The organism is Pseudoalteromonas sp. SCSIO 43101 (genome assembly GCF_023650775.1).
Taxonomy (GTDB): domain Bacteria; phylum Pseudomonadota; class Gammaproteobacteria; order Enterobacterales; family Alteromonadaceae; genus Pseudoalteromonas; species Pseudoalteromonas apostichopi.
Map to the genome: position 1 here is coordinate 1,003,017 of NZ_CP072673.1, position 57,671 is coordinate 1,060,687.

Sequence of the window (57,671 nt, forward strand, 5' to 3'; positions counted from 1 at the left end):
CACACTGGCTGATAATTAATGCAGCCAGTGTTGATGAAATGAGTTATTCGCGGTTAAAGCGTGCGATTATTGCAGTGCAGCAACCGTCTTAGGGGTTAAAATTGTTGGTGTGGGATTCTCGTTTTGCTCAGGATAATCAATAGTGTAATGAAGGCCACGGCTTTCTTTGCGCTCAAGTGCGCTGCGAATAATAAGCTCTGCGACCTGCACTAAGTTTCGAAGTTCTAACAAATTATTTGTAACCCTAAAGTTAGCGTAGTAATCATGAATTTCTTGCTGTAGTAACTCTACTCGGTGAAGCGCGCGCTCTAAGCGTTTTGTAGAACGGACAATACCGACGTAATCCCACATAAATAATCTTAGCTCATGCCAATTATGGGTAATAACAATTTCTTCGTCTGAGTTAGTTACACGACTTTCATCCCATAGTGGTAAAGCTTCAAGGGCTGGGCTTGAATCTATTTTGCTTAAAATATCCTTTGCGGCAGCATGAGCAAATACAATACATTCAAGTAGTGAGTTACTGGCCATGCGATTAGCACCATGTAAGCCTGTGTAAGCTACTTCGCCAACCGCATAAAGGTTGTCTAAATCTGTGCGGCCATTGAAGTCGGTCATAACACCACCGCAGGTATAGTGTGCAGCGGGTACTACCGGAATGGCTTCTTTGGTAATGTCGAGACCAACACTTAAGCATTTTGCGTAGATAGTCGGGAAATGCTCAATGATAAAATCTTTTTCTTTATGACTAATATCAAGGTATACACAGTTCGCGCCAAGGCGTTTCATTTCAAAATCGATAGCGCGAGCAACGATATCGCGAGGAGCAAGTTCTCCGCGTTCGTCAAAATCTTTCATAAAGCGGGTGCCGTCAGGGCGTTTTAAGTAAGCTCCCTCACCTCGCATTGCTTCTGTGATTAAAAAGTTTTGCAGTTCTGGGTGATATAAACTAGTTGGGTGGAATTGATTAAACTCCATATTAGCGACACGACACCCAGCGCGCCATGCCATAGCGATACCATCACCACTGGATACATCAGGGTTAGAGGTATATAAGTACACTTTACTTGCACCACCTGTTGCAAGTGAAACGAACTTTGCTTTAATTGTTTCAACTTTTTTATCGACACAGTTCCAAACATATAAGCCATGAACATGTTTGCCTTTTTTAGCTAGGCTTTTATCAGTGATTAAATCAATGGCATTGTAGTTTTCTAATAGGGTGATATTAGGGTGTGCTTGAACTTGGCTAATTAAGGTCGTTTGTACTGCACGACCTGTAGCATCAGCAGCATGTAATATGCGACGATGGCTGTGACCGCCTTCGCGGGTTAAATGGAAACGTTCTTTACCTTTTGAATCAAATTCCATATCAAAAGGCACGCCTTGTTCAATGAGCCACTTTAAACACTTTTTAGCATTGCTAGCGGTGTAGTGGACTGCGTCGCGGTCACATAACCCGCCACCTGCATCCAACGTGTCTTCAACATGAGATTCAATGCTGTCATTCTTTTTGTCAAATACTGCTGCAATACCACCTTGAGCATATAAGGTAGAACCTTCGGTTAACGCTCCTTTACTAAGTACTGTCACTTTACAGTGATTAGCTAGAGATAAAGCAAGAGAAAGGCCAGCGGCGCCGCTGCCAATGATAGCGACATCAGTAATGTGATGTTTATTTTGGTTCATGTCTGTGGTCTTTGCGGTTACAATGCTCGGCTAGTAGTGCCAAAAGTTTGAGCAAATAAATTTTTATGTGGTATACGTATATGTACCATATTTGCTTTAACACTATTAGTCATTTTAATACGTTATACCAATCTTATTAGTTTTATCGTCACATAAACAGTTTATTGTTAACTGTTTTGAATTGTGAATTTAATATAGATAACCGTTGATTTTTAGGCAGTTATTAGGATTTCCGTGTAATAAGATTGGTATGACTCAATTTATTTGCGTGCTATTTTATAAAAAAATCATTTTAAACTGAACTTTTATATTCATGGTGCAGTCAGAGTTTGTGTAAACAATGGCGAGTATATGAATAGCAAGCAAGAATCAAACAGAGGAGTACCGGCTCGAATGAGCGAGCAGGATTTGGATTTAGCGCTAGTTAAAAGGGTCCAGCAAGGAGATAAAAACGCCTTCAACCTATTAGTTAGAAAATATCAGAATAAAATTGCAGGTTTGATTTCACGTTATGTATCAAACCAAGGTGATGTTGCTGATGTCGCACAAGAAGCCTTTATTAAAGCCTACCGTGCATTGCCTAACTTTAGAGGGGATAGCGCCTTTTATACTTGGTTATACCGTATCGCCGTAAATTGTGCTAAAAATTACTTAGTTGCTCAGGGCCGTAAGCCCCCAGCTAACGATGTTGATGCCGAAGAGGCAGAGTTTTATGACAGTGCTGATGCTATGCGTTCAAACGCATCGCCAGAAAACCTGTTATTAAGTGACGAAGTACGTGCTGTAATTTTTAATACGATTGATAGTTTGCCTGAAGATCTTAAAACCGCGATTACCCTTCGTGAAATTGAAGGTATGAGCTATGAAGAAATAGCCGTGGTTATGGATTGTCCTGTGGGAACGGTACGTTCACGTATTTTCCGTGCCCGTGAGGCGATTGATAATAAATTGAATCCATTAATAGGTGAGTCTTAGTATGACAAAAGCAGACGTTAACAAGTTGGATAATGAGCAGTTATCCGCGTTACTTGACGGCGAGCAGCAGTTAACTGATCAAGCGATCACAAACGACGATGTGTCTACATTTGGTCGTTACGCAATGATTGGTGATGTAATGCGTGCTGAGGCAAATAATAACGCTTTTAACTTTGACATTGCAGATGCAGTGGCTGAAGCACTTGAGCAAGAACCTGTATACGCTGATTTCGCGAATAAAACAACGGTACCAAAAAGCGAAGAAATCGTGGCGGCAACAGGCACAGATAACGTAGTAGCATTTAATTGGCGTCGTCCATTTGCCCAAGTGGCAATTGCTGCCAGTGTTGCTATGTTTGCGATTGTGGGCGTACAAACTTTGCCACAAAACACCGAAGTACCACAAAATGACATTCCAACCTTACAAACAGTACCGTTAACTGGTATGGCTTCTCCGGTAAGTTACTCATCTGAGCAACCTGCGTTAGAGAATGCTCAGCAAGGTTTACGTGAATTACAACAGCAACGTATTGGTGCATTAGTTCTTGAACATCAACGTCAAGCGCGTGTTGCATATTCGCTAGAAGAATCGCAAACTGCAGAAAATGCAGAAGAGGAAAAAAACTAATTAAATGAAAGTTTTTACTTTTATTTTGTCGCTGGTATTAACGGCCCCTGCCATTGCTAGCGACGAAAATCCCGCCAAAACATTGTTACATGATATGGCTACGGCCGTTCATACTCGCAATTTTGATGCATCGTTTGTAGTTGTAAAAGGCCAAGCGATGGAACCGTATCGATGGTTACATGCAAAACAAAATGATATCGAACTTGAGCATTTAAGTTTGCTTAACGGTGCTGGTCTTGAAATGGTGCGTGTTGATGATCAAGTTACTTATTTTGAACCGCATTCTGAGCCTTATTCAGTCAAAACAGACTCTATAGCTGGACCTATTCCCGAAGTGCTTTTTAAAGACATCGATAGACTAAGTGCTCATTATGACTTTGTTCTTGGCGGAAAAGGTCGTATTGCTGGTCGTTCTGCACAGTTAGTGCGCATCGAATCTAAAGATGAATACAAATATAACTATTGGATCTGGCTTGATACAGAGTCTTCGTTGTTACTTAAATCAGCCTATGTAAATCACAAAGGTGAGATGCTAGAGCAATTACAACTAACTCATATTAGCGTTACAGAGCAACCTGCGCCGATGTTAGTTGAAATGCAAAACCGTGAGTTTCCTGCTGTGCTTTCAACGAATGATATTGCCAGTGATAGCGACGGCGCAGCGAATGATTGGAAAATTGGCTGGCTCCCTGATGGCTTTAAGCTGTTAAAATCAGACCGTCATAAACTCGACTTAAACAATGAACTTGCTGACTATTATTTATATTCAGATGGGTTTGTTGAAGTATCTGTTTTTATTCAAAGACCCTTACCCGGTAAACGTGCAAGTGGTGCTTTAACATCAGGTGCGACGACGGTCTATGTTCACAATGGTGGTAGCTTTGATGTATCGGTTGTTGGTAATATCCCAGCTATGACAGCCAAAGCTATAGCAGAGTCGGTAGCGCGACCTCTTTAAATTATGATTGAACAAACACTCTCTGTCGTGTCAGTTAAAGGCACGACAGCGAATTTAGAAGCAGAGCAAAAGCAAGCTTGCGCAGGCTGTAATGGTCGCTGCGGTTCGCAGGTCTTTGCTAAGCTGTTCGGAACAGCAAAAAAAACCTTTCCGTATACATTCGAAAAAGAGCTACAGGTAGGGCAAAAAGTAACCTTGGCACTCGATGATAGCCACTTGGTCAAACATGCAATGGCTGTTTATATGCTACCACTTTTGTTTAGTTTAGGGTTTGCTTTAATCGCATTTGCGGCTTTTTCGCTTGCTGAAGGCTGGCAAATTTTAGCAGCCGTCATTGGTGGCTTAACGGGCTATGTGATAGCTAAATCAAGGGTTAAGAGCCTAAAGCATGATATTAAAGTAATAAAAATTCACCCAATTGCTATTCCTTTCACTCAAATAGATGGTGATTAAAGCCAATTAAATGTAAAATTGCCGCTTTATACACTTAGTCCATTTTATATAGAAGTTTAGAATCCAGTTTATGAAGCATATCCGTAATTTTTCGATCATCGCCCATATTGACCATGGTAAATCGACTCTCTCTGACCGTCTTATCCAAGTTTGTGGTGGTTTAACAGACCGTGAAATGCAGCAGCAGGTGTTAGATTCAATGGACATTGAGCGTGAGCGTGGTATTACCATCAAAGCGCAAAGTGTAACGCTAAATTATAAAGCTAAAGACGGCGAAACATACCAGTTAAACTTTATCGACACGCCAGGACACGTTGACTTCACATACGAAGTATCACGCTCACTTGCAGCCTGTGAAGGTGCACTTTTAGTTGTTGATGCGGGTCAAGGTGTAGAAGCACAAACCTTAGCTAACTGCTACACAGCAATTGAAATGGACTTAGAAGTTATTCCAGTTCTAAATAAGATCGACTTACCACAAGCTGATCCACTTCGTGTAGCAGAAGAAATTGAAGACATCATTGGTATTGATGCCCTAGATGCTGTGCAATGTAGTGCTAAAACAGGTATTGGTATTGAAGAAGTACTCGAAATCATTGTTAAAGATATCCCGCCACCAGAAGGCGACAAAGATAAGCCACTACAAGCGCTTATCATTGACTCATGGTTTGACCCATACCAAGGTGTTGTATCATTAGTACGTATTAAACACGGTGAATTACGCTCAGGCGATAAAATTAAGATCATGTCGAATGATCAAGTTCATATCGCAGATAAAGTAGGTATTTTTACACCAAAGCAAACTAACACGGGCATCTTGAAAACCGGTGAAGTTGGCTTCGTAATTGCGGGTATTAAAGAAATTCATGGTGCACCAGTAGGTGATACTATTACTTTACAGCGTAACTCTGCTCCAGAGCGCTTACCAGGCTTCCAGCGTATTAAACCACAGGTTTACGCAGGTATGTTCCCAATTTCATCTGATGACTATGAATCATTCCGTGATGCGCTTGATAAACTGAGTTTGAACGATGCTTCGTTATTCTTCGAGCCAGAAAACTCAACAGCACTAGGCTTTGGTTTCCGATGTGGCTTCTTAGGTATGCTTCACATGGAAATCATCCAAGAGCGTCTTGAGCGTGAATACGACATTGATCTTATTACAACTGCACCAACAGTAATTTACGAAGTAGAGACTAAAGACGGAACTAAACAGATAGATAACCCGTCTGACTTACCGCCGGTGAATAATATTCTTGAAATCCGTGAGCCAATTGTTGAAGCTAACATATTAGTACCGCAAGAATTTTTAGGTAACGTAATTACGCTTTGTGTTGAAAAGCGTGGTATGCAAACTAAAATGAGCTACCATGGTAAGCAAGTTGCGGTGACGTACGAATTACCGATGGCTGAAGTAGTAATGGACTTCTTCGATAAGTTAAAATCAACAAGCCGTGGTTTTGCATCACTTGATTATAACTTTAAACATTTCCAAGCTTCAGACATGGTACGTGTTGACGTATTGATTAATGGTGAGCGCGTTGATGCGTTAGCTATTATTGTACACCGCGATATTGCACAATCACGTGGTCGTCAGTTAGCTGAAGCACTGAAAGACTTAATTCCACGTCAGCAGTTTGATATTGCGATTCAAGCAGCGATTGGGCAGCATGTTATTGCGCGTACAACAGTTAAGCAATTACGTAAAAACGTAATCGCGAAATGTTACGGTGGTGACGTGAGTCGTAAGAAAAAACTGCTACAAAAACAAAAAGAAGGTAAAAAGCGAATGAAGCAACTAGGTAACGTTGAAGTACCTCAAGATGCATTCTTAGCTATCCTTAAAGTTGGTAAATAATTAGAAGTAAATAAAGGAATTAATGCATGGCGGGTTACTTTTCTATTTTCTTAGTGTTGTTAACGCTAGGCTCAGGATTAATTTGGTTAATTGACCACTTTATGTTTGCGCCAAAGCGTCAGCAACGCATTGCCCTTGCTCAAAACGCGGCAGGTGGTGAGTTAGACGAAGAAACTGCTGCATTAATTGCGCCTGAGCCAAGTATCACTGAAACGGCTAAATCAATTTTTCCAATGATTGCGGCAATTACTATTTTCCGCTCTTTCATTTTTGAACCGTTTCAAATTCCATCGGGCTCAATGATGCCAACCTTATTGGTGGGTGACTTCATTTTAGTACAGAAGTACTCATATGGCATCAAAGATCCAATTTGGCGTAGTCAGTTAGTTGACGTTGATGAACCTGAACGTGGTGATATTGTGGTATTTAAATACCCATTAGACGAGCGTGTGGATTACATTAAACGTACGATTGGTTTACCAGGCGATAAAATTGTATATCGCAATAAGCACCTTTATATTCAGCCGAAATGCGCCGAAGGTGTGACTCAGCAAGGTGATTTGCTGTGTAATGAATACAACAAAATTGATATGGAAATCCTCAATAGTGACGAGTTCAAGCAGGGTTCTATGAATTTAGTGCGTTTAGAAGAAAACCTAAGCACAGTAAATCATAATATTTTGATTAACCCGCAAGCTCCTGAAATGAAAGGCCGTTATTATCAACAACCAGGTACACGCTCAGACGAGTGGGTTGTTCCTGCCGATCATTATTTCATGATGGGTGATAACCGTGATAATAGCCAAGATAGTCGCTTTTGGGGCTTTGTACCTAAAGAAAACTTGGTAGGTAAAGCCGTCTTTATATGGATGAGTTTTGAATTTGAAAATGGCCCAGATGACTTTTTACCAGGCTGGGTTCCAACTGGTGTTCGCTTTGAACGCCTAGGTAATATTCAGTAACGATGAAAAAAAACGTAACAGAGTTATACAACAGAATAGGTTATACATTTACTGATCAAGCTTTGCTTGAGCAGGCAATGACGCACCGTAGTCATAAAGGCCAACATAACGAGCGCTTAGAGTTTCTTGGCGACTCAATTTTGAGCTTTGTGATTGCAAATGCGCTATATACTAAATTTCCAAAAGCACGCGAAGGTGATTTAAGCCGTATGCGTTCGACCTTAGTTCGTGGTCAAACATTAGCTGAATTCGGCCTTGAATTTGGCTTAGGCGATTACTTACGCTTAGGTCCAGGTGAGCTTAAAAGCGGTGGTTTTCGCCGTGAATCAACCCTAGCTGATGCCGTTGAGGCGATTATTGGGGCAGTGTTCTTAGACTCAAACATTGAACAATGTGGTGAGTTAATTTTAAGCTGGTACGAGTCGCGTCTTGACGCAATTTCGCCGGGCTTAAATCAAAAAGATCCTAAAACATTACTTCAAGAATACTTACAAGCGCGCAAATTATCGTTACCTGGCTACACTGTAATAGATACAAAAGGCCAAGCGCACAATCAAACATTCACGGTTGAATGTATTGTTGAAGGGATGGATAGCATTATCTCAGTAGGTAGCTCTCGTCGTAAAGCTGAGCAAAAAGCCGCTGAAAAAGCCTTAAAGATACTTAAAAATGAATCTTGATGATTTAATTAGCAAAGAACCTGCAGAGCTAGACACGCACTGCGGGATGGTTGCCATTGTTGGCCGCCCAAATGTAGGTAAATCAACCTTACTTAACTATATTGTTGAGCAGAAGGTGTCGATTACTTCTCGTAAGCCACAAACTACACGTCACCGTATCATGGGTATTCATACCGAAGGTAAATACCAAGCTGTTTATGTGGATACACCTGGCTTACACGTTGAAGAAAAACGCGCTATTAACCGTTTAATGAATCGTGCTGCATCAAGCTCAATTGGCGATGTAGAACTTATAATCTTTGTGGTTGAAGGCACACACTGGAATGAAGATGATGAGATGGTGCTAAACAAAGTACGTCAAAGTGGTCGTCCAGTGTTATTAGTTATGAATAAAATTGACCAAGTTAAAGACCGTGATTTAGTGCTTCCGCACATGCAGTTTTTGGGTGGTAAATTTGATTTTGTGGCTATTATGCCAGTCTCTGCAAAGCAGGGTAAAAATATTGATTTAATCAAAGATGAAGTGAAAAAGCGTTTACCGCTTTGTGAGTTTTACTTTCCTGAAGACTACGTAACAGACCGTTCAATGCGCTTTATGGCGGCAGAAGTTATTCGTGAAAAGCTGATGCGTTTTATGGGTGATGAGCTTCCATATTCAGTCACCGTTGAAATCGAGCAGTTTAAATGGCTAGAAAACGGTGTTTGGCAAATTAATGGCTTGATCCTTGTTGAGCGTGAAACGCAAAAACGCATGGTGATCGGCAATAAAGGCGAAAAGTTGAAAGTGATTGGCCGTGAAGCTCGTAAAGACCTTGAAGACATGCTGGATAACAAAGTCTTTTTAGAACTTTGGGTAAAAGTGAAGTCTGGCTGGGCTGACGATGAGCGTGCGCTACGTAGCCTTGGCTATGGTGAAGACTAAGTAAAGTCTTACACGCCATGGACAGCGAATTCTACACAGCATACTTGCTGCACCGACGTCCTTTTAGTGACTCGCAAGTAATGCTTGATATGCTGGTAGAAGGCGTAGGTCAGCTGAGAATGCTGGCGCGCATTAGTGGTCGCCAGGCCACTAAACATAAAGCACAACTACAACCTTTTCAATCTCTGCTCGTGCAATACAGCGGTAAGTCAGATTTAAAATACATCAATCGTTTTGAGCCCCATGGCGGGCAAACCGTACTGTCGGGTACTCAACTCTATTGCGGTTTTTATTTGAACGAATTAACCAACCGTATCGTACCTATAAATGAGCCGATGGAAAGTGTTTATCATCTTTATAAGAAGCATCTCGACGAATTATCAACGACTAAAAACCTACAAGCTGTACTACGCTCTTATGAGTTTCAACTGTTAGAGATGCTTGGATATGGCGTAGATTTTAGTGTTGATGCTGAAGGTGATGTAATTAACGATGCAGCAAATTATCAGTACTTTGCTGAATACGGTTTCTTGCTGCATGACGACCCCCATAGTGGCTTTTCAGGTAAGCAATTAAATGCTATAGCAGCTCATGACTTTAGCGCCCCTGATGTGTTATATATGGCAAAGCAATTAAGTCGATACTTACTCAAGCCTTTACTTGGCAAAAAGCCATTAAAAAGCCGTGAGTTATTTATTAAGTAGGCTGATGAGCAGCCTTGAATCGTTGTTTTAAACAGGTAAAAAAATGAAAGATATTCTTCTTGGTGTAAACGTTGATCACATTGCCACTTTACGCCAAGCGCGTGGCACGAGTTACCCAGATCCTGCGCATGCCGCAGCTGTTGCAGAGCATGCTGGTGCAGATGGTATCACCATCCATTTGCGGGAAGACCGTCGTCATATTCAAGACCGTGACGTATATGTGATGGCAAAAACGATTCAAACACGTATGAATCTTGAAATTGCAGTCACTGATGAAATGATCGGCATCGCCCTTGAAGTAAAACCTGCTTATGTTTGTTTAGTGCCTGAAAAACGTGAAGAGCTAACTACTGAGGGTGGTCTTGACGTTGTGGGTAATTTTGAAAAGGTAAAAGCAGCAACAGAAAAACTGACAGCTGCGGGAATTAAGGTTTCGTTATTTATTGATGCTGACAATGCACAACTTGACGCTGCAAAAGCTTGTAATGCACCATACGTTGAAATTCACACAGGTGCTTATGCCGATGCAGAGAATGACGAAGAACTTCACACAGAACTTGAACGTATTCGTAACGGCGTACAATATGCCGATAGCTTGAGTTTAATTGTTAATGCAGGCCATGGTCTTAATTATCACAATGTAAAACCAATTGCTGCAATGCCAGAAATTTACGAATTAAACATTGGTCATGCGATTATTGCGCGTGCAGCGATTGATGGCTTAGAAAAAGCAGTAAGCGATATGAAGCGCCTGATGATTGAAGCGCGTTTGTAAACATACGCTTTAATCTGTCAGCCCTTTATTGGCGCTGGCAAGTTTTGAATAGAGAGCGCGATGGATGCGATATCCACCGCGCTTTTTATTTACTTAAGTAAACTATCAATTGTGCAAGCAATGAAGCTAGCCAAGGTGAAAGGCAAAGTAGGGCGACTAAATACTGATGTTTTTTCTTAAAATTTTTTAAAACACCATCATCTATTGCCGACAATTCGCCTTTCTTGATTGAATGAAACACAATTGAGTTAGGTTTTGCTTTCATTAAGCGGGCTTGGCTTTCGTATGTTTGCCACTGCTCTGTGTAATTGGTTTTTACGTAATTATTAGCTTCAATACTTAGTTTTTTATAGCGGAGAAAAAACCAAGTGAGTGAACTAGCACTAAAGACGATAAGTAAGATAAAGTACAAAGCAAGTTACCTCGTATATTTAACAACGCGTGTACCCGTAGAATAAATAATATCGTTACTAGGGCATGAATAGTTAGGCTTGAGTGCTTTGCAAGATTGCTCAGGTGTATCAAAACAAAAATCAAAGCGGGTTTGGGTTTTCACAGCTTTATCAGTAATATTTTTCGCAAGCTCATTCCAATGCCAATTAGTGATAACATCTTTTGCCGCACTGGCAAATACAGGGTTTGTAGAGGCTATTACTCGAATATCTTCAATCTCATTTTTTGGCGTAATGACATACTCAATGGTCGCGCAGCCTTCTGCTGCTTGGAGCACCGCTTTTTTCGGATATCTGGCAGGAAAACGCTCAAGTTGCTGCCATTTTGTTGCTTTTAATTCATCATAGCTAACAGCTAAATCCGCATACTCTAGTTCCATTGGTTTATTTGTAGTTGAAGTACAGCCAAACACAAGTAAACAGCCAGCTAGAATTAGATAGTTTTTCATTAATATACTCCTTTATATCTTTTTTGAGTGCTTTTTATCGTTGCGGCTCAACCATACCTGCATCACTTAACAAATTATTTAGCTCATCAATCAGCTCAAACAATTCAGGTTCAATGTAATTTAAATCGCAATCGCTTTTTAGTGATGTTTCGAGTGTTTCGGCAAGTGATTTTAGTTTTGGTACGCCGGTGTAACAACACGCGCCATGGAATTTGTGCACTATGCTAAGTACATGTTCACAATCTTCTTTTTCTATAGCTTCATTAAGTAGGCGTAAGGTTTCAGGTACACTGAGTAACAACATGTTGAGCATTTCTAGTGCTAACTCTTCTTTACCGCCAGCGCGTTGTAGCGCTAATTGCCAATCAAGGCGGGCACTTTCAAATGGAGGTTCTGAGTCAACTGTGGCAGCTTTGCTTCGTTCGCGATTAATCGGCGATTGTGGGCTATGATCGCTAATTATTTGTTTTAGCATATCTTCATCAATAGGCTTAGTTAAGTAACCTTTAAAACCATCTTTAAGCAGCTGTTCTTTTTCACCCGCTAATGCGTGAGCAGTAACTGCAATGATTGGCGTATCTTCATTGAGAGATGACTCGCGGATAAGTTTACATGCGGTAATACCATCCATAATTGGCATTTGGATGTCCATGAAGATCAAGTCATACTTATGGCTTTTACTTAGACTGTAGGCTTGTGAGCCGTTGTGTGCCGTATCAATTAGCTCAATCTGTTCTTCAAGTAAGGTGCAAATAAGCTTTAGGTTGGCATCATTATCGTCTACAACTAGTACTTTTAGAGGTAATAACTTTTCAGTGCCTTGTTCAATGTTATGCACTGGATGGTCAAGACGATAAGGGGCAGCAAGTACTTCACATAATTTACGATGGTTAAGTGGTTTGCTTAAGCAAGCATCTGCGCCACTACCCACAAAGGCTTCGCGCATATTGTGCGAGACCGTATTGAGCATAATATATAAATAATCAGTGACTGGGCGCACTGCTTTTACATAACTCTTAAGTTGCTGCATATCGTCAATTGTGGCGGTATGACCAATGATACAAATATCGTAACTGAAGTCTTTATTGATCTCATTTAAGAAGCTTTCTTCATCTATACAAGCGGTAACGCGAGTTTGCCATTCATGTAAAAGCGATAAGGTTGCTTGATGTGTATGCTCATGAGGCTCAAGGTAAAGAATACGTTTATTAATCAATGATTGGGTCGGTAAGTCACTAGTAATTGAGTTACTTGGCGTTCTGAATACGGCATTGAATGTAAAGCAGGTGCCATTACCAGGTGCTGAGTTCAGGGTAATACGACCATTCATCGCTTCAACAATGTGTTTGGTGATGATTAAACCAAGACCTGTGCCACCAAATTTACGGGTGATACTTGAGTCTGCTTGGCCAAATGGTGTAAACAAGGCATCTTGTTTATCCATTGGGATGCCCACACCAGTATCGGTGACAGACACTAAAATAGAGGCGCGCTCTTCATCTAATAAGCGGTAGCCAACATCAACCTTGATTGAGCCTTTTTCAGTAAATTTAACGGCATTACTTATAAGATTTATCAAAATTTGTTTAAAGCGGGTCGGGTCGCCAGTTAGATTGTCAGGTACTTGTGGATGGATAAATATCGATAGATCAAGTTGTTTTTCGTGTGCACTTGGTGCTAACAAGGTCATAACTTCATTAATATTGTCACGGAGCTGGAATTGCATTGACTCAAGCTCCATGGCACCGGCTTCTAATTTAGAAAAGTCTAAAATGTCACTGATAATCGTTAATAAGCTATTTGCAGATAGCTCAATAGTATCGAGGTAATCTTTTTGATGCTTATTAAGCGGGGTTTTATAAAGCTGACGCGTAAAGCCAATTACACCATTTAAAGGCGTACGTAATTCGTGACTCATTTTGGCTAAAAAGTCTGATTTAACACGGTTAGCGTCTTGCGCGTCTTTTTTGGCAATACTTAACTGAATATTCTGAGTTTCGTATTGTTCTAAGGTCTCGCGGTAATCAGAGGTTGCCTGATCAATATGCTTTTGCATCTCATCACGTTGCACTACCATGGTTTCTGAAATGGTATTTAAGCCTGTGCGTAATAACTCAAACTCACCAAACATTTTTTTATCAAGACCTGTATCTACTTTCCCTTCAATTAATTTGTCGGTAGCTAGTACTAACTTATTAAGTGGTTGAATAAACATGCGGGTCAACCTAAATGCTAATACGCTCGCAAGTACTAGTGCTATGAGTATCACCACGCCACTGACCAGTAAGGCGCGTTGCTGGCCGATAATGGCTTGTTGTTTATTAAGCATGATCACCACATTACCTAGTGATGCTTGATAGCTATTATGATTCCAAATCGTGTCTTGACGGCTATGATTAATAATGGCGGTAGAAAATGTTAGATAGTGATCAGAGTTGTGTACTTGAATCCCATCCATACTGTTAACATTGCTTTTAACAATTTCTTTGAATTCACTTTGATATTTACTAAAAATCACTAACTCATTGTTTTCATCGAAAATAGCAATTGATTGGATCGCAGGGGAGTGTTTGTTATGAGTATGGCTAACTAAGCGGGTTAGTAAGGCTTTATCACGCTTTAGTAATGGTTGTTCAACAGCAATGGCTAAGGGCTCAATAATAGTAACGCCCTGCTGATATAAAATTTCATCGAGCTCAATGTAACGATTTATTGTAAAATAACCGCCCAGCAACAAGCCTATGATCACAGTCGGTATAAGTGTAAGTATTAAGACTGAGTCACGTAAGCCAAATTTAGTCATAAAGAATGTTGTTATCATTATTATCGTTGTTTAAGAGTATATACTTAATCCCGCTTTATCAATAATTAAGGTGTTGCCCAATGGCACAGATTTTCAAAGCCAAAAAGAAATCCGTTTCGCAAAAAATGCTAACCCTCAATGTCACTGCTATGGACCATCAAGGACGAGGCGTTGCTAAGCAGGGAAGTAAAGTCTGTTTTGTTAATGGTGCTTTGCCGGGTGAAGAAGTAAAAGCGTTATTGATTGAAGATAAGGCACGCTTTGCCAGTGCTGATTGTAAAAAAGTACTATCAGCCTCAGTGCATAGGGTTACTCCTTTTTGTCAGCATTATCAGATTTGTGGTGGTTGTCAGTTACAGCACCTTAATGCAGAACAACAATTGGTTGAAAAGCAAACTGCGGTTAGTCAGCTGTTTAGCAAGTTTGCCAAAGTTGATGACTTAAATTGGCAAGCACCTCTGCTCAGTGAAGAGCGCCATTACCGTCGCTCTGCGCGTATTGCTGTAATGCATGACAAAGCCGCAAAGAAAATGCGCGTAGGGTATCGAGCTCAAGGGTCTAAACAATTGGTGAGCATTGAAAGATGTGATGTGCTGAGCAGTACTTTTAAAGACGTTTTTTCAGTTTTTGATGTTCTTATCAACAGCCATTCAGGTCTTAGTAGTATTAGTCACCTACAATTATGTGAAGCTGATAATGCGGCCTTTGTGGTTATTAGGCATACCAAAGCTATTAATGCAGAGTTAAAAGCCATTGTCGTAGCGGCGTGTGATGAATATAGCTGGCGTGTTGTGTGGCAATCACACAGTGGTGAAATTGATCACAGTGACCATCCAATGCCGTACTACCAGATACCAGCTTATGATTTACGCTTTGAATTTGGCCTTGAAAACTTTATTCAAGTTAACCCCCAAGTGAACCAAGCTATGCTTCATCAAGCAAAACAGTGGCTTGATTTACAAGGTCATGAGCAGGTATTAGATTTATTTTGTGGTATTGGCAACTTTTCATTATTGATTGCAAAGTATGCTAAATATGTTATTGGTGTTGAAGGGGTCGATTCTGCGGTTGCATTAGCAAAACAAAATGCGCAAACTAACTCATTGTCGAATACCGATTTTTATTGTTTTGATTTAACAAAATCAATGCAATCAGCTGCTTGGTTTAGTGCCGAACTTGATGTGTTAGTGCTTGATCCATCACGTACTGGCGCAATGGCAATTTTAGAGCAGTTACCACTTACTCAGTTTAAAACGATTTTATACGTCTCTTGTGATCCTGTTACTTTAGCCCGTGACAGTGCACTTATTTTACAAGCAGGCTTTAGCATTGAAAAAATTGGGCTTATGAATATGTTCCCGCATACTGGGCATATTGAAACGATGGCGTTATTTCACAGGAGGTAAAGCGCACATGGTAGCCACTAGACAGTCACATCAGCTTACAAAGCCGAGTGATTTTGCCAGCCGTATCGAGCTGTTAGCGCTAACAGAAGACAAACATACCTTATTAGAGCAAGCTCACCAATTGTGTCTGCATTGCGATGATGCAAAACGTGAAAACACAGCCATTGAAATGGTAGAGATTTTAGCCGAGCTAAATTTAGATGCAGATTCACTTGCCACGGCTTTTTTAACACCTTATTTCCTAGCTGAAAAAATCTCGATTGAAACTGTGACCGAAAAGCTTGGTGATCACGTTGCGTTATTACTAACAGGTGTAAGCCAAATGGCTACCATCAGCACCTTAGCCCATCAAGGCAAGGGCACTGTTCAAATTGATAATATCCGCCGTATGCTGCTAGCCATGGTTGAAGATGTGCGTGCAGTGGTGATAAAACTCGCTGAACAAGTATGCCATTTGCGTGATGTTAAAGATGCCAGTGAAGAAGAGCGTGTAATTGCCGCTAAAGAAACACGTGACATTTTTGCACCCCTTGCTAACCGTTTAGGAATAGGTCAGCTTAAATGGGAACTTGAAGATCTTTCGTTTCGTTACCTGCACCCCGACACCTATAAAAATATCGCAAAACAGCTCGATGATAAGCGACTTGCTCGTGAAGCCTATATGGAAAATATGGTTGCTTTAGTAAAAGCACGCTTGGCCGAAGCGGGTATTGAGGGTGAAGTGTATGGCCGCCCGAAGCATATCTACAGTATCTACAAAAAAATGGCGCAGAAGAATTACGAATTCGATCAGCTGTTTGATATTCGTGCTATGCGCATTGTGGTGGAACGCCTGCAAGATTGTTACGCAGCATTAGGTATCGTGCATACCAATTGGCGGCATTTAAATAAAGAATTTGATGATTACATCGCAACACCTAAACAAAACGGCTATCAGTCAATTCATACAGTGGTATTTGGCCCTGAAGGTAAAACCGTTGAAATCCAAATTCGTACTAGCGAAATGCATCAAGATGCTGAGTTAGGTGTTGCTGCGCATTGGATGTATAAAGAAGGGGCATTGCCAGGACGTGGTTCTGGCTATGAGCAAAAAATTAGTTGGTTACGTAAGTTACTACAATGGCAAGAAGAAGTAGTTGATGGCAGTGACTTAGCGGAAGAGCTCAAAAATCAAGTAGTTGAAGACCGAGTTTATGTGTTTACACCAAAAGGTGATATTTTCGATTTACCACTGGGTGCGACGCCACTTGATTTTGCTTATTACATTCACTCAAACGTTGGTCACCGTTGTATTGGTGCAAAAGTGTTTGGCAAAATCGTGCCCTTTACTCATCAGCTCAATACCGGTGATCAGGTTGAAATTTTAACTCAAAAGCAACCTAACCCAAGTCGTGATTGGTTGAACCCATCGCTAGGTTATATTAAGTCATCGCGAGCACGCTCTAAAATCCATCATTGGTTTAAACAGCTTGATCGCGATAAAAACTTGAGCGCCGGTAAAGAAATATTAGAGAACGAGCTGCAAAAACTAGACTTAACAACCAAAGACCTTGCGCCAGCAATTGAGCGATTCAATCTTAAAGGCATTGACGACCTGATGGTTGCGGTAGGCGCAGGTGATGTTCGCTTAAACCAATTATTAAACTTTATTAGTGACCGTGATGATGACGAACCACAAATTAAGTTTAAAAAACCAAAAAGTGTCACAGGTGATAAAAACGGCATTGTTGTTGATGGGGTAGGTAGCTTAATGAGCCATGTTGCTAAATGCTGCCGACCTGTGCCGGGCGATGAAATCATTGGCTATATTACTCAAGGCCGTGGGATTGCAGTTCACCGTGAGGATTGTGATTCGTTTGAAAAACTTCGTGATAAACATCCTGAGCGGGTGATATCAGTAAGTTGGTCAGACGATGTAAATGGCTCTTACTCACTAACTATTAAAGTAGAAGCCACAGATCGCTCAGGCCTTATTAGAGATATCAGCTCTGTCCTTGCAAACGAAAAGGTGAATGTGCTTAACATGAATGTCAACACCGTTGAAGATAAGCAGCTTGCGCTGTTTTCAATGCAGGTTGAAGTACATGACTTATCGAGTACTAACCGATTATTGTCTAAGTTACACCAAATCGAAGGTGTACATGATGCAAAGCGTGGTCATTCGTAATGAGTGATAAACATGCCATTGAGCAGTCGTTATCAATTATGGCCAAACTACGGGACCCAGAATCTGGGTGCCCGTGGGATCTAAAACAAGACTTTAAATCGATAGTGCCGCATACCCTCGAAGAAGCTTACGAAGTAGCAGACTGCATTGAAAAAGGTGAACTCACTGAGCTTAAAAGTGAGCTTGGCGATTTACTTTTTCAAATCATCTTTTATGCCCAACTTGCTAAAGAGCAGGGCTTATTTGATTTTGCAGATGTGGCAAATACACTAAACGATAAATTAATTCGTCGGCATCCGCATGTCTTTGCAAAGCAAAGTGAGCTGTCGGACGCAGAACTTTCGGCGCAGTGGCAGGCTATTAAAGCGCAAGAACGAGCAGAAAAATCTACTTCACCTCAAATGAGTCTTTGGCAGGATATTCCTGATGCGATGCCAGGTCTTTCAAAAGCTAAGAAAATTCAACAGCGCGTAGCAAGCCTAGGTTTTGATTGGCCAAGTTATCATGGGGCCCTCGATAAAGTCGCTGAAGAAGTCGACGAAGTAAAAGAAGCGCTGGCTCATGACCCTTATTCAGAACACAGTGCAGAAGAGCTTGGCGATTTACTGTTTGCAACGGTAAATGTAGCCCGTCATATTAAACACGATCCTGAGCAATTATTACGAAGTGCCAATGCTAAATTCGCGTCACGCTTTGAAAAAGTGGCTGCCTACTTAGATGAACGTGGCCAAAGTTTAGAAACGGCCAGTCTCGAAGAAATGGACAACGCATGGGAAGCCATTAAAAAGCAGGCCAAGTGAGCCTGTTTTGATACAGCTTGGGTACAGTGTAACCAAGCTCGTTTTTTGTGCACTTATTTGCTAATTTTATCTGGATTGATAGCAGCCCCTTTGCTATAATTTCGCCCCGTCTTGATTCTATATTATTCCTTTTAATTCCTGATATTCTAGGGTTCGCATGAGTACAAAATTTATCTTCGTAACTGGCGGGGTTGTTTCTTCGTTGGGTAAGGGTATTGCAGCAGCGTCATTAGCCGCTATTTTAGAAGCACGTGGTCTTAACGTGACTATTTTAAAGCTGGATCCTTACATTAACGTTGACCCAGGCACTATGAGCCCAATTCAGCACGGTGAAGTATTTGTAACTGAAGACGGTGCAGAGACTGACCTTGACTTAGGTCACTATGAGCGTTTCATCCGTACCAAAATGACTAGCCGCAACAACTTCACACAAGGTCGTGTTTATGAAGATGTATTACGACGTGAGCGTCGTGGTGAGTACCTTGGTGCAACAATTCAGGTTATTCCACACATCACAAACGACATTAAGCAACGTGTATATGACGGTGCTGAAGGTCGCGATGTAGCAATCGTTGAAATTGGCGGTACAGTTGGTGACATCGAGTCACAACCATTCTTAGAAGCAATTCGTCAGCTTGGCACTGAAATTGGCCGTGAGCGCGCATTGTTTATCCACCTAACGCTAGTGCCATTCTTAGGCCCTGCAGGTGAAGTTAAAACTAAGCCAACACAACATTCAGTAAAAGAATTACGTTCGATTGGTATCCAACCAGATATCTTAATCTGTCGTTCTGATCGTAAACTTCCAAATAACGAGCGCGCGAAGATCGCACTTTTCACTAATGTTGAAGAGAAAGCTGTTATTTCATTACCAGACGTAGAAAGCATCTATAAGATCCCTGCGTTACTTAAATCACAAGAACTAGATAACTTCGTATGTCGTCGTTTCTACCTTGAGTGCCCAGAAGCAGATTTATCTGAGTGGGAACAAGTGTTATATCAAGAGTCTAACCCAACGGGTGAAGTGACGATTGGTATGGTTGGTAAGTACATCGAACTACCAGATGCTTATAAATCAGTAAACGAAGCATTAAAGCACGCAGGTCTGAAAAACCGTCTAACCGTGAACATCGAATATGTTGATTCACAAGACTTAGAAAGCAAAGGTACAGAGTTACTCTCTCACCTTGATGCTATCTTAGTACCAGGCGGCTTCGGAGGCCGTGGTGTTGAAGGTAAGATTTTAGCGGCTAAATATGCACGTGAAAACAAAGTTCCTTACTTAGGCATTTGTTTAGGTATGCAAGTAGCGCTTATTGAATATGCGCGTAACGTTGCAGGCCTTGAAGATGCAAACTCAACTGAGTTTAACGCAAAATCAACACATCCAGTTGTTGGTTTAATCACTGAATGGCAAGATGCTGACGGTAACGTTGAAATCCGTGATGAGCAATCTGATCTAGGTGGTACTATGCGTTTAGGTGCTCAGAAATGTCACTTAACACCTGGCTCTAAAGTAAGTGAAGTATACGGTAGTGACGAAATTGTTGAACGTCACCGTCACCGTTACGAAGTGAATAACCACTTTGTAGAGCAGCTTGAAAAAGCAGGCTTAAGTTTCACAGGCTTATCTGAAGATAAGAAACTAGTCGAAATTATCGAGAATAAAGATCACCCTTGGTTCATTGCCGCGCAATTCCACCCGGAATTCACGTCAACACCACGTGATGGTCACCCGCTATTTGAAGGGTTTGTTGCAGCAGCACACACTCACCAAAAAGCGTCATCGTAATTTAAGTAGGCCGTGCTATATGCACGGCTTATTTGTTTTAAAAGCCAGCAGCAATAAAGCTGGCACTAACTCACCATTTTCGGGAAAAGAGGAATCAAGATGTCAGAAATCGTAAAAGTGATTGGTCGCGAAATCATGGACTCGCGTGGTAACCCAACTGTTGAAGCTGATGTACATTTAGCTGATGGTTCATGGGGCCGTGCTGCAGCACCATCTGGTGCATCAACAGGTACTCGCGAAGCGCTTGAATTACGTGATGGTGATAAAGCACGCTACCTAGGTAAAGGTGTTTTAAAAGCAGTAGGCTATATCAATAACGAAATCGCTGAAGCTCTTAAAGGTCAAAACGCAGTTGATCAAAAAGCTGTTGACCAAGTTATGCTTGACTTAGATGGTACTGAAAACAAAGAGAAACTAGGTGCGAATGCTATCTTAGCTGTGTCTTTAGCAACAGCTAAAGCGGCTGCAAACTCAAAAGGCGTAGAGCTTTATGAGCACATTGCAGATCTAAACGGCACACCAGGTGTTTACTCAATGCCATTACCTATGATGAACATCATCAATGGTGGTGAGCACGCTGATAACTCTGTAGATATTCAAGAGTTCATGATCCAGCCAGTTGGCGCGACAAACTTCCGTGAAGCGTTACGTATGGGCGCTGAAGTATTCCACAGCTTAGCAAAAGTACTTAAAGCTGAAGGTCACTCTACATCAGTAGGTGATGAAGGTGGTTTTGCTCCTAACCTTGAATCAAACGAAGCGGCACTTGCTGCAATCAAGGTAGCTGTTGCAAATGCAGGTTATGAGCTTGGTAAAGATATCACTCTAGCTCTAGACTGTGCGGCATCAGAGTTCTACGACAAAGAAGCAAATATCTACGACCTTAAAGGTGAAGGTAAAAAATTCACTTCTGAAGAATTCAACCACTTCCTTAAGGGCCTTACTGAGCAATACCCAATTGTTTCAATTGAAGACGGCTTAGACGAGTCTGATTGGGATGGTTTCGCACACCAAACACAACTAATTGGCGACAAAGTACAATTAGTAGGTGACGATCTGTTCGTAACTAACACGAAGATCTTAAAGCGTGGTATTGATAACGGTATTGCTAACTCAATCCTTATCAAGTTCAACCAAATCGGTTCATTAACTGAAACGCTTGCAGCTATTAAAATGGCTAAAGATGCTGGCTTCACAGCTGTTATCTCTCACCGTTCAGGTGAAACAGAAGATGCAACAATTGCAGATTTAGCAGTGGGTACTGCGGCAGGTCAAATCAAAACGGGTTCATTAAGCCGTTCTGACCGTATTGCTAAGTACAACCAATTACTTCGCATTGAAGAAGTATTAGGTGAGAAAGCACCTTACAATGGTCTTAAAGAAGTGAAAGGTCAGTAATCAGCCCTAACTATTTAGACTTTAAAAGCCTCCTTCGGGAGGTTTTTTTATATTTTAATTAAAGCTGAAATTGCTGTTTTAGGATCTCGCCGGTGAAGCTGGTTTTTAGATAAAAACCGCGAGGCAAGGTTTGTATTATTTGACCATTCGGGCCAATTGCATCAGTCAGCGCTTTGCTATTGGCTGCTTTTGGCCTTATTTGCATAACATCGCCTAAGTGGCCCGAAATCTCATCCACTCGACCTAGAGCTATTAGCTCCATTTGTTCTTCCCAATCACGTTGTAAGAGTGCGTCTTGCTCGGCCGTTGGCTGCCACAAAAAGCCGCTGCCTATGGTGCGGTGAAAAGGTAGAATTTCGCGTTCGCCTAAAATAGGTAACCATAAAACATGATTCAACTTTTTACGAACCGTACTTTGCTGCCATTTCATCCCAGTTACATTCAGTAGTGGTGTTACAGAAACAAACGTCGTTTCGAGTGGTTTGCCTTTAAATGAAATGGGCAGAGTTTTTAACTCAATTCCTAATTCTTCAAAATCAGGCGTTGGCTTTGAGCCTGCAGTTGCGCCAAGCACATATTCGATAAGTTGCCCAGTCCAGCCTTTTTCACGTAGCAAGTCTTCAGGTGTTTTAAAATGATATTGCTCGGCTAATTGCCCTAAAGTAAGGCCTGCTATAGCATCAACACGTTGCATTAATTCATTTATAGAAGCGGGTTTTATCGGTCGCATAAGGCGTTTATTTGATTGTCTAATTAACCGGATCATGATAGCAAATGTGCGCCTTAGTGGATATCTTTGTGTTTGAGTGTTTTTTGCGCACGTTAAGTGTGAGCTAAAAATAACCAATTAATTTTTTGGATATCCAGGTCTAAGTATATGATATTTAATTTAATTATTGTTTTTGTGTGTTGTTTCTATTTCATTAATTAGTCAGTTGTTTGTATAAATACAGATATATAAACATGTTTATCCACAGTTTCTGTGGAGAAAGTGGATATTTTAACTGTGGATTGTGGATTTGTTTGCAATTTAGGCATGGTTTACAAAAGTTATGCACAAACTGTGGGTAAGGTGATAAAAATGCGGTTGTAAATAGTTATTTTAATCAAATAGGGTATTTTTATAATAATTACATCGTAACGCCTTGATTAAACATGTTTGTTAAAAAATAAATTTTCAATCTAATTTAGGCTTAGGTGTAAAGTGTTTGCTGTATCGCAGGTTATGTGGAACAATCAATAAAAATCGACTTACAAATGAGGCACTAAGGTGATTGATGCCGAAGGTTTTCGTGCCAATGTCGGAATTGTAATTTGCAATAATCAGGGACAAGTATTTTGGGCTCGTCGCTATGGTCAACACTCTTGGCAATTTCCCCAAGGTGGTGTTGATGACGGTGAAACAGCAGAGCAAACCATGTACAGAGAATTACACGAAGAAGTGGGCTTGCTTCCTGAAGACGTTGAGATCGTCGCAAGTTCTAAACATTGGTTACGCTATAAATTACCCAAGCGTTTAATTCGCAGAGACTCAAGTCCTGTGTGTATTGGGCAAAAACAAAAATGGTTTTTACTGAAACTTCGTTGTAAAGATGAAGATGTAAATTTACTTAAAACTCATCACCCTGAATTTGATGATTGGCGATGGGTGAGTTATTGGTATCCGGTTAGGCAAGTTGTTTCGTTTAAGCGCGATGTATATCGTAGAGTAATGAAAGAGTTTGCCCCGTTTGCAATGCCGTTTAATAAACGAGAGCAACACAAAGATCATTGGCGACATAAACGATAAGGGTAACCTTATTTAAATTAAAGGAGCAGCATCATGTTAGCCACGCTCAGATCAATTGCTGAGGCAGTGTCGCAACAGGCGGACTTAACTAGTGCGCTAGCGTGTTTTGTGCAAATGGTAAAAGATGCCATGCAAACACAGTGCTGCTCGATTTATTTTGCAGATTATAGTCAAGACAATTTTGTACTGATGGCAACTCAAGGCTTAAACCCTGATGCGGTCGGTAAATTTCGTATAGGCTTTACTGAAGGTCTTGTAGGTCTCGTTGCGCAGCGCGAAGAGCCTATCAATATTGCTTTTGCAAAGTCTCATCCACGTTTCAAACTCTCACCCGAAGTTAATGAAGAAGGCTACAACGCGTTTTTGTCAGTACCAGTGGTGCATCAGAAAAAGGTTTTGGGTGTTATCGTTGTTCAGCAGAAGCTGGCGCGAGTATTTAGCCCTGATGAAGAATCGTTTTTAATTACTTTATCGGCGCAGCTTGCCTCTCAGTTAGCCCATGCAGAAATAAAAGAGCTGTTAAGGGTAGATGAGTTTTCTCATCAAACTTCTGTTTTAAAAGGTGTTTCTGGTGCTCCCGGTATAGCAATCGGCGAAGCTTTTGTAGTAATTCCAAAGCTAGACTTTACTTCTATTGAGTTGCAAAAAGATGAAGACATCACCACTCAACGTAAGTTATTTACTCAAGCGGTTGCTGCCACTAGAAATGAGTTTAGCACTTTATCAATGACCCTCAGTGATTCGATACCGCAAGAAGCCCTTGCTGTGTTTGATGTTTACCAACAGTTACTGGATGCAAAAAGCTTAGGGCAAAATGTAGAAGCGCAACTTCAGCAGGGCTGGAGCGCTAAAAGTGCACTTAAAATAGTCATCGAAAAACTAATTTCACAGTTTAATGCTATGCAAGACCCATACATCAAAGAGCGTGCAGTTGATGTTAAAGATATTGGATTGAGGGTTTTGCATCACTTAGTCAATACAGAGCATGCAGCAAAGCCTTATCCTAAAGAGACTATTTTAATTGCCAGTACACTCACACCAGCCATGCTCGCAGAAGTGCCAAAAGGTCATTTAGCTGGGGTGGTGAGTGTCAATGGAGCTGCAAACAGTCATGCATCAATTTTAACGCGTGCAATGGGGATCCCTGCAATATGGGGTATAGAAGATTTACCTTTACTGCAATTAGAAGGTAAACCAATGATTCTAGACGCTTATGCAGGGCGTTTATATATTTCACCTTCGCAAGTGTTACATCAGGAATATAGCCAACTTAAATACCAAGAAACGCTATTGAATGATCGCTTTTTTGCAGAGCAAAGTTTAGATGCTGTTACATGTGATGGCGAACATATAAGCTTGTTAGTTAATGCTGGACTTGAGTTAAATATAGAGCATGACAATAAACCTTTCTGTGATGGCGTTGGACTTTATCGTACTGAAGCTTGGTTTATGCAAAAAGGTCAGTTTCCTTCACAGTCAGAACAAGAAAATTGGTATCGTGAAGTGCTTACTAGTTATCACCCCAATCCAGTGGTGATGCGTACACTCGATATTGGTGGCGATAAAGTTTTAGATTACTTCAATATAACCGAAGAAAATCCATTTTTAGGTTGGCGTGGTATTCGCGTGACCTTAGACCACCCTGAGCTATTTTTAGATCAACTCAAGGCGATGCTTAAAGCCAATATTGGTTTAGGTAATCTAAAAATTATGCTGCCGATGATCAGTGGCTCAGAAGAAGTGGATGAATCATTAAAACTGCTCGAACAAGCCTATTTTGAACTAAGTGAGCAATATCCTGAGCAGGCAATTGAACGACCAGAAATCGGTGTAATGTTGGAAGTTCCTTCGAGCGTATTTATGCTTGAAGAGTGGTCGCAAAAAGTCGATTTTTGTTCTGTGGGTAGTAACGATTTAACTCAGTATATGCTTGCAGTTGACCGGTCAAATGCGCGTGTTGCAGAGCTGTTTAATCCTTATCACCCAAGTGTACTTCGGGTGCTGTTAAAAATTGTCCAAGAGTGTCAGCAGCATGAGCTGCCATTTAGTTTATGTGGTGAGTTAGGCGGCGACCCAGAAGGTGCATTACTGCTTATTGCTATGGGTTATCGAAGCTTGAGTATGAACTATTCTTCGATTAGTAAAATTAAGTTTGTGCTTAGACGTTTAAATGTTAGCGATATGGAAAAGTTACTTGCCGAGTGTTTATTACAACCCACTGCAAAACATGTACTTAGGTTAACGCGTAACTTTATGATTGAACATCAGCTCGGTGAGCTATTTTACACCCCAAGCCAAGGTCAATCATGAGGGAAAATTGTGCTGTGAAGCGCCCAAAGGGTTGGTTTAAAAGCGATTTATACTGCGTTATTGATTTTAACAATAGAACCACTATTACTTGCAATCAATGCCTTGCCTAAATCGCTTTTAATTCCAACTGAAACTCGCATCTTGAGGTGGTTTGGGTATATATATTAGTTTAGTATATGTATATAACAAATTGAATATATGAGTGTGCTATGCATGACGTAATACTTTTAATGGTGTACTGCGCAATTTTGGGCTGTGTGGTTGGATTTTTAGCAGGTTTATTAGGCATTGGTGGCGGTCTTATTATCGTACCGGTACTTAGTGCGCTACTGGTTTCGTTTGATGTTGCAGACCCAAGCCATGTATTAGTTATCGCGATAGCGACATCGTTAGCATCCATTATTTTTACCTCGACATCTTCAGCCCTTGCTCATCATCGTAATGCTAACGTACCGTGGGAAATTGCTCCTTGGGTCATGACTGGGGTTGGACTGGGTGCATTAATAAGCGGATTTGCAGCAAGCTTTATTCCTGAACAACTATTGCGCTTTGTTTTTGCTGGGAGCGTTGTGTTTATAGCCTTGAGAATGGTGTTATCAACACGCACCAAAGCTGCCAGTGAAAAGCCGCTTCCTTCAGGACCTATTCTTGGCTTTTTATGTGCCATAATGGGGGCGTTGTCAGGGCTAATAGGTATTGGTGGTGGGGCGCTGATTGTGCCGCTACTGCATTATTTTTCTGTTGATATTAAAAAGGCCATTGGTTGTGCTGCAGCATGTGGTATTGTCATTGCGCTGTTTGGCTCGGTGGGTTATGTATCTGCTGGGTGGCAATTAACATCGTTCAGTGATGGATTTGCCGGATTTGTGTATTTACCTGCTTTAGTCGGGATTGTGGTTACCTCGTCGCTAATTGCGCCTATAGGTGCCAAAGCCACGCATTACTTGCCAGTGGCAACAATAAAAAAAGTATTCGCGCTATTACTTGTAATAATTGCGCTTAAAATGGTGTTTAGTTAAAGGTTTTTAATTTTATGGCTCTTCAATTTCCAGATATCGATCCGGTTATTTTTTCGGTAGGCCCGCTCAGCGTACGTTGGTACGGTTTGATGTATTTAATTGGTTTTGCTTTAGCAATGTGGCTTGCTAATCGTCAAGCTGAAAAACCAAACTCAGGTTGGACAAAAGAACAAGTAAGCGACTTGTTATTTTACGGCATGCTCGGTGTGATACTCGGTGGTCGTATTGGTTATGTGTTGTTTTATCAGTTCAGCTATTTTATTGAAAACCCACTGTATTTATTCAGAATTGACCAAGGTGGTATGTCGTTCCATGGCGGTACCTTAGGTGTGATTACCGCAATCGCCATATTTGCTTGGACACGTAAAAAGTCATTATTTGAAGTAGGTGACTTTGTGGTGCCATTAGTGCCACTCGGTTTATTAGCAGGACGTATTGGTAATTTTATTAATGGTGAGCTGTGGGGCCGAGTGACTGACGTACCTTGGGCGTTTATCTTCCCTACAGGTGGGCCAGAGGCTCGTCATCCATCTCAACTGTACGAAGCCTTTTTAGAAGGTCTGGTGCTGTTTTTAATTTTACAATGGTTTATTAAAAAGCCTCGTCCAGCGGGAAGTGTTGCTGGGGTGTTCTTGCTTGGCTATGGTGTGTTTAGATTTATTGTTGAATATTTCCGAGAGCCAGATGCCCATTTAGGTTTATTCGCAGGCGTTATTTCAATGGGGCAAATACTGTCATTGCCGATGGTAATTGGTGGTCTTGGTTTGTTAATATGGGCCTATAAAAAGCCGCAACACAGCGTGGCAAGCAAAGCATAACATGAGCTAATCAATGAAACAGTATTTAGATTTATGTCAGCGCATAGTTGACGAAGGTGTGTGGGTTGAGAATAAACGCACAGGTACCAAATGTTTAACCGTTATTAACGCTGATCTTGAGTATGATGTAGCGAATAACAAGTTTCCGCTAATTACAACACGCAAAAGCTTTTACAAAGCCGCCATAGCTGAATTACTTGGTTACTTACGAGGTTACGATAGTGCTGCACAGTTTCGTGATATCGGCTGTATGACTTGGAATGCAAACGCAAACGAAAACAAAGCTTGGCTTGAAAACCCACATCGTCGTGGTGAAGATGATATGGGGCGTGTCTATGGAGTTCAAGGCCGCAGCTGGCAGCGCCCTGACGGTAGTCACCTAGACCAACTTAAAAAAGTTATCAATAACTTATCTAAAGGCATAGATGATCGCGGTGAAATAGTCACTTTTTATAACCCAGGTGAGTTTGAGCTAGGCTGTTTACGCCCTTGTATGCACACGCACACCTTTTCTTTGTTAGGTGATACTCTATACTTAACTTCATACCAACGCAGCTGCGATGTGCCGCTAGGTTTAAACTTTAATCAGATACAATGTTTTGTGCTACTTGCTTTAGTTGCACAAATTACCGGACATAAACCAGGTAAGGCGTATCATAAGATAGCCAATGCACATATTTACGAAAACCAACTTGAGTTGATGCGTGATGTGCAGCTAAAGCGTGAGCCTTTCGCGTCACCAGAATTAAAAATAAACCCAAACATTAAATCACTTGAAGACATTGAAACCTGGGTTACAAAAGACGATTTTGAAGTAGTAGGTTATCAGTGTCACGATGCAATTAAGTATCCGTTTTCAGTGTAAGAACAATAAAATTTAAGGAGAAATCAATGAAAGCTGTGATCCCAGTTGCTGGTCTTGGCACGCGTATGTTACCTGCGACAAAAGCAATTCCTAAAGAAATGCTTCCTATTGTTGACCGACCACTGATTCAATACGTTGTAAATGAGGCAATTTCTGCAGGAATTAAAGAAATTGTTTTAGTGACGCATTCAAGTAAAAACTCAATAGAAAACCACTTTGATACCAGTTTTGAGTTAGAAGCAACGCTTGAAAAGCGTGTTAAGCGTCAGTTACTTGCAGAAGTACAATCAATCTGCCCGAAAGATGTAACGATTATTCAAGTTCGTCAGGGTGAAGCTAAAGGTCTTGGCCATGCTATCAACTGCGCAGCACCTATCATAGGTAATGAACCATTTGTAGTTATCTTACCGGATGTGATCATTGATGATGTGGCCAGCGACCTTAAAAAAGATAACTTAGCCGAAATGATCCAGCGCTTTGAAAGCACAGGTGAGAGCCAAATTATGGTGGAGCCTGTTCCGCAAAATGAAGTAGATAAATTTGGTGTAGTGGACTTAGGTGATGTAAAAATCCAGCAAGGTGAAAGTGCTGCAATTTTAAACATGGTTGAGAAGCCTCCGATTGAGCAAGCACCTTCAAATCTTGCTGTTGTTGGCCGTTATGTATTGAGCAAAAATATTTGGCCATTACTTGCAAAAACTCCTGCAGGCGCAGGCGATGAAATCCAATTAACAGATGCGATTGCTATGCTAATGGAAAAAGAAACTGTCGATGCCTACTCAATGAAAGGTAAAAGCCATGACTGCGGCAGTAAAATTGGTTATTTAAAAGCGATTGTTGAGTTTGCACTGGGTCGTGATGAATTCAAAGGTGAGCTTACAGACTTCATAAAGTCGCTGGTAAAATAAGTAATTTAGATTTCTAGTTAAAAATTACTTCATAAAAGTGCCTATATGGCACTTTTTTATTATTTACATAAACCTTACAATTGTCGATCATTACCCAATAAAGGATTTTTCTGATATACCTTTGTCTTAACGCATTGTTACTATTGAATGTAAATGAATAGTTTCGTTTATGGCTGTTTTCCAAAAATAATTAACACAAAGGTTATAGTCGAAACGTTAATACGTTAGTGGTTACGTTTTATATCTCAAATTATCTTTTAAGTGTTGATGTACAGGTAAGTACTAACAATATGCTCTTCTTTTAATAAGAAGCTAATTTTAATGGTACTTTAAAGAATCCTGATTATGAAATGTTACTTAAAGTCTTTGCGTTACAGTTTATACCTGATGGTGTTACTAGCTGTAGCTGGCTGTAGTAATAACCCATTGCCTTCTATTCTTAAAAATAAAAATATTAATATTACTTACCTTTTTAACAAAGCGTTTAAGCAATCAGATACTTTTAGTGTACTAATTCAAACGAGCCCAGATAAAGCAGCAATAAACTATAAATCAGTTGAAAATGTTAAGCAGATTCAAGATATCGATCTCAACTCTGTCTCTGAGCCATCAAACAAAACGGAGTTTCCTGAGCACAATTACAGTTTTGCTTTACAGCTTATGTCTGTTGAATCAGAACAAAGCCTTGCCTATTCATTTAAAAAAATGGTTAAGCGTGCGCCGAATATCTTCCAAGGAAAACCGATACTTAATATCGAAGTTGCTAAAGTAAATGAGCATACTTATTATCGCCTTAAGTTTGGCCGTTATAAGTACTTTAAAAATGCCAAAGCCGATTGTGAGGCTATTAAGCGGCAAGGAATTGATTGCTGGGTTGGTAACTACACTGACAACCGAATATATTTTTAGGGTCAAAGTTCATTCTAAAGGTGGCATTTTTATTGCTAAGTTTTAAGTCTGTTTTTGAGAATCGACGTAATCATGCATTTTTCTATTTTTTCTAAATACCTATTGATAGCCATCAGCTTAACTGTTTTAACAGCCTGTATGATGAGCCAAGAGCATAGCCAGCCTGAGCAACCATTTACGCATTCACAAAGCGCAGCTATTGCAGCAGCCAAAGCAGTAGAACCGGGCGTGCAATTAGGTTTATATTTAACACCGACAAAAGTAAGTCACCGTGTATTAGAGCTAAAGCGAGACTACCCTGATGTTTTGCATGGCCTGGATTTTCGTTATAAAAAGCGTGAGCACAAAGGCGTAACCGTGTATGGACTAAGAGCTGGTCCATTTACAAACTATACTCAAGCTACTGCATTTTGTGAAATAGTAAAAAAGCTAGGGCAAACTTGTGTGACAGCTCCTTTTGTTGGACAGGTGCTGTAGCTACTGCTTTTGCGTCAACTAACTTTGCTATTCCTGTTTTAACAACCTCACATACTCAGTCTGAGTAGCGATTAATAACTTAAAACAGATCCATTACAAAGCGGCTTACTTCCTTTAATCACAGAGTTTCTTGCTTCACTATTATCTAGCTATATCTAGCAAATAATAATACTTAGGCATAATTATTGCTTTGTACTTACTAAGTTTAGTGAGGATGGCAATTATGCGCCTGTTATTTTATTCAGTTTTTTTAGTGTTGGTGGGTTGTAGCTTAACTGAAGAGCCACAAAGTGCGCCCCCTAGAGAAACCCCAAAATCGCCAATGGCACCATATACGGTGCATCAATACGTTGCTGATTTAAGCAGTCAGTTGAGCCGTATTCAAGGCCCTTATAAAGGTAATGCTCGTATTGCTGTTACCAGTTTTTATATGGCTGATGGCTTAGGAACTGATTTAGCAGAAGATCAGGGCAGTGGCTTAAGTCAGCAAATTCAAGAAAGTTTATTAACGCAATTTACTCAGCTTGGTTTTCATACTATCGAGTATCGGTTAGAAAATACTTTAAATTTGCAGCAATCGGCCGATAGTGTACTTAGTCGTGATGTAAATACCTTACGTCAACGTCAGAATATTGACTTTGTTATTACCGGCACACTGACGCGGCAACAACATGCCTACATAGTTAACGCCCGATTGGTAAATACCAAAGATCTGCGAATAGTGTCAGCAGCAAGCACCGAGATCCCCATTAATGTCATGTGGGGAGCTGAAAAAGTTCAGCAGCGTGATGGCCAGTTGTATCGAAGCGAATATTAAGAGGAACTCATTTAATGAAACGTTTAATTTTAACTTTATGTTTGCCTTTAGGCTTTGGTTGCTCTTCGATGATAACAGGTGATGCAACACAGCATGATAATGAGCCTCAGTTAACTGCTCAAAGAGAAGTCGCCGCGCCGCAGAGTAACGACAGTGTGTTCCAAACTAATAAGGCGGTGATGAACAACAGCACTTTTACCGCTGCACCAACGCGTAAAAATATTAATCATTATGTGCGTGGCATCATGCAAGACTTAGTTGAAAATTTGCAATATGTTAGCGATACCACGCCGGTTGCTGTTTCAAGTTTTGTGTACCTTGATGCTGATTACAACTCAACGAATTTGCTAGGTAATCAAATTGCCGAAAGTTTCATTCATGAACTGCACGCATTTGGTGTACCTGTCATTGACTTTAAAACTACTGATTATATGCGTGTCACGCCAAGTGGTGACTATGTTTTCAGTCGTGATTATTTAGAGCTAAGCCAAGATCAAAATTTTAATTATGTATTGGCAGGTACCTTGGTTAATCATCAAAGTGGTGTGCTCGTTAATGCCCGTATTGTTGGCTTAGCAAGTAAAGCGGTTGTAGGGTCAGCGCAGGGTTTTATCCCGCAATCAGTGGTTGATGCCCTTGATAGCACCAACCGTAGTGATGGTATTACACTAAAACAAGCAAGTGAGTAAGCTATGAAAGGTTTTATCTTAGCATCGTTAACGCTCGCGCTATCCGGATGCCAATTGCTGCCAGAGCAATCAGCAGAGCCGAAAAACGCACAGGCTTCAGCAAATGGTCAGTTAGATTACGTTGCTATGCTGCAAGCAGTTGAACAAAACGACATGCAGCAGGATAACGCTAACCATCGTCTATTTGTGCCATATCAACATCATAAAACAGTTGTCAATTATGTCGAGCAAATGGCGCTTGAGTTAGTTGATACTATGCAACAAGAAAGTGAGTTAGGAATTGCTATTACTTCTTTTGTCGATTTAGATGCAAGCTTAAAAACCAGCTCTCAACTTGGTAATCAACTATCGGAAACAATGCTGCACCAGCTGCAGAAATTTGGCTTTGGGGTTGTTGATTTTAAAGCGATGGATGTAATTAGTGTGACCTCACGTGGTGATTTTGTGATGTCGCGTGATATAGAAGAGTTAGCCGAGCGTCGCATTGCCAGCCATGTACTTACAGGCACGCTTATATATCGCCCTAACGGCGTTGAAGTGAATGCTCGAGTGATTAATTTAAACTCAAAACTTGTTATTGCCAGCGCACAAAAAGTGATCCCGTATTTTGTGCTAAAAAATGAGTCAATCCAATCTGCAACAGCTAGCGTTAATTAGCTCTTGCATTACACCAATCGGCTATTCTCGAGTCGATTGGTTTATTCTCCTTGATTAGCAAAGCCTTAGACCGTTATAATTTTAGTTACAAGTTACAAGTTACAAGTTACAAGTTACAAGTTACAAGTTACAAGTTACAAGTTACAAGTTACAAGTTACAAGTTACAAGTTACAAGTTACAAGTTACAAGTTACAAGCAATCCCTCAGCTTTTGAGTGGCCTCTTAGTTAAATGGATATAACGGCCCCCTCCTAAGGGGCAGTTACAGGTTCGATTCCTGTAGGGGCTACCAAGTTACCTCAGCACCCCCTAAGCTTAATTAACCCGTTACTTTTTCAAGCTCACCTGTGCGCCATGGTTCAATGATGATTTTGATATGGTCGTTTGGTTTAAACAAGGTATCAAAGGCACCTTGTACGCCGTCGATGCCGACTTTTCCTGTGCGCATTTTTTGCCATGCAATTTTACCTGAAGCGATGTTCTCGAGTGATTGAGCAAATTCTTCTGGTTGATAGTAATAAGAGAAAATAAGGTCTAACTCTTTGACAGTTGCATAGGAAAAATTAACGTTAAGTGGTGCAGTATGTACACCTGTTACAATGATTTTTGCTTTTGCTGGCGCACGTAAAATGTAGTCGTTTAATAAGCGGCTGACACCGGCGCATTCAAAAATAACTACCTTGTTGCTACCTGCAAGCACAGCGGCTTTAGCCACTTCATCATCCGCCATAGGGTTAACATATTCAGTAGCGCCAAATTCAAGGGCAATTTGTTTTTTGCTTTCTTGCGGATCAGAGGCAACGATGTGTTTTACGCCTTGTAACTTTAATGCGGCAATCGCGGCAAGGCCAATTGGGCCACAACCAACTACGATTGCAACATCATCATTATGCATTTGTGCGCGGTTCACTGCATGCAGGCCAACAGCAAGTGGTTCTGTAATGGCTGCCGCTTCTGATGGAACTGCATCAGGAATAGGTAACAACAAAGCTTCATCAACGATAAAGTATTCAGAATAGGCACCATACAGCCCTGGAGTTACACCTACGCCAGCACCGCCAGCAGAGAGTAAGATTGGCACTGAGGTTACACGGGTTCCTTTAGCAAGTTCGCCTTTGGTATTTGGGCCGTAGCTGACGATTTCTGCCGCATATTCATGGCCCAATAACACTTCTTGGTCATCGCCAGCATCTTTTGCCATGATGCCAAGATTTTTATAGATATCGAATACATCACTGGTGTGGCGTGTAATATGAATATCTGAACCGCAAATACCGCAAGCTAGGCTTTTTACGAGTACTTGGCCGGGTCCAGGAGTGGGAATATCAATTTGTTTTACATGCAACTTGCCATTTTGCATGGCAACAGAATTCATTTGGCTCATATGTGTGTCCTCAATTCACCTTATTTGTGAATTACTAGACTAAAGTAAAGTACCTGCCTTAATCTTGACTTTTTGCGACAAAAACACCGCTTATTGCGACATTGCTGTTTATAAACCGCTCATTGTGGAGTGTTCAAAGTTAAAACCCTAAAAACGATTAGGGTTTTAACTTTAACATTACAGAGGTTTAGCTGAAGTAGGCAGTATTGAGATATAAGTGAGTTAATACACCTGCAAAGTAACCGAGTAAAATAACCGGTGACCATTTTAAGTGGCTATTAAAGGTGTAGATCCCTCGCGCTTGACCCATTAGTGCAACCCCTGCCGCAGAGCCAATTGATAACAGGCTACCACCAATTCCGGCTGTTAAAGTGATGAGCAGCCATTGACCGTGCGACATATCAGGCATCATTTGTAACACCGCAAACATCACAGGAATGTTATCTACAACGGCTGACATTAAACCAAGAATAATGTTCGCACCGGTAGCAGACCAATTGTTATAAAGTAAGTCAGAAAGCAGCGCTAAGTAGCCGATAAACCCTAAGCCTCCAACACAAATAACGATGCCATAGAAGAACAAGAGCGTGTCCCACTCGGCTCTTGATACACGGCTAAATACATCAAAGGGAACAACGTTACCTAAGCGAGATAAGCGTTCTTTGTCACCTTCACGCTCTGCTATGGCGCGCTTTCTGGCAAGAGAGCCGGGGAGTGTCACGCGTAAGAAGTAACCAAAAAACTGTAAATAGCCAAGACCCATCATCATGCCCACAACCGGTGGTAAACCAAAGGCGGTTTTTAGCACCACCGCGGTGAGTATTGTCAGTAAGAATAAGCACAATATGCGAAGCGCACCGCGTTTAAGTTCAATATCTTCATCGGCCGTATCCGGGTGACGGTTATTGATAAATAAAGACATAACAAATGCAGGAATAATATAGCTGACTAAAGCTGGTAGGAATAAAACAAAGAACTCGGTAAAGGCAACAACATCGGCTTGCCAAACCATGAGTGTCGTGATGTCACCAAATGGGCTGAATGCGCCACCGGCATTTGCGGCTATTACAATATTGACGCACGACATAGCAATGAAGCGGTTATCATTTGCTGCTACCTTCATTACCACTGCACATAAAAGTAGGGCGGTAGTTAAGTTATCGGCTACAGGTGAAATACAAAATGCCAGTACACCGTTTATCCAAAATAATTGTTTGTAGCTAAAGCCCCTCGCAACCAGCCAGCTTCTTAGGCCATCAAATAAACGGCGCTCTTCTAGTGCATTGATGTAGGTCATCGCAACGAGCAAAAATAGCATTAACTCTGAAAACTCTAGCAAGGCGTGACGAAACGCGTTAGTGCTCAGATCGGATAAGTTTTGTGCGCTATATTGCCAAGCAATGAGGGTCCAAATAATCCCTGCTGCAACTAATACGGGTTTTGATTTGCGTAAGTGAATTTTTTCTTCAAGTATGACTAGTACATAAGCAAAGATAAAAATAACAAGGCAGATAATACCAATAGGATGGGTAAGTAAATCGATAGTACCAGTTGACGCAGCATGAGCTTGGCCACCGACACTTAGCAAGGAAAGGAGCAGTCCTTGTATTAGTTTTTTCATTTTATATTCCAATTAATTCATCTTAATTTGGTTACGGTTTGAGTAAATGTAGCTGCAGACATTTTAGGTTCATTGTTTGCTTTATGTAACAATATGGTAATTAAAATGTTGGTATTTTGAATATAAATATCGGTGATGGCGAGAGCAGACCAGTTGGTTAATTTATTTTTTAATCAATAGGTTGTAGTTGTTTAAATAATATAAGGGCTGCATTCAGCTGCCCCAACTTGAAAATTATGCAAAGTGTTTTTCTAAATCGTCAGAGCCACCAATGTGCTCACCGCCTATGAATACTTGCGGTACTGTCTCACGACCTGAAATCGCTTTTAAGCTGGTTAATGATGCGTGTTGACCTAATATAATTTCTTCGTACACATAACCCTTTGCTTCTAATAATGCTTTAGCTTTTGTACAGAATGGGCAATTAGGTTTCGTAATAATGCTCACTGACTCTGGTTTTATTTGCGCAGGGTTAATGTATTCAAGCATGGTATCAGCGTCAGATACTTCAAATGGGTCGCCTGGCTTTTGCGGTTCAATAAACATTTTTTCGATAACACCGTCTTTTACAAGCATAGAATAACGCCAGCTGCGCTTACCAAAGCCTAAGTCGTTTTTATCAACTAACATACCCATGCCGTCAGTAAACTCACCGTTGCCGTCTGGCAGTAGGGTAATATTTTGGGCTTCTTGGTTTTGCGCCCAAGCATTCATCACGAATGTATCGTTTACAGAAATACAGACAATGTCATCAACACCGTTTTGTTTAAATACAGCAGCAAGCTCGTTATAACGTGGTAAATGTGTTGATGAACAAGTAGGTGTAAATGCGCCAGGTAATGCAAATAGCACAACCGTTTTATCTTTAAAGATTTCGTCAGTAGTAACGGATTTCCACTGCTCGTCTACACGTGTTGCGAATGTAACGTTTGGTACTTTTTGGCCTTCGATATTGTTTAACATTGTTTTGATTCCTCTTGATTTGTTGAGTGCTATTATGCGGTTTAATTTTTGATAGCTCCAATCGTTTGTTTGTATTAATATGATAGATAAAAGCTATTAAAGGTGCGGTTATGAATTTAAAAGACTTCGAATATGTAAAAGCGGTTGCACAGTACAAGCACTTTAGAAAAGCAGCAGATGCCTGCTATATCAGCCAACCTACGCTAAGCGGGCAAGTTAAAAAGCTTGAACAAGAATTGGGTGTTGTTATTTTTGACCGTTCAACTAAGCAGGTCACAATCACCGCTCAAGGTGAGCAATTACTTAAACAGATCACATTTATTCTTGAGCAAACGCAAGTGCTCAAAGAAATTGCCGCCAGCTCACACGATCCACTAAAAGGTAAAATAAATGTAGGGATTATTCCTACCATCGCACCTTATTTACTGCCAACGCTATTAACATCAATGAAGCAAGCTTTCAGTGAAACCCAATTTTCATTTACTGAAATGCAAACAGCACAAACGCTGCTGGCCCTTGATAATGGAGAGATTGATATTGCAATTGTTGCTGATGTAGCCGGTTTAGCGCCTTATCATGTTTCACCGCTTTATAAAGAAGATTTTTTGGTCGCGGTGTCAGAGCAACACGTATTAGCAGAACACACTGAAATAGCTTTAGCTCAATTACAGGATTGTGATTTATTAATGTTAAACGAAGGGCATTGCTTTAAGGATCAAGCAGAGCAATTTTGTTTTTCAGCAGGGGTCGAGGTGTCAAATCAATATAAAGGGAACAGTATTGAAACCTTACTCGCGCTGGTGGCAATGGATGATGGTGTCACTTTTGTTCCTAAGCTTGCATGTACACCACGTGAAGGAGTGAAGTACTTAGCGATTGCACCAAACCAGCAACGGCAAATTGTTATTACAACACGCAAACATTACCCACACATATCTGGGGTAGAGCAATTAGCTAATTGGCTAAATGCTCACAAGGGATTACAAAGACATTTACTCGCTAGCAGCTAATTCAACAATATCATTAATTTGAATGTTAGGCAGAGGTTGCTGATCAATACTCACGGCAACCGCTGATTGCTGATAAAGCTGAGTCACTTTTACCTGATTAAGTGTCGTGATTTTATGCGGGAGTTTATTACCCTGTGCATCCGTTAGGTAATTATGATGGGCAATATTTAAAACTTGCCCTTGCTCGAGACTATGAGCCTTACCAAGGTTTATAATCAGCCTATCGTTTTCGATATGCAGTATTTTACCTTGCGTGGGCAAACAGGCCATGGCTGCTTGTAAGTCATAGGTTAGAGTTTGGTTTATATCACTAATAGCTTGGCCATAGTCGGTTGCCCAAAATCGGTCACTATAAACATCGATGATCTCAGTCTTTTTATACGGCCAAATGCCTTCAGTTTGGTAGCTTTTTTGCCAAAGTTTTTCGTAAGTTGTGCCATCAAAGAGCACATAATCAACTTTATATGCACGCTTAAAACTGTCATCCTGCCAAAATGCATAGTCGTTATTAATTTTATGGTTGACCGACAAATCACGAATACGACTTAGTAACACATATTGCGAGTTACTTCGGCTAGTGATTTCCTCAAGTAGTGCATTACTATAATCGTATTGCTGAGTGAAAAAGTGATCTACCCTTAGCGGCATGTTGTAATAAGCCGTTGGCTTAGCTGCCATTTGTGTATTGCTTAAGCTATTATATAGGTGTTCGCTTATTGCTTTGTTTACGTCAAAAATTTGGCCCATACGTGCTTGCTCGCGATTGGCAAGTTGGCTTTGTGTAACAGCAATAAATTTAGTGTATTGGTTTGCAGGGCACTCTTCTGCTTGAGCAAAGATGTCTAAGCGAAGCGTAATAGCATAGGTGTCGTTATGACGATCTTCGCTGATTAATTCTATTTTCTGGATTTCACCGTGGCTACTTATTTTCAGCTGATCTTGCGTCAAAACCCCGTCAACTAGAGTCTGTACAGAGCTTACTCGAGCGCCAGAAAACACTAACGCCTGAGTAATGGCATCTTTAATGGCGGCAGATTTGGCTTGGCTAGTATCGCCATTTTTTACAACTGCATGGCCTGTAGATTCAAACCATTGCGCTAAACTATTGTTAGAAAACAAAATTGTAAAAGCTAAGCCAAGGCTTTTTAAGCAGGCTATTGTTTTATTGTTCATGCTGACACCTAGCATTAAAAATATTGAATAACCTAAATGAGCAAGGACTGTACCACAGTGGCATTAAACGTGCATATTTGTAGACAAGAGTTTTAAGCGGAAGCAAATTATGCGAGTACTTCTATTAGGTGGGCTAGTTGCCTGCGCAGCATTAACAGGCTGCAGTAGTATTTTTGATAAACATGTAGAATACACTTACATTGAGCCAGATAGCTACCCGGTGCTAAAAGCTGTGGGTTATGCGCCAATAAGTGCTCAGCCTGGCAGTAATGAATCGCAGCGTACTCTACTTGCGATAAAAGCCTCAAAGCTTGAAGCTTACCGCGAGCTTGCTGAGCAAGTTTACGGGCAAAGAATTTCCGCAGGCACTACAGTGCAAAACAGCATTGCTCATAATGATCAATTACAAAGCCAAGTACAAGGTGTGATCAAAGGTGCACAGGTTATTAAAACCTATGCAGTAGGGGACACCTACGCAACTGAATTACAGCTTGATATGAAGCGAGTGCACGATTTATACATCGGCGAAGTAAAACCGCGCCAAGTGAAAAAAGTAACATATTATTAGGTGCAACTTAGTCTAGTTGTAACCTATTGGCTTGCCGCATAAGTCCAGCAAATTCTGCAAGCATAAAAAAACGCGATAACTTAGTTATCGCGCTTTTTTAATGAAATAGTATTTAGGCTTTCAAGTTGTGAACGATTTTCTTATCGCCTTGAATAACACTGCCGCCTTGGTCGTAGGTCATCGATGATGGCGCACCGATTAAAATATCCTTAAGTTGTTTAACACTCAGCTGTGCTTGATGGGCTGCATGGGCATTAACATCGTTTTTCTTTTTGCAGCTTGATAGTAAAGTGTTAACTTGCTTGATAAGTGAACTCACTTCGTCATCTTGCGAATCATTGTGCGCAACAAGCTTTTGAACTTCTTTATCAATTGTTTGGATTTGTTGTAACAGAGAGATTTTTTGTTGGGCAATACTCTTTAATCCATCGCCACGTTTTGCAGCAATGGCTGTCAATTCATCATCTAACAGCGCAGCAATAGACTCTAAGCACGAAACTTGTTGTGTTAGTTTACTGGCAATTAAATGATTATGATCAGCCATAGACATCAAACTCGAATGCAGCAATGTTCTTTGCTAACTTCTCAGCATCAATTTGGTATTTACCTTCGCTGATTGCTTTTTTCAGCTCAGCTACTTTATTGCTGTCAAAGCCAGATGATTGCTCAGCTTTTTCTTGCAAAGACTTAAGCTGTTTAGCTTGAGGTGTTAAGCTCACAGAATCTGCACTTGCTTTAGGTGCGGCTGACTTTGCAGCAGCTGCATTAGCATTATCTTTTTGTAAATCAAGCTTCTTTTGCTTGGTATTTGTCAACACAGAAGGCTGTTGTTGACCATTATTGACATTGCTTACCATAATTTTGACCTATACATTACCCAACATATGCCTTTATATCGGCGGGCACAGCGGATACTTTAGCATAAATATAAAAAATTAAATATTTACTTGTACAGACTCGACCCCATCCACACGTGCATTTAATACTTTACCTGATTTTTTGTTTTTTACACGTACTAATTCGTCTAACGTGCCATCTTCTAAAGCAATCCCAGTGGTCTTAATTCTTAAACCGCGTAATGAGGCATAAATAGTGACATTATCGCCTTTGCAAACCATACACACCTGACGCATTACAATAGGGCTGCCATCACGCAAGTTACGTTTGCTACGGCTGCCAATAAGTATAGACTCATCTTGTACGTATTGCGTTCTAACAAACTGCTTTGGTTTCATTTCAACACGTAAATGCTCTGGACGGATGACTTCACCACGAGCAAGGTTGGTTGTTACAACAACCACAGGTTCGAGCTCAATTATGCGGACATGGACGTATTGGGTCCAACTATTTAGGTCTTGGCACTTAAGTTGTACAGTTACCTGCCGATTAAAAGGAGGTTCTGTTGGTAACTCTTTGTTTATTGGCGACTCACAAAACCTCTCAGGAATGCGACCATCTAATGGTAAAGCACTTATTTGTGGTTTGGTGTCCAGATCAGGGAGCTGTTCGCTAACAAAATCGATAGCGATTTGTTGAAGTTGCTCGTTATTATAAACTTCTGCCTGCAGTTGTGTTGCAAACAACAGGCTAGTAAGAAAATAAAAAACACTGTATCTTCGGCTTTTTTTTAACAAACTCATATTGTTTCGACTATGCTTATGGTTGAAAACAAGGTATAAATATTTTGCGTCAAAAAACAGACGCTTCGTAACCTTATGTAGCTTTAACACAAAGAAGGCAATTATTGTTCCAGCTCTGATTGTTTATCTTTAGGAGATTGAAATGGCAGGCATTTTAGACTCAGTTAACCAGCGTACTCAGTTGGTTGGGCAAAACCGCCTTGAATTACTATTATTCAAACTCAGAGGGCGACAACGCTTTGGTATCAACGTGTTTAAAGTAAGAGAGGTTTTGCAATGCCCACCACTTACTAACATGCCAAAATCAAATGCGTATATTCGCGGCGTTGCGCACATTCGTGGCCAAACTATCTCTGTTATTGATTTATCGATGGCCGTAGGTGGTCCGGCAATTGAAAATATCAAAGACAGTTTTATCATCATTGCTGAGTACAACCGTTCTGTGCAAGGGTTCTTGGTTGGCGGAGTTGAGCGCATCGTTAATATGAACTGGGAAAAAATAATGCCACCGCCTTCAGGTGCGGGACGTTATTCATACTTAACAGCGGTCACTGAGATTGAAAATGAGTTAGTTGAGATACTTGATGTAGAAAAGATCTTAAACGAAATTTGTCCAGTTAACACTGAAGTGAGTGCTGAAGTGGTTGGTGAGGGTGAAATTCAGCGTGATTTAGGTGAGCGTATTGTCTTTATTGCTGACGATTCAGCGGTAGCTCGAAACCAAGTTAAACGTGCGCTTGAACCGTTAGGTGTACAAACTGAGTTAGCTAAAAACGGCAAAGAAGCATTATTACGTTTACGTGAGATTGCTCAGCTTGATTGTAAAAATGATATTACTGAGCGCGTTGGCTTATTGATATCTGACGTAGAGATGCCGGAAATGGATGGTTATACCTTAACCGCCGAAATTAAAGCAGATCCAAAATTATCACCTCTTCATGTGATCTTGCATACCTCTTTAAGTGGGGTATTTAACCAGGCAATGATTGAAAAAGTAGGTGCCGATGATTTTATTGCAAAATTTAACCCAGATGAATTAGCAACAGCTGTGAAAAAGTGGGTTCATTGTGATTAATTATTTATAGGTGGTATTACTTTGGAAAATAAGCATTTACAACAAAGCGAATACGATCAATTCCGCTCTTTCTTAGAACAACAATGTGGCATCGTGCTTGGTGATAACAAACTTTACTTAGTAAAAAGTCGCCTAGCGCCGCTTATGGCACGTTTTAATGTCGAGTCTTTATCACAGTTGGTAAGTAAAACCTTAAGTCCTCATGAGAGGCAGCTTCGTGCCGCTGTGGTTGATGCGATGACCACCAATGAGACGCTTTGGTTTCGAGACCAATACCCATTTGAGCTATTGAAAACGAAGCTATTCCCTGAACTTAAAGATGTTCGTCGACCATTGAAAATATGGTCAGCGGCAAGTTCATCAGGGCAGGAGCCATACTCTATTGCCATGTCGGTCGCTGAGTTTCAGGCTAAAAACCCTGGCGTATTAAAGATGGGAGCGCAAATAATTGGCACAGACATTTCTAATACCATGCTTGATATGTGTAAGAACGCTGAGTACGACTCGTTAGCCCTTGCTCGTGGTTTGTCGATGGAACGACGTCAGAAGTTCTTTAAGGACAGCGGTAATGGAATGGCTCAGGTTGTTGAACCTATTCGCAAAATGGTGAGCTTTAGACATTTAAACTTACTAGATTCATACGCCTTAATGGGCAAGTTTGACATTATATTTTGTCGTAATGTGTTAATTTACTTCTCACCAGAAGTAAAAGCTAAAATCATTTCGCAATTTGCTCAAGCTTTAAACCCTAAAGGTTATCTATTTTTAGGTGCATCTGAATCAATGGCGGGCCTTAGTGACAGCTTTGATATGGTTCGTTGTAACCCTGGTATTATCTATCAAAAAAAGTAAACTCTCCTTAGCAACCTAGTCCTTAGGTTGCTAAATTTATCTATTTTTCAGTCTGTTATACAAATAAAGCTTACTCCTTATTTTTGGCTTATCTTTTGCATTGTTCACTGCAGAGTCAATTTTTTGGAGATGGTTATGGCTATCAGTTTTGATAAAGCATTTGGAGTTCATCCGCATGCGATGTTGATCCGTTCACAACGCGCTGAGTTATTAGCGACAAATATCGCTAATGCTGATACGCCGGGCTATAAAGCGAAAGACATCGATTTTGCCTCGGCATTAAAAGCGGCAAAAAGCAACCAGCAAGGTTGCAATAGTATGGTAAGAACCGATGCTAAACATATTGCCGGAGGCAGTCGTTTTGTTGGTAATGCAGAAATGTTTCGTACGCCAAATCAAGCAGATACAGGTGATGGTAACTCGGTTGATATACAAATGGAACGAAACTTGTATGTACAGAACTCATTAGAGTATCAGGCAAGCCTGCAATTTATGAGTAGTAAAATTAAAGGCCTTAAAAAAGCCCTCGGTAGTCAAGGAGCTTAATCATGAGTTTGTATAATGTTTTTGATATTTCAGCAACCGGTATGAGCGCGCAAAATGTCCGCTTAAATACTACTGCCAGTAATATCTCGAATGCGAACTCGATTAGTTCTAGCCAAGATCAGACGTATCGAGCGCGCCATCCTGTTTTTGCTGCAGAGTTGACTAAAGCGTCAGCATCACAAAGCAATCCTCAGGGCTCTTCTGTTGGCGTTAAAGTACTAGGCATTGTAGAGAGTGATAAGCCTCTGCAAATTGAATATAACCCAAACCATCCAAGTGCGGATGAAAATGGTTACATCTATAAGCCTAACGTTAATGTTGTAGAAGAAATGGCAAATATGATTTCTGCCTCTCGCTCTTACCAAACAAATGTGCAAGTTGCTGATGCAGCTAAGCAAATGTTAAGTAAAACACTGTTGCTTGGGCAGCGGTAACCGAGGATAAGTTATGAGTAACGACATCAGCAGTGCGTCATCCACGTATTTAGATAATTTACGTTGGCAAGACAATCAAAATAAAACAGAAGAGAAAGATGATACTTTAACGCAAGAAGACTTCTTCTCACTTTTAACACAACAGTTGTCGTTTCAAGACCCAAGCAAGCCAGCTGATAATGATCAAATGATTGCGCAGATGACGAACTTCACTATGGCTGAGGGTATTTCAAACTTAAATGAGAAGTTTGAATCACTGACTGCTTCAATGACATCAAATTCTGCGTTACAGGCTTCTACCCTTGTTGGTAAGCAAGCGTTACTTGAGTCTGACACGATTGATTTTGATGGTGAAAATCTCGCTAAAGGGTCGGTAGTTGCAGAAACTGCCGTTGAGTCTCTAACGTTAAGAATAACAGATTCATCGGGCCAGTTAGTGCGCACGATTGAATTAGGTTCGCAGTCAGCGGGTGCACTTCGTTTTGAATGGGATGGTAAAGATAACGATGGCAATGTACTCCCTGAAGGTGAGTATGACATCAGTGCTGAAGGCTTTGTAAATGGAGACTACAGCAGTATGCCAATGGCGACCTTTAAGAATATTGAAAGTGTCAATATTAATGGCGCCAGCGGCATTATCGTAAATACAAAAGAGGGTGCGGTTAGGCTAACTGATATAGCTGAAATCGCATAAGTAAAAAAGGTTTGGGTTAGCTTAGGCTAAGAGATAGGTTAGAGGTGAGTTATGAGCTTCAATATTGCATTAACAGGCTTAGCAGCCGCGCAAAAAGATTTAGACGTTACAGCAAATAACATTGCTAACGTCAATACCACGGGCTTTAAGGAGTCTCGTGCAGAGTTCGCTGATGTGTACGCATCATCAGTATTTAGTTCTGGTAAAACAAAAAATGGTGACGGTGTAAGAACAACAATGGTGGCACAACAATTCCATCAAGGTTCATTATCTTTCACTAATAACTCACTGGACTTAGCAATTACTGGTGAAGGTTACTTTGCCATGGCAAATGACCTAGGTGCACAAGATTTTACATATACTCGTGCTGGTGCGTTCAAACTTAATAAAGACAACTTTATTGTGGATGCTAGCGGAAACTACTTACAAGGTTTCCCTGTTGATGAAGCAACGGGTGATACAACTTCTGTTAGTTTAAGCACATCTTCTGCGCTACAAATTCCTGATGCATCAGGTTCTCCACGCGCTACGACCAATGTTTATTCGTCGTTTAACTTAGATTCTCGTGCATTAACGCCAGCAGTTACACCATTTGACCCAGAGACAAGTGCGTCGTACAACAGTTCAACATCAACCACGGTGTATGATTCTTTAGGTGAGCCACACATTTTACAGTTCTTCTTTGTTAAAACTGACGCAGCAGTGACTGGTAATGATAATGAATGGCAAGTGTTTGCAACACTTGATGAAAAGCCGTTTGCTGCTAATGGTACTGAGCAAACTGCGTCGCCATATACACCTATTTCAACTTTTCAGTTTGACTCAAGTGGTTTACCACAAAGCACAGATGGGACTGCAAATACGGATGCTACGTTTAATCCATTAACAATACCTTCAGGCGGTATATCTGGTTTACTGTCTAATGGTGCGAGTTTCCCTGATGATGTAAACATTAACTGGCGCGATGAAGCTGGTACAACGAATAAAATACCGACTCAATATGCAAGTAACTTTGAAGTGAAAGCGCTTGAGCAAGATGGTGCGACTGTTGGTCGTCTATCAGGTATCGATATTGGTACCGATGGTAAAATTGTTGCTTCATACAGTAATGGTGATACTTCTTTCCTTGGCCAAGTTGCGATGGTACGTTTTTCGAACTCACAAGGCTTGCAACAAGTAGGTAATACTGCTTGGAAGAAGAGTTTAACATCAGGTGAGCCGATTGCTGGCGAACCAGCTTCAGGTACTTTAGGTTCAATTAACTCATCTGCGCTTGAGCAGTCGAATGTTAACTTAACTAGTGAACTTGTTGATTTGATCAGTGCGCAGCGTAACTTCCAGGCAAATTCACGTGCGCTTGAGGTTAACTCAACACTACAACAAAATATCCTACAGATCCGTTAATTTTAGCGGCTCTAAGCTAAATCCGACACGAAGGCTGCTCCCTCTATTGGCAGCCTTTTTTCATTTTACCGACCTCATTTTTCTTTCCTATTTTAGCGTCAATTTTACTTTGGCACTTTTATTGCATTTCTTAGTTATCGTATTTTTAGTGAGTCAATGTTATGGACAAAATGGTCTACATTGCCATGTCGGGTGCAAAGCAAAGTTTGCGAGGTCTTGAACTCAAGGCCAACAATCTTGCTAATGCTAACACCACTGGCTTTAAAGCTGATTTTGCACAAGCTCGCTCTATGCAAGCCTTCGGTGAAGGTTTGCCATCTAGGGTGTTTGCAATGCAAGAACGCCCTGGATCTAATATGGAATCGGGTGGCTTTGTTGAAACTGGCCGCGAGCTTGATATCGCGATGAGTGACCGTGGTTGGTTGAGTGTACAAGATGCATCAGGCAATGAGGCGTACACCAAAACTGGCACATTAAACATTACTCCAGATGGCGCGTTGATCACTAGCCACGGCCGTCAAGTAATTGGCGAAGGTGGTCCAATTATTTTGCCGTTACCTATCGAGAAAGTTGAGTTTAGTGAAGATGGCGCTATTCAGGTTCGCCCACAAGGTGCGCCTGCTAACTTTTTAGAAGTAGTTGATCGGCTGAAAGTGATTGAGGCTGATAACACTCAGCTTGAAAAAGGTAATGACGGATTATTCCGACCAAAAGAAGATATGTTGGTAAATGATCTATGTGGTTTTTGTGATATTTCACCGAACGTGAAAGTACTGTCGGGAACGCTTGAGATGTCGAATGTAAACCCAGTGCATGAAATGGTCGACATGATCAGCAATCAACGCCAATTTGAATTACAAGTTAAATTGATGAAAATAGCCGAAGAGCTCGATGAGCGTCAAGATCAGCTGTTACGCATTGTTTAAGATGACTGAGAGGGTAGAGTTATGAATCCTGCATTATGGATCAGTAAAACCGGGCTTGACGCCCAGCAAACCGATATTTCGGTGATCTCAAATAATCTCGCGAATGCCAGCACGGTCGGTTACAAAAAAAGCCGCGCCGTATTTGAAGATTTACTATATCAAAACATTAACCAACCAGGTGGTCGTTCGTCACAAGACACTGAAATGCCATCGGGCTTAATGCTAGGTGCCGGTGCCAAAGTGGTTGCTAACCAAAAGAACTTTTCACAAGGTAACATGCTTACCACAGAAAATTCATTGGATTGGATGATTTCAGGTCCTGGTTTTTTTGAAGTGCAATTACCTGATGGAAATATTGCCTATTCACGTAATGGTCAATTCACAACTGACGAAGATGGTCGAATTGTGACATCGGGAGCGGGTTTTCCCTTGCAGCCTGAAATGAATGTTCCAGATGATGCACAATCAATCACTGTTTCGCAAGACGGTGAAGTGTCAGTTCGTATCGCAGGGCAACCAGACAATGTGGTAATTGGTCAGCTAACTATTAGTGATTTTATTAATCCATCGGGTCTTGAGCCCATGGGGCAAAACTTATACACAGAAACCGCTGTTAGTGGTGCGCCTGTGCAAGGTAACCCAGGTATCGATGGTTTAGGCAGTGTGGTTCAAGGTTCTCTTGAAACGTCTAACGTGAATGTGACAGAAGAGCTCGTTAACTTGATTGAAACACAACGAATTTATGAAATGAATTCAAAAGTGATTTCAGCGGTTGATGAAATGCTTAGTTACATTAATCAGCAGCTTTAATGGGTAGGAGGCAGCATGCGTAATATTATCTTAGTCACATCGGCAGCATTAATGCTGGGTGGTTGTATGACAACGCAAAATCATCATGTGGTTCAGGATGACCCTTACTATGCGCCTATGTACCCGGAGCCTACAACAGAGCCTATGGTACCAACGGGGTCGTTGTTTGATAGTTATTCATCAAATGACTTGTACTCAGATAAAAAGGCTCTACGCGCTGGCGATATCATCACTGTTAAATTGCAAGAGTCTACTCAAGCGACCAAAGCAGCTAAAACCGAAACAGATAAAGAAACGGATGCGAGTTTAGATCCAGTAATTGGTCTGGGAGGTAATCCAGTTAACATTGGTGGTGATAGTATTCAATTTGGTATTGGCTCGGGGGCATCGTTTAAAGGTGACTCAAAGTCTAATCAATCAAACAGCTTATTTGGTGATATTTCTGTCAACGTGATGCGTGTTTTACCCAATGGAAACTTAGTTATTCGCGGTGAAAAATGGCTTACGTTGAACACTGGCGAAGAGTTTATTCGCCTTGAAGGCTTAGTTCGTCCAGAAGATGTTTCAGCTAGTAATACAGTAACATCAAACCGAATTGCCAATGCGCGAATTCAATATTCAGGTAAAGGGCAAATTCAAGAAACACAAAGCGCAGGTTGGCTGTCTCGTTTCTTTAGTAGTTCGCTTTTCCCATTTTAGAGGAACAAAGTCATGAATGGGTTTAAATACATCATCGCTCTTTGCTTAATTAGCCTGCAGTTTTCTGCACAGGCTGAGCGAGTCAAAGATGTATCTATGGTTGAAGGTGTTCGTGCAAACCAATTAGTCGGTTATGGTTTGGTTGTAGGTTTGCCAGGCACAGGTGAACAAAGCAGATTTACTCAACAGAGCTTTAAAGCCATGTTAAATGGCTTTGGTATTACTTTACCAGATAGCTTAAAACCTAAGATTAAAAATGTTGCAGCCGTTGCTGTTCATGCAGAGCTACCGGCATTCAGAAAACCAGGGCAAACCATAGATATTACGGTTTCGTCTATCGGGAGTGCAGGTAGTTTACGCGGTGGTACCTTATTACAAACCTTTTTGAAAGGGGTTGATGGTAATACGTACGCGATTGCACAAGGCAGCTTAGTTGTTGGTGGTCTAGGTGCTGAAGGAGCTGATGGTAGCCGGGTCATTATTAACACGCCAACGGTAGGTCGTATTCCAAACGGTGCCATTGTAGAGCGTGCTATTAAGAGCCCGTTTATGCAAGGTGATTACATTACCTTTAATTTAAACCGCCCTGATTTCACAACGGCAAAACGCTTAGAGCAAACAATTAATGATTTAGTTGGCCCTGATAGCGCGCAGGCAATCGATGCAGCCTCAGTTCGTGTATTGGCACCGCGTGATGCATCGCAACGTGTTGCGTATTTGTCTACTCTTGAAAACTTAGAGTTTAAGCCGGCAGACACCGCTGCAAAAATTATTGTTAACTCGCGCACTGGTACAATTGTGATTGGTAAAAATGTGAAGCTGCAGCCTGCGGCTATTACGCACGGTGGTTTGACGGTCACTATTGCTGAGCAGCAAAATGTGTCACAACCAAATGCCTTAAGTGAAGGTGAAACAGCTGTCACAAATCAAAGCATTATTGATGTTAATGAAGATGACTCACGTGCTTTTGTATTTAACCCAGGTGTTAATCTTGATGATCTCGTTCGAGCCATCAATGAGGTTGGAGCCGCACCGGGTGATTTAATGGCGATTCTAGAAGCTTTAAAAGAAGCGGGGGCGATAAACGGGCAACTGGTTATCATTTAAATTAAAACGCGCTTTCGAGCGCGTTTTTTGTTTCTACATCTTTTAATCGTTCAGCATATAAACATCATTCAAAACCTTGGCTCTGAAGTTACACCATTCCTGTATCCGTTATTAGCTATTCATTTATATAAGATTTTATTGGCGCAATTTTTGCATTTTAAAATTCATTATTAACTATTGTGTCAAAAAGCTGATGGATACTAATCATCTCGACAAGCAAAACTTTTTTGATTTAGGCAACTTAGACTCGTTACGTCAAAATGCCTTAAAAAGTGATGCCTCTAGCGATGCGTCAAAAGAGGCGCTGAAAAAAGCGGCGGCACAATTTGAATCTATCTTCACTCAGATGCTGCTTAAAAGCATGCGTAAAGCAAATGAAGCGTTTGAAGATAAAGACAGCCCATTTAATTCAAGCGGCGTTAAGTTTTTTGAAGACATGCATGATCAACAAATGTCGGTTGAGCTTTCATCAAATGGCTCGCTCGGCCTGGCTGACTTGATAGTTCAGCAGCTCTCGCCAGACGGTAAACAGTTTACCCCGGGCTCTGTACTTAGAACGACAGCTGACTTTGATAGTGACAAACGCGTAAGCGGTGCCCTTGATAGCACTACTGAGGTTAAGGCTAAAGCACAAGCTGTTACAGATACATCAGCAAACGAGCAATCAAAAAGCCGCTTTGAAGATGCAGAGTCTTTCATTAGCTCTGTTTGGGAACATGCAAAAAATGCGGCTGAAAAAATTGGTTTAAACCCTGCTGTAATGGTTGCTCAAGCGGCGCTTGAGACTGGGTGGGGTAAACACATCATCAGTAAAGCTGATGGCACCAGTAGTAACAACTTATTCAACATTAAATCGGATAGGAGCTGGCAAGGCGATAAAGCGAGTAAAGTCACGCTTGAATTTGAACAAGGCGTGCCAGTTAAAAAGCAAGCTAGTTTCCGTTCTTATCAATCGATTAAAGACAGTGTTAATGATTTTGTGGATTTTTTAAATGAAAACCCACGTTATCAAGAAGCACTCAATAATACCGCAGAGCCTGCAGCCTTTTTAGATTCGTTACAAAAAGCAGGCTATGCAACTGATCCAAATTATGCCGATAAAATTAAGCAGGTATTGAAGCGCGTTGAGCTTCAAAGCGTCGCTGCTTCATTGGTACGTTAAGGAGTAGACCCTCATGTCATTTAGCTTATATGACATAGCAAATGCAGGTATCAGAGCTAACTCTGAGCTTTTACAAACCACCAGTAAAAACATCGCCAACGTTAATACCGAGGGCTATGTGCGTGAGCGTACTGAGTTCACAACCATGATCGATAATCAAGTGGGTCGTGGTGAAACGTATCGCTTACTGAATGAATTTGCACAAAAGCAATTAAATAGAGATACCTCTAATAAGGCATTCTTTGATCAGTTTGTAACTGAAGCAAGCCGTGTCGATAGCTTGTTTTCTGAAGAGTCAAACAGCTTATCAACCAGTATCAACTCGTTTTTTAACAACGTACAAGAAAGCTTAAACCAGCCTTCATCATCTGTAGCACGGTCATTGGTTATGACTGATGCACAAAGTCTAATTGACCAAATGGAGCGTTTATCAGGCATTGTTGCAGATCAGCAAACCGTAGTTAATGATCAATTAGATATTTTTTCTGAAGAAGCAAACGACCTTATTCAAACTATCAGTGAATTAAATACTAAGATAGCGTCAGTAGATGGCACCTCACAAGAATCAGGATCTAGCTCGCTTTATAATGAAAGGGATAAAGCGATTCGTGATTTATCTGAGCTAATCGATATTGAAACAGTTGATGGGCCCAATGGTTCTAAACAAGTATATATGGGAACAGGCCAAGCTTTAGTAATACAGGACGGAGCTTTTAACCTGTTTTCTTTGACGGGCGACCCTGATCCTAATTTTAAAGAATTACACTTAGATACTAATGACGGTAAAGCTATTTCGCTAGAATTAGATACAGATAAGTTAAAAGGCAAAATTGGCGGCTTACTGGCATTTCGTGACGATATTTTAGTGCCAGCACAAAATCAATTGGGTCAAATGGGTTTAACACTGGCCGATGCTTTTAATCAGCAAAATCATTTAGGTATGGATGGCGATGGCAATTTAGGTGGGGATATATTTAAAATTCCTACCGTTGATGCATTTGCTTATCAAGCTAATATTGGTAATTCGAGTATGACGGCAACGGTTGAGCCTGGACAAGGCAGTAATTTGCCGGCCAGTGATTTTATTGTGAAATACAGTGATACGAATGAAGTTGAAATTTACCCTGTTGATAATAAAGGTGAGGCGATTAAGGATGCCAACGGCAATGATATTTTTACTACAGCTGTCGTTGACCCAGCCACAGGTAAGGTTAATTTAGTCGATAACAGCCCTGCAAATGATGGTTTAGATTTGTTTGGCTTAGAAATAACTCTCGATATGACTAACCCGCCAAGTGTTGATGATCAATTTATGGTTAAACTCAACTCTCAAGCATCAACAAGCTTAGAGCTTGCAACAAATCGTCCAGAAGATATCGCACTCGCTTCACCTATTCGTACAGCAAACGATATTAACAATACTGGCACTGCCAGTATTTCAGCAGGAACAGTGTTAGATGTTGGTGCCTTTTCAACCGAACCTATCAACTTACCAAATGGTGAAATAACCGTTCAAAAAACAGCCGAACCTGATGTGTACACAGTTACTGATGGGGTTAATACTTCAAGCTTTACTGGCACACCACCATTAAATAATGTTCTTCAAGCTGCTGGCGGTGGATTTCAAGATTATGGTTTTGACTTTAACATTGAAGGAGCGCCAGCACTTGGCGATACGTTCACTATTGAAGCGAACGAAGGAGGTTTTGATGATAACCGTAACGGACAGTTTTTAGCTGACATTCAAAACGATAACATTGTCAGGCAAAACGTTTCAGCCAATTCAACGAATAATCATAAAAATCTAAATCAAGCATACACAGGTTTAGTATCAGATATTGGTGTAGTTACTTCGCAGGCACAGACAAGTCAACAAGCATTCACTGCATTAGCAGAGCAGTCAGAGGCTTGGTATGAATCTCTATCAGGGGTAAACCTTGATGAAGAAGCGGCAAACTTACTGCGCTTTCAACAGTCGTATGCGGCATCAGCGCAAGTGCTTGCCACTGCTCGTTCAATATTCGACACCTTACTTAATTCAGCGAGGTAATTATGCGTTTATCAAATAATTTAATGTACCAAAGTAGCGTTAATAAAATTCTTGAAGGTCAGCAAGGTGTTGCTAATGCACAAGAGCGCGTGAATACTGGGCAAAAATATTTATCGACCTCTGAAAGCCCGTCTGCTTACTCACAAGCAGCATTATATACGAATAAGATCCAAACAAATGAGCAATATACTAAAAATATTAATCAGTTGAATGGACGGCTAGAAACAGAAGAAAGTATCTTACAAAGTATCAATACCACCATTCAAGCTGCCCATGAACTGACCATTAGAGCGGGTAGTGGTGCCATGAGTGATGATGACTTAAAATCTATTGCGAGTGAATTAAGCGAGCTGCAAAAAAGTCTAGTGAGTTTAATGAATAGTCAGTCAGAAGATGGCAAGTATATTTTTTCTGGTTATCAAGATAGCACGCAAACATACAGCCTGAATACGCTAACTGGGCTATATGAATATCAAGGCGATCAGGGACAGCATAAAGTAACAATAGCTAAAGGTGTTGATGTTCGCTCAAGTGATAATGGTTTTACTGCGTTCGAAAAAGTGAATGCCCGCCTTGATGTAGTATCAAATGAGGGAACAGCGGCAGGCGGTGTTATATCGGGTACTGTGTATGTCAAAAAACAAGCTGATTTTGATAAGTTTCATCAAGCGAATTACGACTTGAACCCGACGGCATTGCCTGCAGATAATACATTTCAAGTCGAACTTGTTGCGGGTGTTAACCCTGGTGATCCAGATACTTATATTATTAATGACGGCTATGGTAATCCAATCACCCCAGCTGTCACTGGTGAATTTACAGGGAAGCCTATTGAATATGCAGGCATGGAGTTTAAGCTTGAAGGCACTGCACCAGGGACATTCGAGTTCGAGTTAGAGGCTCCACATAAAGAAAATGTACTCAATACTATGCAAAACTTAATCACCAGTTTAAATAGTAGTTTAGCAGGTGATGAGCTTAATGATGCACTGGCAGACGGCTTAGACCAATTACAAAGCGCCAGCGAACAAGTGGTATTTACACAAGCAAGCCTAGGTGCTCGAATGAATTTGGTTGAAAGTGTCACAGATTCAAATAGCGCGATAGATATTAATAATAAATCGAGTAAATCAAACTTGGTTGAAGTTGATATGGCTGAAGCAATTAGTGACTTAACAAGACATGAAACCGCATTACAGGCTTCGCAAGCAACCTTTGGTCGTTTAGCAAATTTAACGCTTTTTGATTATTTATAATTAAATTCATACGGTAAAAGTTTGCCTTTCTATCAGGCCAGTGGCAAAAAATTGTCACTGGCCTTTTTATTTCTTATATTTACAAAATATAATATTTAAAACTTATTTAAAAACAATGTGTTAATTTTTTTCTTTGAGCTGGCACATTTCCTGCTTTTAAGCTTTGCAAAGCGCGTGGTTCCTCACAAGTTCATTGGACCACACTCTGTTTAAACCTAGGAGATGGTAAAATGGCATTAACAGTCAATACTAATGTGTCGTCATTAAACGCACAACGTAACTTAGCAAAATCAGGTGAAGGCTTAGCCACCTCAATGGAGCGCCTAGCATCGGGAATGCGTATTAATAGCGCTAAAGATGACGCAGCAGGCATGCAAATTAGCACGCGTTTAACCTCACAAATTAGTGGTTTAGCGGTAGCGCAACGTAACGCCAACGATGGTATTTCAATGGCGCAAACCGCTGAGGGGGCATTGCAGTCATCTACCGATATTTTACAACGTATGCGAGAGCTATCGCTACAGTCGGCGAATGGCTCTAACTCAAAGGAAGACCGCGAAGCGCTGCAAAAAGAAGTGACCGCCTTGCAAACTGAGTTGACCCGTATAGCCGATACGACCACTTTTGGTGGGCAAAAATTATTAAATGGTGACTACGGCACGCAACAGTTTCAAGTAGGTTCAGACAGCAATCAAACCATTGGCGTAACCTTAAACTCTGCAGCCGCTGAAGATATAGGTCTAAGAGGTAAAGGGTTTAGTTTGGCTGCAATTGACGGGTTTTCAGGTGCCAGTGAAACAGCTAAAACATTTGCATCTACGGATTCATTAAGTGTAACTGCCGGTGGGCAAACTAACACAATTGATTTAACCACAGGTATGAGCGCGGCAGATTTAGCTGGGCAATTCAATAGTACCGAAGGGGTGTTTGGTGTTGGCGCAACCACACAAGTTGCGGTGGGTGGATTTGGAGTTTCAAATACAACTGCTACAGATGTTGTTAAACTTAACGTTGCAGGTGTAGAAATTTCAGCAACGGCTGCAGCAACGGGTGATGGTACAGTTGCAGCATTGAACACCGCAATTGACCCCGCAACAACAGAGGCACTTGCTGCTAAAGGTATTACTGCTTCGGTTGTAAATAATACTGGTGATGCCGGTGATGATTTATTGGTGTTTACTAACGATAGTGGCGAAAACATTGATGTAACAATGGAAATTCAAGGTGGTGCTACTGATGGGTTAAGTGGTACTGTATCTGCTTACGATGGCAATGCAGTGATTGCTGGTGGTGTAACAGTAACTGCTGCAGCAGACACAACTGAAAACAAAGCATCAACAATTACTGGGCGTTTAGATGTTTCTAATGCAGTATTGGATTCTGACTTTTCTACATTAAGCGTTACTGGTACGGGCACTTTAAATGGTGCAACAACAACCAACGCTACGCTTGATACGACGACTAGTCTTAGCTCAGTAGCAACCATTGATATTTCAACCGCGGGTGGATCGCAGTCGGCAATCGATGTGATTGATGCAGCACTACAGCAAATTGGTAATGAACGTGCTGAACTCGGTGCTACGCAAAACCGTTTTAGCCAAACAATTAGTAACTTGGCAAATGTACAAGAAAATGCATCAGCCTCACGTAGCCGTATTATGGATACCGATTACGCCACAGAAACAGCACACATGACCAAAAACCAAATATTGCAACAAGCGGGCACCTCAATCTTGTCGCAGGCGAATCAAATACCACAAGCTGCAATTAGCTTACTAGGTGGTTAGTTTTTTGTTTTACTAATGCTGGTTTATACAAACGCACTTTAGCTTAAAGTGCGTTTTTTGTTTTTGGAAGTTAGAGGCGATAAATAAGGGGGTTGTAAGTTATTATAAAATAAAGGATTGTAAAATTATTAAATTATTTTTAAAAAAAGCTAAAGTTAAATAAATCTCTGCCGTTAAATTAATTAGTACAGGGCTTGAGCAGATAATTGTGAAAGCGCTTGGTTAAATTAAACAGTAATATTACGAAAGTAATTAGGAGTTATATTATGGCTATTTCAGTAAATACCAATGTATCGTCACTCAACGCCCAACGTAACTTAGCAAAATCGGGTGAAGGTTTGGCCACCTCAATGGAGCGCTTAGCGTCGGGGATGCGTATTAACAGTGCCAAAGATGACGCAGCAGGCATGCAAATTAGCACGCGTTTAACCTCACAAATTAGTGGTTTAGGTGTAGCCCAGCGTAATGCTAACGATGGTATTTCAATGGCGCAAACCGCAGAGGGCGCATTGCAGTCATCTACCGATATTTTACAACGTATGCGTGAGCTGGCACTACAGTCAGCAAATGGCTCTAACTCAAAGGAAGACCGCGAAGCGCTGCAAAAAGAAGTGACCGCCTTGCAAACTGAGTTGACCCGTATAGCCGATACGACCACTTTTGGTGGGCAAAAATTATTAAATGGTGACTACGGCACGCAACAGTTTCAAGTAGGTTCAGACAGCAATCAAACCATTGGCGTAACCTTAAACTCTGCAGCCGCTGAAGATATAGGTCTAAGAGGTAAAGGGTTTAGTTTGGCTGCAATTGACGGGTTTTCAGGTGCCAGTGAAACAGCTAAAACATTTGCATCTACGGATTCATTAAGTGTAACTGCCGGTGGGCAAACTAACACAATTGATTTAACCACAGGTATGAGCGCGGCAGATTTAGCTGGGCAATTCAATAGTACCGAAGGGGTGTTTGGTGTTGGCGCAACCACACAAGTTGCGGTGGGTGGATTTGGAGTTTCAAATACAACTGCTACAGATGTTGTTAAACTTAACGTTGCAGGTGTAGAAATTTCAGCAACGGCTGCAGCAACGGGTGATGGTACAGTTGCAGCATTGAACACCGCAATTGACCCCGCAACAACAGAGGCACTTGCTGCTAAAGGTATTACTGCTTCGGTTGTAAATAATACTGGTGATGCCGGTGATGATTTATTGGTGTTTACTAACGATAGTGGCGAAAACATTGATGTAACAATGGAAATTCAAGGTGGTGCTACTGATGGGTTAAGTGGTACTGTATCTGCTTACGATGGCAATGCAGTGATTGCTGGTGGTGTAACAGTAACTGCTGCAGCAGACACAACTGAAAACAAAGCATCAACAATTAC

At 41.0% G+C, this 57,671-nt stretch carries 56 protein-coding genes and 1 tRNA gene (2 of these 57 cut by a window edge); 45 read left to right on the forward strand and 12 right to left on the reverse strand.

The window, feature by feature from the left end; all coding sequences use genetic code 11:
- Positions 1-92: the 3' portion of a hypothetical protein gene (locus J8Z25_RS20875; RefSeq protein WP_250661748.1), read on the forward strand. 61 nt of this gene lie to the left of the window's left edge; 92 of the gene's 153 nt are visible here — the last part of the coding sequence; its start codon lies off the left edge, out of view; its stop codon occupies positions 90-92.
- Here the strand turns inward: J8Z25_RS20875 and nadB are convergent.
- A complete protein-coding gene (gene nadB, locus J8Z25_RS04745; RefSeq protein WP_130052143.1) occupies positions 67-1,689 on the reverse strand; it encodes an L-aspartate oxidase in 1,623 nt (540 codons plus the stop codon). The two genes, J8Z25_RS20875 and nadB, sit on opposite strands and share 26 nt — an antisense overlap.
- Before the next feature lie 393 nt (positions 1,690-2,082).
- Between nadB and rpoE the strand changes: the two genes are divergently transcribed.
- The 10 genes from rpoE to pdxJ all read left to right on the forward strand — a co-directional run bounded on the left by rpoE (position 2,083) and on the right by pdxJ (position 10,604).
- Complete coding sequence (gene rpoE / locus J8Z25_RS04750; protein ID WP_036969086.1) at positions 2,083-2,664, forward strand: RNA polymerase sigma factor RpoE; 582 nt, start codon at positions 2,083-2,085, stop codon at positions 2,662-2,664.
- Position 2,665: 1 nt separating this feature from the next.
- Positions 2,666-3,292, forward strand: a complete 627-nt coding sequence (locus J8Z25_RS04755) for a sigma-E factor negative regulatory protein (RefSeq protein ID WP_130052142.1) — start codon at positions 2,666-2,668, stop codon at positions 3,290-3,292.
- A gap of 4 nt (positions 3,293-3,296) precedes the next feature.
- The gene (locus J8Z25_RS04760; protein ID WP_130052141.1) at positions 3,297-4,250 is read left to right on the forward strand and encodes a MucB/RseB C-terminal domain-containing protein; all 954 of its coding nucleotides are present in this window, start codon (positions 3,297-3,299) and stop codon (positions 4,248-4,250) included.
- Positions 4,251-4,253: 3 nt separating this feature from the next.
- The gene (locus J8Z25_RS04765; RefSeq protein WP_250661749.1) at positions 4,254-4,703 is read left to right on the forward strand and encodes a SoxR reducing system RseC family protein; all 450 of its coding nucleotides are present in this window, start codon (positions 4,254-4,256) and stop codon (positions 4,701-4,703) included.
- 70 nt (positions 4,704-4,773) lie between these two features.
- Positions 4,774-6,561 carry a translation elongation factor 4 gene (gene lepA, locus J8Z25_RS04770; RefSeq protein WP_054554335.1) on the forward strand — a complete coding sequence of 596 codons (1,788 nt, stop codon included), beginning with the start codon at positions 4,774-4,776 and terminating at the stop codon, positions 6,559-6,561.
- 26 nt (positions 6,562-6,587) lie between these two features.
- Complete coding sequence (lepB, locus tag J8Z25_RS04775) at positions 6,588-7,523, forward strand: signal peptidase I (protein ID WP_062566752.1); 936 nt, start codon at positions 6,588-6,590, stop codon at positions 7,521-7,523.
- A gap of 2 nt (positions 7,524-7,525) precedes the next feature.
- Positions 7,526-8,203: a ribonuclease III gene (rnc, locus tag J8Z25_RS04780; RefSeq protein ID WP_130052139.1), complete on the forward strand. Its 678-nt coding sequence runs from the start codon at positions 7,526-7,528 to the stop codon at positions 8,201-8,203.
- Complete coding sequence (era, locus tag J8Z25_RS04785) at positions 8,193-9,125, forward strand: GTPase Era (RefSeq protein ID WP_167657892.1); 933 nt, start codon at positions 8,193-8,195, stop codon at positions 9,123-9,125. Before rnc ends, era begins: the two co-directional genes overlap by 11 nt.
- A 17-nt stretch (positions 9,126-9,142) precedes the next feature.
- The gene (gene recO / locus J8Z25_RS04790) at positions 9,143-9,829 is read left to right on the forward strand and encodes a DNA repair protein RecO (protein ID WP_130052137.1); all 687 of its coding nucleotides are present in this window, start codon (positions 9,143-9,145) and stop codon (positions 9,827-9,829) included.
- A 43-nt stretch (positions 9,830-9,872) separates the two neighbouring features.
- Positions 9,873-10,604 (forward strand): pyridoxine 5'-phosphate synthase, encoded by a 732-nt coding sequence (pdxJ, locus tag J8Z25_RS04795; RefSeq protein WP_250661750.1) that lies wholly within the window; start codon positions 9,873-9,875, stop codon positions 10,602-10,604.
- Between the two features lie 85 nt (positions 10,605-10,689).
- Here the strand turns inward: pdxJ and J8Z25_RS04800 are convergent, their stop codons facing one another.
- Genes J8Z25_RS04800 through barA form a run of 3 tightly spaced genes read right to left on the reverse strand, consistent with a single transcriptional unit; the run spans position 10,690 to position 14,308 of the window.
- Positions 10,690-11,016, reverse strand: a complete 327-nt coding sequence (locus J8Z25_RS04800) for a hypothetical protein (protein WP_250661751.1) — start codon at positions 11,014-11,016, stop codon at positions 10,690-10,692.
- A gap of 6 nt (positions 11,017-11,022) precedes the next feature.
- A complete protein-coding gene (locus J8Z25_RS04805; protein WP_130052134.1) occupies positions 11,023-11,505 on the reverse strand; it encodes an energy transducer TonB in 483 nt (160 codons plus the stop codon).
- 34 nt (positions 11,506-11,539) lie between these two features.
- Positions 11,540-14,308, reverse strand: a complete 2,769-nt coding sequence (barA, locus tag J8Z25_RS04810) for a two-component sensor histidine kinase BarA (RefSeq protein WP_250662015.1) — start codon at positions 14,306-14,308, stop codon at positions 11,540-11,542.
- 80 nt (positions 14,309-14,388) lie between these two features.
- On the opposite strand from barA, the gene rlmD reads away from it, so the two are divergent.
- From rlmD to eno, 5 genes are all read left to right on the forward strand, one after another.
- Entirely contained in the window at positions 14,389-15,714 is a 1,326-nt protein-coding gene (rlmD, locus tag J8Z25_RS04815; protein WP_250661752.1) for a 23S rRNA (uracil(1939)-C(5))-methyltransferase RlmD, read from the forward strand.
- 7 nt (positions 15,715-15,721) lie between these two features.
- Entirely contained in the window at positions 15,722-17,881 is a 2,160-nt protein-coding gene (gene relA / locus J8Z25_RS04820) for a GTP diphosphokinase (protein ID WP_250661753.1), read from the forward strand.
- Complete coding sequence (mazG, locus tag J8Z25_RS04825) at positions 17,881-18,681, forward strand: nucleoside triphosphate pyrophosphohydrolase (protein WP_250661754.1); 801 nt, start codon at positions 17,881-17,883, stop codon at positions 18,679-18,681. Before relA ends, mazG begins: the two co-directional genes overlap by 1 nt.
- Positions 18,682-18,838: 157 nt before the next feature.
- On the forward strand, positions 18,839-20,473 hold the full coding sequence (pyrG, locus tag J8Z25_RS04830; RefSeq protein ID WP_250661755.1) for a CTP synthase: 1,635 nt from the start codon (positions 18,839-18,841) through the stop codon (positions 20,471-20,473).
- A 99-nt stretch (positions 20,474-20,572) separates the two neighbouring features.
- Positions 20,573-21,871: a phosphopyruvate hydratase gene (gene eno / locus J8Z25_RS04835; protein ID WP_062566760.1), complete on the forward strand. Its 1,299-nt coding sequence runs from the start codon at positions 20,573-20,575 to the stop codon at positions 21,869-21,871.
- Between the two features lie 58 nt (positions 21,872-21,929).
- Here eno and mutH read toward each other — a convergent pair whose 3' ends face one another.
- Positions 21,930-22,601: a DNA mismatch repair endonuclease MutH gene (gene mutH / locus J8Z25_RS04840; RefSeq protein WP_130052319.1), complete on the reverse strand. Its 672-nt coding sequence runs from the start codon at positions 22,599-22,601 to the stop codon at positions 21,930-21,932.
- A gap of 540 nt (positions 22,602-23,141) precedes the next feature.
- Between mutH and rppH the strand changes: the two genes are divergently transcribed.
- From rppH to J8Z25_RS04900, 12 genes are all read left to right on the forward strand, one after another.
- The gene (gene rppH / locus J8Z25_RS04845) at positions 23,142-23,660 is read left to right on the forward strand and encodes an RNA pyrophosphohydrolase (RefSeq protein WP_054554350.1); all 519 of its coding nucleotides are present in this window, start codon (positions 23,142-23,144) and stop codon (positions 23,658-23,660) included.
- Between the two features lie 33 nt (positions 23,661-23,693).
- Positions 23,694-25,970, forward strand: a complete 2,277-nt coding sequence (gene ptsP, locus J8Z25_RS04850) for a phosphoenolpyruvate--protein phosphotransferase (RefSeq protein ID WP_250661756.1) — start codon at positions 23,694-23,696, stop codon at positions 25,968-25,970.
- A gap of 209 nt (positions 25,971-26,179) precedes the next feature.
- Positions 26,180-26,989, forward strand: a complete 810-nt coding sequence (locus tag J8Z25_RS04855; protein WP_130052129.1) for a sulfite exporter TauE/SafE family protein — start codon at positions 26,180-26,182, stop codon at positions 26,987-26,989.
- Positions 26,990-27,003: 14 nt separating this feature from the next.
- A complete protein-coding gene (gene lgt / locus J8Z25_RS04860; RefSeq protein ID WP_250661757.1) occupies positions 27,004-27,807 on the forward strand; it encodes a prolipoprotein diacylglyceryl transferase in 804 nt (267 codons plus the stop codon).
- 13 nt (positions 27,808-27,820) lie between these two features.
- A complete protein-coding gene (locus tag J8Z25_RS04865) occupies positions 27,821-28,672 on the forward strand; it encodes a thymidylate synthase (RefSeq protein ID WP_250661758.1) in 852 nt (283 codons plus the stop codon).
- Positions 28,673-28,698: 26 nt separating this feature from the next.
- Positions 28,699-29,580: a UTP--glucose-1-phosphate uridylyltransferase GalU gene (gene galU, locus J8Z25_RS04870; RefSeq protein ID WP_250661759.1), complete on the forward strand. Its 882-nt coding sequence runs from the start codon at positions 28,699-28,701 to the stop codon at positions 29,578-29,580.
- Positions 29,581-29,925: 345 nt separating this feature from the next.
- Positions 29,926-30,489 carry an SPOR domain-containing protein gene (locus J8Z25_RS04875; protein WP_250661760.1) on the forward strand — a complete coding sequence of 188 codons (564 nt, stop codon included), beginning with the start codon at positions 29,926-29,928 and terminating at the stop codon, positions 30,487-30,489.
- A gap of 72 nt (positions 30,490-30,561) precedes the next feature.
- On the forward strand, positions 30,562-30,966 hold the full coding sequence (locus J8Z25_RS04880) for an SPOR domain-containing protein (RefSeq protein WP_250661761.1): 405 nt from the start codon (positions 30,562-30,564) through the stop codon (positions 30,964-30,966).
- A gap of 223 nt (positions 30,967-31,189) precedes the next feature.
- Entirely contained in the window at positions 31,190-31,783 is a 594-nt protein-coding gene (locus tag J8Z25_RS04885; protein ID WP_130052124.1) for a FlgO family outer membrane protein, read from the forward strand.
- A 14-nt stretch (positions 31,784-31,797) separates the two neighbouring features.
- Positions 31,798-32,472, forward strand: coding sequence for a FlgO family outer membrane protein (locus tag J8Z25_RS04890; protein ID WP_250661762.1), 675 nt, complete (start codon positions 31,798-31,800; stop codon positions 32,470-32,472).
- Positions 32,473-32,475: 3 nt separating this feature from the next.
- A complete protein-coding gene (locus J8Z25_RS04895) occupies positions 32,476-33,129 on the forward strand; it encodes a FlgO family outer membrane protein (protein ID WP_130052122.1) in 654 nt (217 codons plus the stop codon).
- A gap of 217 nt (positions 33,130-33,346) precedes the next feature.
- Positions 33,347-33,421 (forward strand) — tRNA-Arg (locus J8Z25_RS04900).
- A gap of 27 nt (positions 33,422-33,448) precedes the next feature.
- Here J8Z25_RS04900 and J8Z25_RS04905 read toward each other — a convergent pair.
- From J8Z25_RS04905 to J8Z25_RS04915, 3 genes are all read right to left on the reverse strand, one after another.
- Positions 33,449-34,513: a zinc-binding dehydrogenase gene (locus J8Z25_RS04905; protein WP_250661763.1), complete on the reverse strand. Its 1,065-nt coding sequence runs from the start codon at positions 34,511-34,513 to the stop codon at positions 33,449-33,451.
- 187 nt (positions 34,514-34,700) lie between these two features.
- Positions 34,701-36,134, reverse strand: a complete 1,434-nt coding sequence (gene nhaD / locus J8Z25_RS04910) for a sodium:proton antiporter NhaD (protein WP_250661764.1) — start codon at positions 36,132-36,134, stop codon at positions 34,701-34,703.
- Between the two features lie 234 nt (positions 36,135-36,368).
- Complete coding sequence (locus tag J8Z25_RS04915) at positions 36,369-37,097, reverse strand: glutathione peroxidase (protein WP_130052119.1); 729 nt, start codon at positions 37,095-37,097, stop codon at positions 36,369-36,371.
- A 110-nt stretch (positions 37,098-37,207) separates the two neighbouring features.
- Here J8Z25_RS04915 and J8Z25_RS04920 point away from each other — a divergent pair, with 110 nt between their 5' ends.
- On the forward strand, positions 37,208-38,107 hold the full coding sequence (locus J8Z25_RS04920; protein ID WP_250661765.1) for a LysR substrate-binding domain-containing protein: 900 nt from the start codon (positions 37,208-37,210) through the stop codon (positions 38,105-38,107).
- On the opposite strand, the gene J8Z25_RS04925 is transcribed toward J8Z25_RS04920, so the two are convergent.
- Positions 38,090-39,280 carry a flagellar assembly protein FlgT gene (locus J8Z25_RS04925; protein WP_250661766.1) on the reverse strand — a complete coding sequence of 397 codons (1,191 nt, stop codon included), beginning with the start codon at positions 39,278-39,280 and terminating at the stop codon, positions 38,090-38,092. The two genes, J8Z25_RS04920 and J8Z25_RS04925, sit on opposite strands and share 18 nt — an antisense overlap.
- Positions 39,281-39,389: 109 nt before the next feature.
- Between J8Z25_RS04925 and J8Z25_RS04930 the strand changes: the two genes are divergently transcribed.
- On the forward strand, positions 39,390-39,848 hold the full coding sequence (locus tag J8Z25_RS04930; RefSeq protein WP_130052116.1) for an LPP20 family lipoprotein: 459 nt from the start codon (positions 39,390-39,392) through the stop codon (positions 39,846-39,848).
- 112 nt (positions 39,849-39,960) lie between these two features.
- On the opposite strand, the gene flgN is transcribed toward J8Z25_RS04930, so the two are convergent.
- From flgN to flgA, 3 genes are all read right to left on the reverse strand, one after another.
- Positions 39,961-40,392 carry a flagellar protein FlgN gene (gene flgN / locus J8Z25_RS04935; protein WP_167657910.1) on the reverse strand — a complete coding sequence of 144 codons (432 nt, stop codon included), beginning with the start codon at positions 40,390-40,392 and terminating at the stop codon, positions 39,961-39,963.
- Complete coding sequence (gene flgM, locus J8Z25_RS04940) at positions 40,385-40,705, reverse strand: flagellar biosynthesis anti-sigma factor FlgM (RefSeq protein ID WP_054553314.1); 321 nt, start codon at positions 40,703-40,705, stop codon at positions 40,385-40,387. The genes flgN and flgM overlap by 8 nt, the downstream gene beginning before the upstream one ends.
- A gap of 78 nt (positions 40,706-40,783) precedes the next feature.
- Complete coding sequence (gene flgA, locus J8Z25_RS04945; RefSeq protein WP_130052114.1) at positions 40,784-41,488, reverse strand: flagellar basal body P-ring formation chaperone FlgA; 705 nt, start codon at positions 41,486-41,488, stop codon at positions 40,784-40,786.
- A gap of 142 nt (positions 41,489-41,630) precedes the next feature.
- On the opposite strand from flgA, the gene J8Z25_RS04950 reads away from it, so the two are divergent.
- The 15 genes from J8Z25_RS04950 to J8Z25_RS20780 all read left to right on the forward strand — a co-directional run.
- The gene (locus J8Z25_RS04950; RefSeq protein WP_130052113.1) at positions 41,631-42,563 is read left to right on the forward strand and encodes a chemotaxis protein; all 933 of its coding nucleotides are present in this window, start codon (positions 41,631-41,633) and stop codon (positions 42,561-42,563) included.
- Between the two features lie 21 nt (positions 42,564-42,584).
- Positions 42,585-43,415: a CheR family methyltransferase gene (locus tag J8Z25_RS04955; RefSeq protein WP_130052112.1), complete on the forward strand. Its 831-nt coding sequence runs from the start codon at positions 42,585-42,587 to the stop codon at positions 43,413-43,415.
- A gap of 135 nt (positions 43,416-43,550) precedes the next feature.
- The gene (gene flgB / locus J8Z25_RS04960; RefSeq protein ID WP_250661767.1) at positions 43,551-43,961 is read left to right on the forward strand and encodes a flagellar basal body rod protein FlgB; all 411 of its coding nucleotides are present in this window, start codon (positions 43,551-43,553) and stop codon (positions 43,959-43,961) included.
- A gap of 2 nt (positions 43,962-43,963) precedes the next feature.
- Positions 43,964-44,395: a flagellar basal body rod protein FlgC gene (gene flgC / locus J8Z25_RS04965; RefSeq protein WP_130052110.1), complete on the forward strand. Its 432-nt coding sequence runs from the start codon at positions 43,964-43,966 to the stop codon at positions 44,393-44,395.
- Positions 44,396-44,408: 13 nt separating this feature from the next.
- Positions 44,409-45,089, forward strand: coding sequence for a flagellar hook assembly protein FlgD (locus J8Z25_RS04970; protein ID WP_062566777.1), 681 nt, complete (start codon positions 44,409-44,411; stop codon positions 45,087-45,089).
- Between the two features lie 51 nt (positions 45,090-45,140).
- Positions 45,141-46,493 carry a flagellar hook protein FlgE gene (gene flgE / locus J8Z25_RS04975; protein WP_250661768.1) on the forward strand — a complete coding sequence of 451 codons (1,353 nt, stop codon included), beginning with the start codon at positions 45,141-45,143 and terminating at the stop codon, positions 46,491-46,493.
- Between the two features lie 161 nt (positions 46,494-46,654).
- A complete protein-coding gene (locus J8Z25_RS04980) occupies positions 46,655-47,419 on the forward strand; it encodes a flagellar basal body rod protein FlgF (protein ID WP_250661769.1) in 765 nt (254 codons plus the stop codon).
- A 21-nt stretch (positions 47,420-47,440) separates the two neighbouring features.
- Positions 47,441-48,229 (forward strand): flagellar basal-body rod protein FlgG, encoded by a 789-nt coding sequence (gene flgG, locus J8Z25_RS04985; protein ID WP_130052107.1) that lies wholly within the window; start codon positions 47,441-47,443, stop codon positions 48,227-48,229.
- Between the two features lie 15 nt (positions 48,230-48,244).
- Entirely contained in the window at positions 48,245-48,928 is a 684-nt protein-coding gene (gene flgH, locus J8Z25_RS04990; RefSeq protein ID WP_130052106.1) for a flagellar basal body L-ring protein FlgH, read from the forward strand.
- A 12-nt stretch (positions 48,929-48,940) separates the two neighbouring features.
- Positions 48,941-50,035 carry a flagellar basal body P-ring protein FlgI gene (locus J8Z25_RS04995; RefSeq protein WP_130052105.1) on the forward strand — a complete coding sequence of 365 codons (1,095 nt, stop codon included), beginning with the start codon at positions 48,941-48,943 and terminating at the stop codon, positions 50,033-50,035.
- Positions 50,036-50,228: 193 nt separating this feature from the next.
- Entirely contained in the window at positions 50,229-51,197 is a 969-nt protein-coding gene (flgJ, locus tag J8Z25_RS05000; RefSeq protein ID WP_250661770.1) for a flagellar assembly peptidoglycan hydrolase FlgJ, read from the forward strand.
- Between the two features lie 13 nt (positions 51,198-51,210).
- Positions 51,211-53,247, forward strand: coding sequence for a flagellar hook-associated protein FlgK (flgK, locus tag J8Z25_RS05005; RefSeq protein WP_250661771.1), 2,037 nt, complete (start codon positions 51,211-51,213; stop codon positions 53,245-53,247).
- Positions 53,248-53,249: 2 nt separating this feature from the next.
- Positions 53,250-54,503, forward strand: coding sequence for a flagellar hook-associated protein FlgL (gene flgL, locus J8Z25_RS05010; protein ID WP_250661772.1), 1,254 nt, complete (start codon positions 53,250-53,252; stop codon positions 54,501-54,503).
- Between the two features lie 230 nt (positions 54,504-54,733).
- A complete protein-coding gene (locus tag J8Z25_RS20775) occupies positions 54,734-56,290 on the forward strand; it encodes a flagellin (RefSeq protein ID WP_284693410.1) in 1,557 nt (518 codons plus the stop codon).
- Between the two features lie 266 nt (positions 56,291-56,556).
- On the forward strand, positions 56,557-57,671 hold the 5' portion of the coding sequence (locus J8Z25_RS20780; RefSeq protein WP_284693411.1) for a flagellin. It continues 439 nt past the right edge of the window; 1,115 of the gene's 1,554 nt are visible here — the first part of the coding sequence; its start codon is at positions 56,557-56,559; the stop codon falls past the right edge of the window.

What these genes read in the sequence shown, in the direction of transcription:
- nadB (WP_130052143.1), bottom strand. Translation starts at nt 1,689, where the DNA reads ATGAACCAAAATAAACATCACATTACTGATGTCGCTATCATTGGCAGC.
- rpoE (WP_036969086.1), top strand. Translation starts at nt 2,083, where the DNA reads ATGAGCGAGCAGGATTTGGATTTAGCGCTAGTTAAAAGGGTCCAGCAA.
- J8Z25_RS04755 (WP_130052142.1), top strand. Translation starts at nt 2,666, where the DNA reads ATGACAAAAGCAGACGTTAACAAGTTGGATAATGAGCAGTTATCCGCG.
- J8Z25_RS04760 (WP_130052141.1), top strand. Translation starts at nt 3,297, where the DNA reads ATGAAAGTTTTTACTTTTATTTTGTCGCTGGTATTAACGGCCCCTGCC.
- J8Z25_RS04765 (WP_250661749.1), top strand. Translation starts at nt 4,254, where the DNA reads ATGATTGAACAAACACTCTCTGTCGTGTCAGTTAAAGGCACGACAGCG.
- lepA (WP_054554335.1), top strand. Translation starts at nt 4,774, where the DNA reads ATGAAGCATATCCGTAATTTTTCGATCATCGCCCATATTGACCATGGT.
- lepB (WP_062566752.1), top strand. Translation starts at nt 6,588, where the DNA reads ATGGCGGGTTACTTTTCTATTTTCTTAGTGTTGTTAACGCTAGGCTCA.
- rnc (WP_130052139.1), top strand. Translation starts at nt 7,526, where the DNA reads ATGAAAAAAAACGTAACAGAGTTATACAACAGAATAGGTTATACATTT.
- era (WP_167657892.1), top strand. Translation starts at nt 8,193, where the DNA reads ATGAATCTTGATGATTTAATTAGCAAAGAACCTGCAGAGCTAGACACG.
- recO (WP_130052137.1), top strand. Translation starts at nt 9,143, where the DNA reads ATGGACAGCGAATTCTACACAGCATACTTGCTGCACCGACGTCCTTTT.
- pdxJ (WP_250661750.1), top strand. Translation starts at nt 9,873, where the DNA reads ATGAAAGATATTCTTCTTGGTGTAAACGTTGATCACATTGCCACTTTA.
- J8Z25_RS04805 (WP_130052134.1), bottom strand. Translation starts at nt 11,505, where the DNA reads ATGAAAAACTATCTAATTCTAGCTGGCTGTTTACTTGTGTTTGGCTGT.
- barA (WP_250662015.1), bottom strand. Translation starts at nt 14,308, where the DNA reads ATGACTAAATTTGGCTTACGTGACTCAGTCTTAATACTTACACTTATA.
- rlmD (WP_250661752.1), top strand. Translation starts at nt 14,389, where the DNA reads ATGGCACAGATTTTCAAAGCCAAAAAGAAATCCGTTTCGCAAAAAATG.
- relA (WP_250661753.1), top strand. Translation starts at nt 15,722, where the DNA reads ATGGTAGCCACTAGACAGTCACATCAGCTTACAAAGCCGAGTGATTTT.
- mazG (WP_250661754.1), top strand. Translation starts at nt 17,881, where the DNA reads ATGAGTGATAAACATGCCATTGAGCAGTCGTTATCAATTATGGCCAAA.
- pyrG (WP_250661755.1), top strand. Translation starts at nt 18,839, where the DNA reads ATGAGTACAAAATTTATCTTCGTAACTGGCGGGGTTGTTTCTTCGTTG.
- eno (WP_062566760.1), top strand. Translation starts at nt 20,573, where the DNA reads ATGTCAGAAATCGTAAAAGTGATTGGTCGCGAAATCATGGACTCGCGT.
- mutH (WP_130052319.1), bottom strand. Translation starts at nt 22,601, where the DNA reads ATGCGACCGATAAAACCCGCTTCTATAAATGAATTAATGCAACGTGTT.
- ptsP (WP_250661756.1), top strand. Translation starts at nt 23,694, where the DNA reads ATGTTAGCCACGCTCAGATCAATTGCTGAGGCAGTGTCGCAACAGGCG.
- J8Z25_RS04855 (WP_130052129.1), top strand. Translation starts at nt 26,180, where the DNA reads ATGCATGACGTAATACTTTTAATGGTGTACTGCGCAATTTTGGGCTGT.
- lgt (WP_250661757.1), top strand. Translation starts at nt 27,004, where the DNA reads ATGGCTCTTCAATTTCCAGATATCGATCCGGTTATTTTTTCGGTAGGC.
- J8Z25_RS04865 (WP_250661758.1), top strand. Translation starts at nt 27,821, where the DNA reads ATGAAACAGTATTTAGATTTATGTCAGCGCATAGTTGACGAAGGTGTG.
- galU (WP_250661759.1), top strand. Translation starts at nt 28,699, where the DNA reads ATGAAAGCTGTGATCCCAGTTGCTGGTCTTGGCACGCGTATGTTACCT.
- J8Z25_RS04875 (WP_250661760.1), top strand. Translation starts at nt 29,926, where the DNA reads ATGAAATGTTACTTAAAGTCTTTGCGTTACAGTTTATACCTGATGGTG.
- J8Z25_RS04880 (WP_250661761.1), top strand. Translation starts at nt 30,562, where the DNA reads ATGCATTTTTCTATTTTTTCTAAATACCTATTGATAGCCATCAGCTTA.
- J8Z25_RS04885 (WP_130052124.1), top strand. Translation starts at nt 31,190, where the DNA reads ATGCGCCTGTTATTTTATTCAGTTTTTTTAGTGTTGGTGGGTTGTAGC.
- J8Z25_RS04890 (WP_250661762.1), top strand. Translation starts at nt 31,798, where the DNA reads ATGAAACGTTTAATTTTAACTTTATGTTTGCCTTTAGGCTTTGGTTGC.
- J8Z25_RS04895 (WP_130052122.1), top strand. Translation starts at nt 32,476, where the DNA reads ATGAAAGGTTTTATCTTAGCATCGTTAACGCTCGCGCTATCCGGATGC.
- J8Z25_RS04905 (WP_250661763.1), bottom strand. Translation starts at nt 34,513, where the DNA reads ATGAGCCAAATGAATTCTGTTGCCATGCAAAATGGCAAGTTGCATGTA.
- nhaD (WP_250661764.1), bottom strand. Translation starts at nt 36,134, where the DNA reads ATGAAAAAACTAATACAAGGACTGCTCCTTTCCTTGCTAAGTGTCGGT.
- J8Z25_RS04915 (WP_130052119.1), bottom strand. Translation starts at nt 37,097, where the DNA reads ATGTTAAACAATATCGAAGGCCAAAAAGTACCAAACGTTACATTCGCA.
- J8Z25_RS04920 (WP_250661765.1), top strand. Translation starts at nt 37,208, where the DNA reads ATGAATTTAAAAGACTTCGAATATGTAAAAGCGGTTGCACAGTACAAG.
- J8Z25_RS04925 (WP_250661766.1), bottom strand. Translation starts at nt 39,280, where the DNA reads ATGAACAATAAAACAATAGCCTGCTTAAAAAGCCTTGGCTTAGCTTTT.
- J8Z25_RS04930 (WP_130052116.1), top strand. Translation starts at nt 39,390, where the DNA reads ATGCGAGTACTTCTATTAGGTGGGCTAGTTGCCTGCGCAGCATTAACA.
- flgN (WP_167657910.1), bottom strand. Translation starts at nt 40,392, where the DNA reads ATGGCTGATCATAATCATTTAATTGCCAGTAAACTAACACAACAAGTT.
- flgM (WP_054553314.1), bottom strand. Translation starts at nt 40,705, where the DNA reads ATGGTAAGCAATGTCAATAATGGTCAACAACAGCCTTCTGTGTTGACA.
- flgA (WP_130052114.1), bottom strand. Translation starts at nt 41,488, where the DNA reads ATGAGTTTGTTAAAAAAAAGCCGAAGATACAGTGTTTTTTATTTTCTT.
- J8Z25_RS04950 (WP_130052113.1), top strand. Translation starts at nt 41,631, where the DNA reads ATGGCAGGCATTTTAGACTCAGTTAACCAGCGTACTCAGTTGGTTGGG.
- flgB (WP_250661767.1), top strand. Translation starts at nt 43,551, where the DNA reads ATGGCTATCAGTTTTGATAAAGCATTTGGAGTTCATCCGCATGCGATG.
- flgC (WP_130052110.1), top strand. Translation starts at nt 43,964, where the DNA reads ATGAGTTTGTATAATGTTTTTGATATTTCAGCAACCGGTATGAGCGCG.
- J8Z25_RS04970 (WP_062566777.1), top strand. Translation starts at nt 44,409, where the DNA reads ATGAGTAACGACATCAGCAGTGCGTCATCCACGTATTTAGATAATTTA.
- flgE (WP_250661768.1), top strand. Translation starts at nt 45,141, where the DNA reads ATGAGCTTCAATATTGCATTAACAGGCTTAGCAGCCGCGCAAAAAGAT.
- J8Z25_RS04980 (WP_250661769.1), top strand. Translation starts at nt 46,655, where the DNA reads ATGGACAAAATGGTCTACATTGCCATGTCGGGTGCAAAGCAAAGTTTG.
- flgG (WP_130052107.1), top strand. Translation starts at nt 47,441, where the DNA reads ATGAATCCTGCATTATGGATCAGTAAAACCGGGCTTGACGCCCAGCAA.
- flgH (WP_130052106.1), top strand. Translation starts at nt 48,245, where the DNA reads ATGCGTAATATTATCTTAGTCACATCGGCAGCATTAATGCTGGGTGGT.
- J8Z25_RS04995 (WP_130052105.1), top strand. Translation starts at nt 48,941, where the DNA reads ATGAATGGGTTTAAATACATCATCGCTCTTTGCTTAATTAGCCTGCAG.
- flgJ (WP_250661770.1), top strand. Translation starts at nt 50,229, where the DNA reads ATGGATACTAATCATCTCGACAAGCAAAACTTTTTTGATTTAGGCAAC.
- flgK (WP_250661771.1), top strand. Translation starts at nt 51,211, where the DNA reads ATGTCATTTAGCTTATATGACATAGCAAATGCAGGTATCAGAGCTAAC.
- flgL (WP_250661772.1), top strand. Translation starts at nt 53,250, where the DNA reads ATGCGTTTATCAAATAATTTAATGTACCAAAGTAGCGTTAATAAAATT.
- J8Z25_RS20775 (WP_284693410.1), top strand. Translation starts at nt 54,734, where the DNA reads ATGGCATTAACAGTCAATACTAATGTGTCGTCATTAAACGCACAACGT.